This window comes from Pandoraea horticolens, from assembly GCF_902459555.1.
GTDB lineage: Bacteria > Pseudomonadota > Gammaproteobacteria > Burkholderiales > Burkholderiaceae > Pandoraea > Pandoraea horticolens.
The window spans coordinates 1-57,671 of record NZ_CABPSM010000009.1; the positions used below are offsets into that span (position 1 = coordinate 1).

Here is a 57,671-nt window from a genome sequence, read left to right on the forward strand (position 1 = left end):
ATCAGACTCCTTTTGCGAGCACCGGTACCCGTTGGACGGGTACCGGCGCGCGGCAACTTACAGATACGACGTGTTGATCCACTGGCGCACGGCCGGTGCCTTATCGATCTGCTTGTACGTGACCAGCATGTCGGCCAGACGCTGCAGACCATCGACATAGCTGCCGGGCGACTTGAGCAGTTGCGTTTGCTGCGCAAGGCTGTACCATTCCGCGCCCTTGATCGTCTCGATCTGGTCGAGCGCCGACATGCCGGTCAGGGCGATCAGCGAGCGGGCTGCCTCGTCCGGCTTGTCGCGCAGTGTCTGGCAGGCATCGAAATACACCTTGAGGTACTTGCGAACCGCGTCCGCGTTCTTCTCTGCCCACGCGTTGCGCACGATCAGCACGTCCGGGCCCGGCGTTACGTTGTACTTCTTGTAGAGCGAGAACTGCGTGTCGTCGGCGAGCAGCTTCATACCCGACATGGCGCGGATGCGGTTGAACTGCGGCGTCCATGCGGCGGCGGCATCGATCTGACCGGATTGAATCGCACCGGGCAATTCGGGGGCGGGCACATTGAGTACCGTGACGTCGTTCGACAGACCGGCGCTATCCAGCAGGTCGAGCACCAGCAGATGTGCGCTCGAGGCGAACGTCACACCTAGCTTCTTGCCCTTCAGGTCTTGGAGCGAATTCACGCCGTCCCGCACGAACAGACCTTCGACGCGACCGAAGCTCTCCGGCACCGCCACGATAGAAAAGTGCTTCGAGCCACGGGCCATCAGCGCGAGCGCTGACACGATGCCTGTACAGGCGATATCGATACCGCCCGAGAGCACGGCGCTCATGCGTGCGGATGATGTGCCGAACGCCTGCCAATGCTGGTCGATGCCAGCACTTGCGAGCGTCCCGGACTTCATGGCGAGATAGGCCGGATAGTGACCGAGCCACGCAGAGCCGCCGTACTGCACCGTGGTGGCGTCTGCTGCGCGGCAGATTCCCGGCAGGACCAGTCCGCCGGCGGCGGCTGTGGCGGTCAGGGTGGCGCTGGTGTGAAGGAACTTGCGTCGTGAAGGGTTCATGCGTGTCTCCAAGTTTGTGTTATTCGCGTTGAACGATGGGTGCGCTTCAGGTGAGATTCATCTGGCCCGGCACCCGGGGCTTGGCTTGAATTCGTTGGTCATCATCAGCACAGCGTCAGGCGTTCGCCCAGCCACGGCATGATGCGGCGCAGTTCCGGAAAGGCTTCCTGCGTGAGTGCGAGACGACCGGCGAGAAAGCACTGCGAGGCCATCTCCGACACTTCGCCTTCGCGCGATACCTGATAGATCGTGCGAGACAGGGCTGGACCGGGTAGTGGCAGTGCGGCCAGTTTGGGGAGCGATGCACGTCCTTGCAGCAGGCACATCGGGGTAGCAATAGTGAAGCCGAGATCGGCGGCGACCATCGACATCACGATGTCGGAGGTATCGATTTCGAGGTGCATGCGGGGCGAGTGGCCTGTGCGTCGCAGGTGACGTTCGATGACGGCGCCGAAATGAGAGCGGCCGGAAAAGCGAATCAGCGGGAGGGAGCGGATCAGCTCGCTCAGATCGGCTTTTGCGAGATCGGCCTCCCGCGCCTTGGGCACTACGACGACAAACGGCTCCGTGAAAATCGGGCGGCGCACGAGGCGTTCCATGTCGTTCATCGGGTCGCTAGTCACGATCAGGTCGAGATGACGGGCGAGCAACGCTTGTGCGTGGCCGTTGGCGAGGCCGGACCAGAGCAGGAGTTCGCTGGTACTACCTGACATTTGCCGGACGATGGATGGGCCGACAGTGGCGGCGAACGAATCGATCATGCCTACGCGGACGGCGGCACGGCTAGCGACATCGGCGTCTTGTACCTGAGCGATGAGCCGGTCCATGTCGTCGACGATTTGGCGGGCGTGGCGAGAGAGAGCGAGTCCGGCGGGGGTGAGCTTGAGCGGGCGGCGTGAGCGATCGAGCACTCGGGTGCCAACCGTCTGTTCGACTTGTGCGATGGCTTGAGAAATGGCTGACTGCGTGATACCGAGTGTACCGGCGGCGCCGGAGAGGCTGCCTGCGGAGGCGACGGCTTCGAAGATCCGCAACGATCTGACGTCGAGGTCTGTGCGTTTCTTCATCGGCGTGTCTCCGTGTCCGGTCGGCGAGTATCAGAAGGGAAGAATCGTCTTTCTGAAGTGCCGTGATGAATCGATATAAGAATTTCTGTCGATTGTAGGAATGAAAGGGGTTAAAACAGAAACAAATTAAGAAAAACTAATGCTTTGTATAAGAGTGTGGGAACTTCGAGTAAGAGAGGGGGGGGGGAGGTTTCGTTGGAGGAACCGGGGGAGAGGAGAGGGACGGACCGGGGCTCCTTTCTGCAGCGAGTTGGGTTTATGTTTGAGAGGCGGAAAGGGGCCCCGGTCCGTCTGACAGTGGGAGTGTGAAGGGGGGGGGAAGGGGGAGGGCGAAAGAGGTGGGAATGGGGGAGAGAAAAAACGGAACATCCGACGACGCTCTGGATACGGCGCTGTAGTTATCAGAGCAGACGGTAGGCAAGTCGAGCGGCGACACGGGCTCCGGTGCCTTGTGGATCGAAGCGCGGGTTGTATTCGGCCAGATCGGCGACACGCAGTTTGCCTGAGCGGCGCACATGCGTGACGATGGCTTCGACGACGGGCATTGGCACACCGTAGGCGGCGGGGGCGGAGACCCCGGGCATGACTGGCGCGGGTAGCACATCGAGATCGATTGTCAGATAGACATGTGAGACGTTGGCGATGAGGGAGTCGATCTGAGCGAGACGGTCGTCCAGATGGCGGTCTTGCATGTCGGTGTCTTCCACATAGGTCGCCTTCAACTCGCGGGCGCGTTCGAACAGCGATGCCGTGTTGCTGAGGCGGCTGACACCAAAGCAAGCGTAGTCGAAGGGAAGTCCTGCCGACTCACATGCTTGGGCGATCTGATCGAAGGGCGTGCCCGAGGTGCCGGGGCGCGCCGTGCGCAAGTCGAAGTGCGCGTCGAGATTCAGGATGAGTACACGCGTGCGGTCGCCTTGGGTATCGAGGTGTGCGCGCAGTCCTTGCCAGGTGCCCCATGCGACTTCGTGTCCGCCGCCAAGCACTGCGGGGGTGTGGCATCGGTGTGCGGATCGATTTCGCGCACCATGTTGAAAAGGCGGCGAGTGTCGCCGCGCTCACCCGTGTCGGTACGCCCTTGCCAGACGGGCGTGCCGCCAGGTACGGGCTTCAATTGCGTTGCCATGAAAGTGTCTCCTGTTCGCCGGTCAGACGCAGGTCGCGGCGAGGTTACGCCACTGTCCATTGCGTACCGTGCGAGAAGGTAGTTCGCCACCGAGCCAATAGGCGAGTTCTGCCGGGCGTTCGATTTCCCATGCCACGAAGTCCGCCGTCTTTCCCGCTTCGATGGTGCCGTGTGTGTCGAGCATGCCAAGGGCCTTGGCGGCATTACGCGTGACACCTGCGAGCGCTTCCTCGGGCGTGAGGCCGAAAAGCGTGCAGGCCATATTGAGCATCAACCGTAGCGACAGTGCCGGCGAAGTGCCTGGGTTCAGATCGGATGCCACCGCGATGTCGACGCCATGGCGTCGCAACAGGTCGACGGGCGGGCGGCGTGTCTCCTGAAGCATGTGGAAAGCGCCCGGCAGCAGCACGGCTACCGTGCCTGCACGTCCCATCGCGGCGGCATCTTCCGGCGTCATGTATTCAAGATGATCCGCCGACAATGCGCCCAGTTCGGCGGCGAGGCTCGATCCGCCGAGTGGGGAGAGTTGCTCCGCGTGCAGCTTCACGGGTAGCTTCAGCTTTTGCGCGCGCAGCAGCACGCGCATCACTTGTGCCGGTGTGAAAGCGATGGTCTCGCAGAAGGCGTCGACGGCATCGACCAGATGCTCCTCCGCGAGCTTTGGCAGAATCTCGGCGCAGACGTAGTTCACATACTCGTCGGCCTTGCCCGCGAACTCCGAGGGCACCGTATGGGCGGCCAGACACGTGGTCTTCACCGTGACCGGCAACGCTTCACCCAGCCGGCGTGCGACACGTAGCATCTTGCGCTCACTGTTCAGATCGAGGCCGTAACCGGACTTGATCTCCACCGTGGTCACGCCGTCGCGCATCAGTGCGAGCAGACGTTTGCGTGCCGACGCGAAAAGCGCGTCTTCCGTGGCGTCGCGCGTATGCCGCACCGTATGCTTGATGCCGCCGCCTGCCGCCGATATTTCGGCATAGCTCACGCCTTGCAGCCGCTGCTCGAACTCAAGACTGCGGTCGCCGCCGAACACCAGATGCGTGTGGCAATCGATCAGGCCGGGAGTGACCCACGCCCCCTGCAAATCGATGCACTCGTCGATGCCCGAGCCCGAGGCTGAGCGCTCACCGTGCGGGCCAACCCACTCGATCTGATTGCCGAGCGTGACGATCGCCGCATCTTCGATGGCGTGGTAGCGCCCGTCGCGCATTGTGGCGACGTGGCAGTGCTTCCAATAGGTACGTTTCATATGAGGCTCATTCCAGGCTCATGGGGGCGCGCACCTGCGCTTCGTTGGGTTTGACGCCGAACAGATAGGCGATGGACATCAGCACGATCCAGGCGGCGCCGACATACAGCGCAACGCGGGTGTCTTCCCTATAGCCGATCACGCCGATCACGAAGAGCATGAACGCGATGGCCAGCGCCGGTCCGACCGGCCACAGCGGCACCTTGAACTTGAGCGCCGCGACTTCGGTGGCCGACAGACGGCGGCGCATCGCCACCTGCGAGAGCAGGATCATCAGCCACACCCACACCGTCGCGAACGTGGCAATCGAGGCGATGATCAGGAACACCCCTTCCGGGATCAGGTAGTTGAGCACCACACCACCGAGCAACGCTGCCGTCATCACGAGCACTGTGACCCAGGGCACACCATGACGCGACGTGGCCGAAAAGGCGGCCGGCGCCTGAGCATGCTCGGCCATGCCGAACATCATGCGGCCCGCACCGAAGATATTGCTGTTGATGGCAGAGACGGCGGCCGAAATCACGATCAGGTTGAGGATCGCTGCGGCCGGCTTGATACCCAGCCCCGAGAAAATCTGCACGAACGGGCTGCCCTGGCTGCCGATGCCCGTCCACGGGAAGATGGCCATCAGCACGCACATCGTGAGCACATAGAACAGCAGAATGCGCACCGGCACGGCGTTGATGGCGCGCGGAATCACCTTCTCGGGATTCTTCGCCTCACCACCGGTGATGCCGATGATCTCAATGCCGCCGTACGCAAACATCACCACGGCCAGAGACGCCACGACGCCGCCCCAGCCATTGGGCAAGAAACCGCCATGCACCCAGAGGTTGCTCACCGCCGGCGCATGCTCGCCGTGCAACTGCAGGCCGGTGAACAGAATCACGCCGCCGCCCACAATCATCGCGACGATGGCAACGATCTTCACCAGCGCCAGCCAGAATTCCATCTCACCGTACACCTTCACGTTGCACAGATTCAGCCCGCAGATCAGCATCACGATGCCGAGTACCCAGATCCATTGCGGCACGTCGGGGAACCAGAATCCCATATAGATACCGAACGCCGTCACGTCGGCCAGACAGACGATCGCCATTTCCAGAATGTAGGTCCAGCCCGTGAGGAACCCGGCCAGTGGCCCGAGGTTATCTCGTGCATAACGGCCGAACGAGCCCGATACCGGCTGGCGTACCACCATCTCGCCCAGCGCGCGCATCACCATGTAGACGGCCGCGCCGCCCACGATATAAGCAAGGATCACCGCCGGACCGGCGAGTTGGATGGCCGAGGCCGAACCGTAGAACAGGCCTGTGCCGATGGCTGAGCCAAGCGCCAGAAAGCGGATGTGCCGCGCGCTCAGATTGCGTTGTAAGTTTTTCAAGTTGTCTCCTGAATGCGTGATGTGCCTGCCCGCGCGAGCAGGCGGCAGAGAGAAATCGGGGGTACGGCCGACACTCGGATGAGCGGCGCCTATGCTCCGTCGGACGACGGAGCGACCCGATACGCCGCTGGCCGGCGCGCGAATCACTGTTCGTTTCGCACCGGCCGGGCGGAAATCAAACGCGACTCAAACGCTCGGCAATGTGCCGGCAGGCACCAGCGCGCTCAGTTGCCGTTGTGCGATCAAGGCGCTAGCACCCTCGATGTCCGGGGCGAAATAGCGATCCTTATCGTAGAACGGAACCGACTGACGCAGCAGCGCGCGGGCGCGCTCAAGCACCGGCGTCGACTTGATCCCCTCGCGGAAGTCCAGCCCTTGGCAGGCGCTGAGCCATTCGATCGCGACGATGCCTTTCACGTTATCGGCCATCTCCCAAAGCCGTTTCCCGGCGTTGGGCGCCATCGACACATGGTCTTCCTGGTTGGCCGAGGTCGGGAGGCTATCAACGCTGGCCGGATGTGCCAAGGCTTTATTCTCCGAGGCCAGGGCTGCGGCCGTCACCTGCGCGATCATGAAGCCCGAGTTCACACCGCCGTTGGCCACCAGAAACGCGGGCAACTGCGACATATGTTGGTCCATCATCAGCGAAATGCGGCGCTCGCTCAGGGCACCGATCTCGGCAATCGCCAGCGCGAGATTGTCGGCGGCCATCGCGACCGGCTCGGCGTGGAAGTTGCCGCCCGAGATCACGTCGTCCTGTTCCCAGAACACAAGCGGGTTGTCCGAGACGGCATTCGCTTCAATGGCCAGCACCTCGGCGGCCTGGCGGATCTGCGTGAGACACGCGCCCATGACCTGCGGCTGACAACGCAGCGAGTACGGGTCCTGCACCTTTTCGCAGTTTGCATGCGACTGACCGATTTCACTCGTCTCGCCAAGCAGATGGCGATAGAGTGCGGCGGCGTCGATCTGACCACGCTGGCCGCGCGCCGCATGAAGGCGGGCATCGAACGGCGCACGCGAGCCGAGCATGGCCTCAACCGTCAATGCCCCGCAGACGCTGGCGGCGGCGAACATGTCCTCCGCTTCGAACAGGCCGCGCAGTGCGTAGGCCGTGGACACTTGCGTGCCGTTGAGTAACGCCAGCCCCTCCTTGGCGGCGAGCGTCAGCGGCGCGAGCCCTGCCACAGCAAGCGCTTCGCGGGCGCTTATCCACTGACCGCGATAGCGTGCCTCGCCTTCACCCAGCAACAGCAGCGACATGTGCGCAAGCGGGGCGAGATCGCCCGATGCGCCGACCGAACCTTTGAGCGGAATGCGCGGATACACCTCGGCGTTCACCAACGTGACGAGCGCGTCGATCACCTTGCGGCGTATGCCCGAGAACCCACGCGCCAGGCTGTTGATCTTGAGCACCATGATCAGACGCACCAGGGCGTCGTCGAGCGGCGCGCCGACACCGGCGGCGTGCGATAGCACGAGGGAGCGCTGAAGATTTTCGAGATCCTCATGGGCGATGCGTGTTGTGGCGAGCAGGCCGAAACCGGTATTGACGCCGTACGCCGTGCGGCCTTCGGCCACGATGCTTTCCACGCAAGCCACACTCTTGTCGATAGCAGCGTAAGCGGTCTCGTCGAGCGTGAGGGTGGTCGGGTTCTGGTAGACGTCGCGCAGTTGCGCCAGCGTAAGCGCGCCGGGCGTCACAAACAGTTTTGCCATGGACGGAGTTCCTTGATTCGACATATTCGGGGGGGCTTGCTTATTTCGCGGTGCCCAGCATGGGCAGGTTCAGGCCGTGTTCGCGAGCGCATTCGACGGCGATGTCATAACCGGCGTCGGCGTGGCGCATGACGCCGGTGGCCGGATCGTTGTTCAGCACACGGGCGATGCGTGCGGCAGCGGCGTCGGTGCCATCGCACACGATCGCTACGCCCGAATGCTGCGAAAAGCCCATGCCGACGCCGCCGCCGTGATGCAGCGAGACCCAGGTCGCACCGCTGGCCGTATTGAGCAAGGCGTTGAGCAGCGGCCAGTCGGAGACGGCATCCGAGCCGTCGCGCATGGCTTCCGTTTCTCGATTTGGGCTGGCGACCGAGCCTGAGTCCAGATGATCGCGTCCGATCACGACCGGTGCCGAGAGTTCTCCTGAGCGTACCATTTCGTTGAACGCCAGTCCGAGCTTCGCGCGCTGCCCCAGACCGACCCAGCAGATCCGGGCGGGCAAGCCCTGGAAGCTGATGCGCTCACGCGCCATGTCGAGCCAGCGATGCAGGTGAGCGTCGTCGGGGATCAGTTCCTTGACCTTGGCATCCGTCTTGTAGATGTCTTGCGGATCGCCCGAGAGCGCAGCCCAGCGGAACGGCCCCACGCCGCGGCAGAAGAGCGGGCGAATGTAGGCGGGCACGAAGCCGGGGAAATCGAACGCGTTCTCGACGCCTTCCTCCTTGGCCATCTGACGGATGTTGTTGCCGTAGTCGAATGTCGGCACGCCCATCGCCTTGAAGTCGAGCATGGCCTTGACGTGCACGGCCATCGATTGCTTGGCCGCCTTGACGACTTCGGCCGGCTTCGAACGGGCGCGCTCGCGGTAGTTGTCCCAAGTCCAGCCGATCGGCAGATAGCCGTTAAGCGGGTCGTGCGCGCTGGTCTGGTCGGTGACCATGTCCGGGCGCACGCCACGGCGCACCAACGCCGGCAGAATCTCGGCCGCGTTGCCGCACAGCGCGATGGACGTCGCTTGGCCAGCAGCCGTATACCTGGCGATGCGTGTAAGGGCGTCGTCGAGATCCTTGGCTTGTTCGTCGACATACCGGGTGCGCAAGCGGAAGTCGATGCGGGTCTGCTGGCACTCAATGTTCAGCGAGCAGGCGCCGGCGAGCGTGGCGGCCAGCGGCTGCGCGCCGCCCATGCCGCCCAGACCGGCGGTCAGCACCCAGCGTCCCTTCAGATTGCCGCTGTAGTGCTGGCGGCCGGCTTCGACGAACGTCTCGTAGGTGCCTTGTACGATGCCCTGGCTGCCGATATAGATCCACGAACCGGCCGTCATCTGGCCGTACATGGCGAGACCCTTGGCGTCGAGTTCGTTGAAGTGTTCCCAGTTAGCCCAGTGCGGTACCAGATTCGAGTTGGCGATGAGCACGCGCGGCGCGTCGGCGTGGGTCTTGAACACGCCTACCGGCTTGCCCGATTGCACGAGCAGCGTTTCGTCGTCGCCCAGCGTCTTGAGCGTTTCGACGATCTTGTCGTAGCACTCCCAATTGCGCGCAGCACGCCCGATGCCGCCGTAGACGACGAGCGAATTCGGATTCTCGGCAACGTCCGGGTCCAGATTGTTCATCAACATACGCAGCGGGGCTTCGGTGAGCCAGCTACGGGCGTTGAGCTGAGTGCCGCGCGGGGCGCGGATCGTGACGTCGCGAAATCGGGTGGGTTGGCTCACAGCGTATTCCTCTAGTTCGGCACAGATGATGGCTTGTACGGTATTGTATATACAAGCAATCGAAAACTAGGGTTTTTACGCACATTGCGATACAGGGGAAGCCTGTCGGGGCGACAGGAGACTGGCGTACCGGTTCGTCCGACCGGGTTTGCCGATTCGCTTACTCGGGTTCGCCGAAGCGCCCCTCGAGCCGGTGGCGTGAACCGGGGTGCAGCAGACGGGCGACGGAGACGATGCGCTTGCCCGACCATGTGCGCCGCCGGATGAGCAGGCACGGCTCGGTGCGCACGATCTGCAGCATCTGGGCTTCTTCGGGCGTTGCCGTCACTGCTTCGACGACATGCTCGCCGGACGTGAGCGGCGAGAGCCGTTGCAGATAGACGTTGGGCGTGATGCTGGTGAAATCCTGTTCGAGGTAGTTTGGCGCGAGCGCAGGATTGACGAAACGATCTTCGATCTGCACCGGTACATTGTCCTGATAGTGGACGATCACCGAGTGGAACAACCTCTCACGCTCCTGCAAACCCATCGCGAGCGCGCGTTCGGGGCCGGCGAGTTCTGCGCGCAGCAGTTCCACTTCGGCGTGATGGCGATGCCCGTGTTCGGCGATCTCGTCGGCGATATTGTTGACGGCGAGCAGCGGGGAGTGCGATTTCGGTTCGGCGACAAACGTGCCGACACCCTGCATGCGCACGAGACGGCCTTCTGCGGTGAGTTCGCGCAGCGCGCGGTTGACCGTCATGCGGCTCACACCGGAGAGTTCGACCAGTTCGTTCTCCGATGGCACACGGTGATGCGGCGGCCACGCGCCACTGTCGATCTGACGGCAGATGAACTGCTTGAGCTGCAGATAGCGGGGTGCGGGCCCTTGTTCGTTGAGCGTTTCGACAGTAGGCTGGGCGGTTTGACGTGGCACCTTGTTGGCCTCTCCGGTCGCGAGCGTGCGGGTGGGAAAGCCTGAAGGATAAGCCAATCGTGTGCCGCACACGAGAAAAAGAGGCAAGCCCGCGCACCGCATGGCGTGAAGCAAGGCCTTGCGACGGATGTGCGAGAGCGTGCCAAAGGGTGAGCTGGATCGCCATGCAACGCCACACCATGTCCACAACGTTGCGCGTCGATCCGGTTCTCGCGAAGTCCCCCAGGTGAGGCTCAAGCCCTCCCGCCGTGGGGCGGCGGGGGGCAGTCCGACATGACCTGTCAGACCGTCAATGCATCAGAACGTCTGGCGGATACCGATGCGAACGATGGTCTGCGTCGCTGTGGCCGACGAGATGCCGTTGCCCACGTCGCCGACCGACGCCGTGGCCGCGACCACGTTGCCGAACGTGTCGAGCGTGCTGCCCGACGCCTTTTGATAGCCAACCAGCCCATACAGCGACGTGCGCTTGGACAGGGCGTAGTACGTGGCCAGATTGACTTGGTGATACTTCGGACCCGAGGTCCCCTTTACATCGCTGCCTTGCGTGAAGTTGTAGGCAGCGGCCAGACGCACGGCAGGCGTCAACTGATACGCCACCGTGGCGCCGATGGAGTTGAACGTGAAGCTGCTGGCGAACGTCGAGAGCGCGCCCGGCGTGTACTGCACATTGCCGTACGAGATGCCGACCTGGGTGGCGCCGAACGAGTACGTACCGGCAGCGGCGATGATGCGCTGGCTGGCCGCCGAGGCGAAGCCTTCGTTGATCGACGAGGCGAACGTGCCGTCATACGCGCCGCTCCAGGTGCTCGACGACGTGCCGTACGCGTTGGTGGCTTGCAAATAGCCCACCCCCAAGGCGAGCGGGCCGTTGGCGTATTGGCCGCCGAAGCCCCAGGCGTTCTGATTCTTCACGCTGCCCGGCTGACCGCCGAAGCCGTAGATCGCGCCGAACTGGAAGCCGCTGTAGACCGGGCTGGCCCATTTCACCGAATTGTTCACGCGCGCCTGGTTGTCGATGTTGTCGATATCGCCAGGGTGTGCGCCCATGCCGGTCACGAACGTGCCAGCGCTGATCGAGCCGACGTAATCGACGATCGGGTCGTACTGACGGCCGAACGTGAGCTTACCGAGCGTGGCGCTTTGCAACCCCATCCACGATTGACGGCCAAATTGGCGGTTGCCTTGGCCCGATTGTCCCGTGCCGATATTGAAGCCGTTTTCCAACTGGAAAATGGCCGAGTTGCCACCTCCCAGATCTTCCGAACCCTTCAGGCCCCAACGGTCGCCCGACCACGTACCGCTCGCAAAGCCCCAGTTCGAGCCGTTGGTGTAATTGATCGGCGCGCCAACGCCACCCTTGCTGTTGGCTGTGCGCTGACCACTCGTGTAACCCACGCCGGCGTCGACAATGCCGTACAGGGTCACGCTGCTTTGCGCGTGGACCGGAACCATATAACCGGCCAGACCGCCAAGACCGAGTGTAGCGAGAAGAATACGTTTCATAATATTAGTAATCCTAAATATATATGACAGAGACACCACGAAAACGCACCGGCAGTTCCCCCGGTGTGGGTCGGGAATTCGGAGACTGCCGGCGTGGCTTACCGGAGGGGGGCACCTCCGGGAAGTCCGGTGACGCTTAGCCAGGTGGCGACAGCCACGACCAGTGCGTCGATATCGTCGAAGTTCTCGACGCCTGGCACGCACGGCGCGTCGAGCACGGTGAAGACCGGTTTGTGCCATTGCAGGCCCAACGCGATTTCCGAGAGCGTGCCAAGCCCGCCGCCCACAGCCACGAGGCACACCGACGCACGGGCGATGAGCGCGTTGCGCGTGATGCCGAGTCCGGTAGGTAGCGCCACGCTCAGGTGGGGGTTGGCGTCGGCGGCGTGATCCTCTGGCAACAGGCCGATCACGATGCCGCCGGCCGACGCCGCGCCGGCCGATGCGGCCTCCATCACGCCGCCCTTGCCGCCGCACACCAACGAAACGCCTGCTGTGGCAAGCGCTTCGCCGATGCACTGCGCCGCATAGCACTGCGCCGGGGAGGCTTCGCGCGGGCCGATCAGGCCGACGGGCGTCACATGACGTGAAGCGCCTGCCTGCCGGGCGGCGAGTTGGTCGAGGGCTTGGCGGGCCGCAGCCGACCACTCATTGAGGATGACGCCGTACAAGACACTCTCCGAGAGCGAGCACACCGCTGCATACCGCCATCAAGACGAGCGACAGCGCGGCGGCCTGGGGAAAATCCGTTTGCCCGTCCGACATCTTCAGGAACATGAGCAACGGCAGGATATTGATCTGAGTACCGGCCAGCGCGAGCGCAGTGCCGTATGTCCCCATGGCAATCGCGGTGACGAGACACCACGCGGCGGCCAGCGTCGGCCACAGTTCGCGCAGCGCGACGTCGACCATCGCACGCAACGGCGTAGCGCCCAGCGTGAGCGCGGCTTCGATGGGGCGGCGGTCCAGATTGGCAATCGCCGGGTAGACCATGAGCGCTACCCGGGGAATCAGGTAATAAGCGTAAGCAGCGATCAGCCCTGGGGCCGTGTAGATCAGCGCGCCGACACGGACCGGATCGGCACCGAGCGAGGCGAGCGTGAGCGTCACGAACCCCGACCGGCCGAACGCGAGAATGAAACCGTAAGCGATCACGAGTCCGGAGAACGCGAGTGGCACGCCCATTGCCGCGAGCCAGATACGGCGGCGGCGCAGCGTCTGACGAGCGAGCGTGACGGCGATCAGCGCACCCACGATCAGCGACGCAGTGCCGGCACCGACCGCCAGGGCCAGTGAGTTGACGAAGGCGTCGCGCACCAGCCGGTCGAGGGCGATGGCGGCGAAGGCCTCGCCATGGTCTTCGAACGCCGCGACGATCAGCGAGGCGAGCGGCAGCCCGAAGCCGAGGGCGAGCATCGCTGCCGCAGGCAGGCCGCCGAAGCGGCGTACCCAGCCGCGCGGCGTGTATGCAGATTTGGCGCGCTGCGCCGCGTTTGGCTCGATCGGCCCGACCGGATGGGCACGCACTGGCGTCATGATGCGCGATCTCACTTGGCGAGCACGGCGGCCGACCACAGACGATCGACTTCCGCCTTTTGCGCAGCAGCGCGGGCAACGTCCAGCGGGCGGACTTGCGGAGCGTCGGGCATTCGGGCGCGCATCTCGGCCGAGAGCGGCACGCCGGGCACGGCCGGGCGCACGTAGCCTTGAGCGAAGAGCGCCTGACCGACCGGGCTCATGATCAGGTTCAGCCAGAGCTTGGCGGCATCCGGGTTCGGACCATTCTTGACGAGACTGATGGCGTACGGGGCCGACACGCTGGCTTCCTTCGGAATCACGACTTGTGCGGCGTCGCCCATGCCGTCGGTGTACTTGGCCTTCAGACCGTCGTTTTCGTAGCCGATGAGAATCGGAATTTCACCTTTGACGAACTTCGCGTACGGCGTGGTGCCTTCCACTCGCATCACGTTGCCGGCATCGCGCAGCTTGCCGAAGAAGTCCGCACCCGGCTTCGGGTTGTCGACGTTCCCCCCGAAGGCGTACGCAGCGGCGAATACGGCTACCTGACCCTGACCGGTCGAGCGCGGGTCGAGATAGACCACGGCGTTCTTGTACTCGGGCTTGAGAAGATCCGCCCACGACTGCGGCACATGCTTGACGAGCTTTGTATTCACGAGGAACGCGATGTTCAGCGAGTGGATCGTGAACCAGCGGCCGTCGTTGTCGCGGAAGACCTTCGGCAGTGCGTCGAAGTTGATCGGCTTGAACGGCGCGACGACATCCTTCTGCACGGCGTCGAGTGCCGAAGCCGCGAAGTAGTAAGCCGTGTCGGCCTGAGGGCGGCGGCGCGACTTGTCGAGTGCCACCACGGTCGCGGCGGAGCCGATGTCGTTGTACGTGATCTCGACCTTCGGATAGCGCTTACGGAATTCAGCGAACAACGCCTTCCAGTTGGCCCATTCCGGACCGGTGTCGAACGACACTACCAGACCTTCTTCGGCGGCCTTGGCGTACAGGTCGGCTTCGCCGGGATAAAGCGGTGCGGCGACCGTGCCGGAGGCGCCTGTTTGTGCGAAGGCGGTGCCTGCGGCGCCTGCAAGCAGCGCGAAAGAGACGGCTAGGGTGGCCAACGACGGAAGAGCGGCGCGCGAGCGCAGGAAAGCGGCGGGGTGAATCATCGACATAGCTCCATCAGGGGCATGAGGTAAGAAGGTCAGCAATTCGGCGGATTGCGCATCAGTTCACGGGTGGCGGCAGGACGCGAAGATGCTCGGGGGCCAGCGCAATGGCCAGCGTGGCCGGTGTGCGGCTCTCGCCGAGCAACGGCGTTGCCGCTCCATCGGGCAGGAAATCGAAGCGGCACGAGGCCCCGAAGAAGCGAACCGCACCGGGACGCCCGTCCAAACGGTTCACGGTGCCCACCGGCGGATCGCATTGAATGTGTTCGGGTCGCACGAGCAGCGAGACGGCGCACCCCGGCCGCCACGCGCCGGTATCTGCGTGCAACTCGGCAAAGCCGACGTCGACCATACCGAGGCGCGTCACGCGCGCAGGCAAGACGGTCGACAAACCGGTGAAGCCCGCGACCGTGGCACAGGCAGGTGCGTCATACAGCCGCTGCGGCGTATCGATCTGCAACAGGCGTCCGTTGTCGATCACGGCCACGCGATCGGCCAGACTCAGGGCTTCGTCGCGATCGTGCGTGACGATGAGTGTCGTGGCGCCGCTGGCTTGTTGCAGTGTGCGGATTTCGTCGCGCAACTGTTGCCGGATGCCGGCGTCGAGCGCGGCAAGCGGCTCGTCGAGCAGCAGCACACGCGGCGAGACGGCGAGTGCGCGAGCCAGCGCCACGCGTTGCTGCTGTCCACCCGAGAGCGACATGGGGCGGCGCGCGGCGAGGTCGGCGAGCCCGACGCGGTCCAGCATGTCGAGCGCCGCGCGCTCGCGCTCGGCGGTCTTCACGCCGCGCATGCGCAGGCCGTAAGCCACATTTTCGGCAACGCTCAGATGCGGGAACAGCGCGTATTGCTGAAACACCATGCCGACGTGGCGGCGCCACACGGGCACGCCTGCGACGTCTTCGCCGCCGATGGCGATGCGCCCGTGATAGCCGTCGAGCAGACCGGCGACCAGCCGCAGCACCGTCGACTTGCCCGAGCCGCTGCGGCCCATGACCGCCAGTAATTCGCCCTGGCGCGCTTGCACGCTGACATCGTCAAGCCCCTGGGCCGCACCGGGGTAACGGAAGCTGACGTTTTCGAGAGTAAGACTCATGAACTGACCTTCTGGCGGGAAGCGGCAACGATCGACATGCCGGTCGCGGCGAGCGCGAGCACCAGCAGCACGACGGTGGCGGCGCAGGCGAAACCGGTCGCACCGTAGAACGCCTGCAGCAACACCACCGGATAGTTGCGATGGCGGAAACCCGCGATGAGATTGGAAATCTGAAACTCGCCGATGGACAATGCCGCGACCATCACCAGCCCGGCCACCAGACTGTGCGTGAGGTTCGGCACCGCAATGGTCGCGAACTGACGCCACGGCGATGCGCCCAGCGTGGCGGCGCAATCCTCGAGCTTTGCGATGTCGAGATGGCGCAGATCGGCGAGCAGCGTTTGGGTGAGGTACGGCAGCGTAAGCACGGCGTGCGCCAGTACGAGCAGCCAGAGCGAGCCCAGCCAGGGCAGCGTGTCGCCGCTGAACACCGCGATATAGCCGAAGCCGAGCGTCAGCGCGGGCACGGCCACCGGCATTAACGTCACCAGCCGGGCGATGGCCCCGCGTGCGTGACGGGCGCGGTGATGCAGCGTGTAGGCGAGCGGCAGCCCCACGACAGCGGTCACCGCGCAGCAACTCAGCGCCACGATGAGGCTGGTGGAAAACGCACGGCGAAACGACGGATCGCCGGCGAGTTCACCGAACCAGTGGCCTGTGACGCCGGCCGGCAGCACGGTGTTGGTCCACGTCTGGCCGAACGCGCCGATCAGCAGCAACAGCACCGGCAGGCACAGATAGATCAGGAAAAGGGCGGCAACGATTCGCACGATCCAGACCAGCGCGCCGCTGCGCGTGCGCTGCGGCGAATGCCCCGTCACACCTGCCTCGGCGGGGGTTGGGCTGTGCCGGGGGGGCACAGTTGGGGCGAAGCGGTCGGCTTGGACGTCGGACATCTGGGAAACCTGAGCGGCATACGGCAACAAAATCGCTGGAATCGTCCGGAGGTCTTGCCATCCCTTGCGGGGGACGGCCGGCAGCCGGATCGACATTGGCCGCAAGTTTCGTGCTCTGACATGTCATCGTCATGAAGAAAACACACAAATCGGGCATCGTGCTGTGCGGAACTGGAACAGTTGGCGGCCTTGCGCCAGTGGCCGCCATCTCATGCATTTTTCACGTTACCCCCCACGTCCTTCTTACGTCTGCGATGCGCCATTGCTATCCCAACGTTGCCGAATTGCTCGCGTTCACCAGTGCCGCGAGACACCTGAATTTCTCTCGTACCGCCCGCGAACTAGGGCTGACCCCCAGTGCCGTCAGCCGTCAGATTGCGGCGTTGGAGACCTTGGTCGGTACGCCGTTGTTCGTTCGCGAGGGGCGCAATCTCACCCTCACCGACGCGGGGCGCCGCTATCACGAGCGCGTGGCCGAACCGCTTCGCGAGATTGGCAACGCGTCGCTGGAGTTGATGACGTCACGAGGGGAGAGCGATTTGCTCACGATCGCGAGCGTGCCGACGTTCACGACGAAATGGCTGATCCCGCGCCTGCCCGATTTTCTGGCGAGAACACCGGGCGTGACGCTCAGCTTCAGCCGTCATCTGTCTCACGGCGACGCGTTTCCCTTCACGCTGGACGCCGCCGTGCGGTACGGCGATGGCACTTGGGAAGGGGTGGTGAGCGACTATGTCGATGGACGCTGGTTTGTGCCGGTCTGTGCGCCGGCGTTCCTCGCGCGCTATCCGCTTAACCATGTGGCTGACATTGCGCGTGCCCCGAGGCTGGTGCACAGCCAGGCCGAAGAGGTCTGGGGCACATGGGAGGCTCGTTACGGCGTGGCGCCGCGCGCACAACGTCCGGGGCCGCGCTTCGAACAGTATTCGGTGTTGCTGCAGGCGGCGGAAGCGAGCATGGGCGTGGGACTGGTGCCGGCGTTTCTCGCTCGTGAGGCGGTGGCGGCGGGACGCCTCGCCGAGCCGGTCGATGCTGGGGTTGACGTGCCGCTTCACGGCCATTACCTGTGTTATCCGCGAGAACGGCTGCAACGGCGCACCGCACTGCAACAGTTCCGAGAGTGGATGCTGGCTCAGGCGGTGCAAGGATAGGGAAGACGCCGCGTCAATCGATGCGTTTCCGGTGACTCCCTGTCGCAGGGTTCGCCGCCATGCGGTGAGCGCCGATACCCGGGGATTACCAGCCGTGCAATCGCGGCCAGACCGCCGGATCGCCATCCGGAACGATGGCGTGATACTCGGGGAATTGCGCGCCCGTCGCACAGGCGTGGTTCGGCATGATGCGCAGCAGGGTGCCAATGGGGAAGCGCGCGACGATGTCGGCGTCCGGCTCCCGGTCGCGAGACAGAATGCCGTGTTCCTGATTGGCGCCGCTTAGCGTATAGCCGGGCACGATGCTGCCGTCGATGCGGCACACCTGCCCATAGCCGAAGTCGCGTTTCTGCTTGTGCGTGCCCCGGTCGCGGCTCATGGCCATCCAGCCGGCGTCGACAATCGCCCAGCCTTTTTCCGCCTGATGACCGATTACCGTGGTCAGCACGCTCAACGCCAGTTCGCCGGTCGTGCAGACCCCCACGTTGTGCATGACGAGATCGAAGAACACGTACACGCCCGCGCGCACTTCGGTCACCCCCTCGAGGTGTGCCGCAGCGAGTGCTGTCGGGGTCGAGCCGACGCTCACCACCGGGCACGGCAGGCCGGCATCGCGTAGGCGCGTGGCTGCGCGCACACACCCGGCGCGCTCCTGTTCCGCGACGGCGGCAAGCGCTTCGGCCGTGTCGAAGTCATAGCTGGAGCCCGCATGCGTCATGACGCCGCCCAGTGTCGCGCCGCCCTCGTGGAGCACGCGTGCGACGTCCAGCAACGCGTCTTCTTCGGGACGGATGCCCGAGCGGTGCCCGTCGGTATCGATCTCGATCCACACGTCGAAGGTCTCGCCGAACTCGGCGCCGAAAGCCACGATGGCCTGCGCGGACGCCACGCTGTCCGTGACGATCTTCAGGTCGCAACCGCGACGCCGCAGCGCAAGGGCGGCCGGCAGCTTGCTGGCGACCATCCCGACTGCGTAGAGGATATCCGTCACGCCATCGTCGAAGAAGCGCGCGGCTTCCTTGAGCGTCGAGACGGTAATGCCCGTGGCGCCTGCGTCGATCTGTGCGCGGGCTACCTCCACGCATTTGCTGGTTTTCACGTGGGGTCGAAAGCGCACGCCCAATGTGTCCATGCGCGACTGCATGCGATGAATGTTGTGCAGCATGCGCGGCACGTCGATCACGGCAGCCGGGGTTTCCAGCGTTTGCAACGAGGTCAGCGAAACATTCCGTATCGAGGTCATGGTGATTGTGCTCAGGCTGTCTTGTGAAAGTCGCGAAGCCACGCGAGCGCCGGTTCAAGCGTGGGCGCTTCTTTGTCGGGCGCGGGAGCACCCTCGGGACGCGACAGCCCGACGCGGTTGTGCCAGAACGTGCGCATTCCTACGGCCGACGTACCGAAGAGGTCGTAGCCCGAGCCGGCGATAAACGCAGCGTCGGCCGCGTCCACGCCCAGCCGATCGAGCGCGAGACGGTACGGTCGCGGATCGGGTTTGTAGAATCCGGCTTCTTCCGACGTCACCACGACATCCCAGTCGACACCAAGCAATGCCGCCGCTTGGTGTCCGAGCGTCTTCGAACAGTTGGTGACGACGGCGAGCTTGCAGTGTGGGCGCAACGACTGAAGCAGTTCGCGGGCGCCGTCCCACGCAGGCAGCGTCAGCCACTCGGCTTCGAGGGCTTGCGGTGCCGACGGCGGCAACCCGACGTGTGCCGCAGACTCGCGCACCAGTTGCTCGTAGCTCACATAGGCGCCGCAACCATAGGTACGCCGCAGATATTCGGCTCGCCAGGTGCGCCCGGCAGTCTCGCTACCGGCCGCGCGATTCCATACGATCCACGAATCGAGAAGTGCGGTAAGCAAATCGAAGAGAACGGCACGCGGCCAGGCGGCATCGTGCGTGGGAGCAGCGTCGGACATGGGGCCTTTGTCGTTGTGGTTTGGCGAGATGGCGGGACGGCACGGGGCCGTCGCCACAGGAGGGAGTGTAGGAAGGATGGGGCGTGCCGTGGTTAAATGACGCGACATCAAACATTAAGCTCAGGTTAATGATCCAGATCGAGGACCTGCGTCTGATCGAGGCCTTGGCACAGTCGGCGTCGCTCAGCGCGGCGGCGCGTATGCTCAACGTGACGCCGCCCGCCCTGTCCGCCCGGCTGCGCAAGCTTGAAGCCACGCTCGGGCTTGCGCTGGCCACGCGCACATCGCGTCAGTTGAGCCTGACGGCAGAAGGCGAGCGGCTGGCACGCGAAGGGTCGGTGTTGCTCGCGCAGTTCGATGCGCTGCCCGAATCGTTTCGCCGCGAAGACAAGCGCCTGACGGGTACGCTGCGGATCGCGGCACCGTTTGGTTACGGCCGTTACCACGTGGCGCCGGCGCTGGCGCGTTTTGCGCAACTTCATCCCGCGTTGCATCTGCAACTGGATTTGCGCGAGACGCCTTGGCCTGACAAGCACGACTCGGATGCCGTCATCCATGTGGGGGCGGTCAGGGATTCGTCATGGATCGCTCGCCCGCTCGCCTCCAACGATCGTTGGTTGTGCGCCAGTCCGGCGTATTTGCAGCGACACGGCATCCCGGCGGTGCCGAATGATCTGTTACAGCATCGCTGCATCTGCATTCGCGAAAACGATGAGGACGTGACGTTGTGGCGATTCCGGCGGGGAGCGAAATCGCCAGCGCCGATGGCCCGCCGTTCGTCGGCACGCGACAGTGTGCGCGTCGTCCCTGCTTACACGAGCAATGACGGCAGCGTGGCGCGCGAATGGGCCGAGCAGGGGCTTGGATTGGTCTTGCGTTCGGAGTGGGATACCCGCGACGCCGTGGCGGCGGGCAAGTTGGTTCGGGTGCTGGCAGACTGGGCGTTCGATAGCGCGCCGGTCACGTTGCTGGTGCCGACAAGGCGCGGGCGCACTGCACGGCTACAGGCGCTGATGACATTTCTGGAGGACGCCCTGGGCACATCGACACCGGTACGCCGCAAGCGCCCTCGGGCGGGTTAAGCGCTTCGTTTCGCGCCGCCAGTGCAGCGTATTCCGATCGGCGCGGCTGGCGGCGCTCGTGATCCGAGGCAGGAACGAAAGGATTAGCCGGTCGTATTGAGCAGCGTGGCGTCCGCTACGCGGATCGGGCGTGGAATGAGCTTGAGTTGAAGGAACGTATCCGCAATGCGCTGTTGCGCGGCCAACACAGGCTCGGAAACCGGCTTGTAGATATGGGCGTAGTGACGCAGCCCTTGTTCGATGACCTTGGCGTCGAGTCCCTGAATCGGTGAGAGTTTTGCGGCGGCACCCGCATAATCCGCACGAATCTGCTGCCCGGTCTGGCCAAGCGATTCGAGCGTCGCCTTGATGACGTCGGGCCGCTTGGTGACGAACGTGCGCTGACTCAGGAAGAACTGATGGTGATCGGCCGCCCCTTCGGCGTTAGCCAGCAGGCGCACGGGGCTTTGGTCGAGCACGGCCGTGAGGAACGGGTCCCAGATGGCCCACGCGTCGACCGAGCCGCGCTCCAGAGCCGCACGGGCGTCTGCCGGCGCGAGATAGACCGGATCGATGTCGCCGAAGTCCAGGCCGTGCTTGCGCAGCAGCGCGACGAGGAACCAGTGCACGTCCGATCCTTTATTGAACGCCACCTTGCGGCGCTTCAGGTCGGCAACCGTCTTGATGGGCGACGTGTTGGCGACCACCACGCCTTCGGCCAGCGGCGTTGGAACTTCATAGGCGCTGTACACGAAATCGGCGCCGGCGGCCTGTGCGAAGACGGGGGGCGCTTCGCCAACGTAGCCGAAGTCGATGGCGCCGACGTTCAGCCCTTCGAGCAACTGAGGCCCGGCAGCGAACTCCGCCCACGTCACATCCACGCCGAGGGGCCGCAGACGCGCTTCGAGCGATCCGTTGGCCTTGGCGAGCACCAGTGTGCTCGCAGCCTTCTGATAGCCGATGCGGAACTTGCCTGCTTCATAGGCGGCCCGTGCCGGGAGGGCAAGCGAGGCGGCGCTTGCCCCCAGCATCGCAAGGAAATGCCGGCGTGAGATCGGGTCGAGGGGTTTCATGCGTGCTGCCCCGTTTGCGTTGACTGGGTTTGACGGATTATCCATGCCGGCGCGCGGCGAGCAACGAAGCGTTTGTGCTTTGGATATTTACGATTGCGGGGCAATGTAGGTCACGCACAGCGGGATGAGCGAGGTGCCGCCGTGATAGGAAAACGGGACGGTTTCACGCGCGTCGATCACGAGCGTGGGCCATTGCGCCAGCGTGCGCGTAAAGCTGGCGCGTGGGCAGGATTGCCCAGGTGGTCCGAGCAGGATGGCGCCGTGCGCACGGACGTCCGCTTCGTCGATGTCCTTCGTATAGATGTTGGGACGGCGCGCCTCCGACCATTGCATGAGCAGGCGCGGGTTGCCCGGCGCGTAGAACGTCAGCCACGTTGCGACGTGATCGTGACCGACGTAACGCAGGGGCATGTGATAGCGCTCCTGCCAGCGCTGTTCCAGCGTCACGCTCGCCGCCTTGATTCCGCTGAATTTTTGTCCTGCATTGCGCAGATTGGCGGATAGGAACACGACGTAGCCGGCCATCACCAGCAGGCCGGCGGCGGGCAGCCAGCGTGCAATGCGCCATGAGCGAACCGCCATGCCCGGCTGCACGCAGGCAACCAGCACGGCGGGCAGTGAGACGGCAAATGGCTGGAGCCATTCGGAGATGCGTCCGCCGTTATGGAGCGTGAAGTACAGCAGGATCGGGAGCAGCGGTAGTAACAGGACACCCGCAACGATGCGGGCATCGATCGGCGGCCGTCTAAATCGCACGCCGACAACGCGCATTACGAGCGCCAGTATCGCGACCGGATAGAACGCCGTGAGTGCGCCGCAAAGCGCGCGAGCATTCAGTCGCGGTTTGATTTGATCGTCCACCCAGCGAAACGCGGCGAAGTCGTGATGGGCAAGCCAGACGACGTTGGGAGCGATCAGCGCAACGAAGATCCCCAGCCCGAGCAGGAAGGCCGGGTGGCGGTAGTGACGTCGTGCCTGCGGCGCGCTGAGGATGACGACGAGAATGGCGCCGAGCAGCGCAAACGTCGAGTACTTCGTCATGGCCGCCAGCCCGGCGACGACGGCAAACGCTGGCCAGTACCGCGGCGAGTCGAGCAGGGCACGAATGAACAGCCAGAGCATCCACGGCCAGAGCATGACGAGCAGATAGTTGTCGTTGTACGGAAGGATGTCGATGTTGATCGCGCCCGACAAATGCAGGCTCAGCATGGCAAGCCAGGCGAGGCTACGCTCCCCCGACAGTCGATGCGCCAGATGCCAGACGCCGAGCATGCCGATGGCGACGGCAGCGAAATGCGAGGCATACCAATAGATCGCCATTGCCTCGCCGTCGAGACCAAGGACGGGCCACATCGAGAACCCGACCAGCCACGGGTTCTTCGGCGTTCCCCATTCGGCATTACGCGCCCAGTTGAAGGCTTCGACGGCATCGAAAGGCACGGTCGGGTCGAGTGACGCACTCACAAGCGTCCAAACGATCGCGTAGATCGACACGTAAAACGCCGGCGAACGCGCAATGGCGCGCATCGGGCGCGCCAAGCGTTCGATAGACGCTAAGGCGTAGGTAGCCAAGTAGGGATTGTCCGGTACGGACGCGTCGTGTTTTTGCATGCGCGCTTCGACTGAAAGCCCGTGCATGTGTTCGCTCCGCTGTTTTGCAATCCAAATCAAATAAAATGGATTAACAATCTGTTGGAGTGCATTGTTTTTATTGATATTTCTGTCTTCGTGATGCTGCCGGAGATGCCAATCCGGTCAAATATGTTCACATACGGGAACAAAATAGAACGAATGAAAAGGAATGGCAACAAATTGGCATTCGGATGTGCGAGATGTCATACGCTATCTGCGGGCGCGTCCACGATCAGGGCCGGGTTCAAGCGCCGGATGCGCTGATCGATGAAGTATCCGCCGCCTTCCTGATAGCGAAGATAAAGGCGCCCGCATTCGCGGCATCGGCAGACGTTCGCGCGGTTGTATGGAAAGTAGCGAGGCGCAATCGGCGCGTCGACAGTCCAATACGACGTGCCGTCGGGATGATACTCACTGAACGTCGGCTCCTGTGAGTCGTGCAATGCCATGAGCGTGCCCATGGCTTCCAGTTGATGGTCGGGCAGCGAGTTCGGCAGACTGGCCCAGCCGTCGAGCGGGGTTTTCGTGCATTGGCAGGCGGTGGAGATGTGACCGACCGATTGGGCGAGCGCGAGGAGTGCCGCGTGATCGAGATAAGTGAGATCGCTCATGTGGAATGTCGGATTGGCTTTGCGCCGGTTTCGTTACAGCGACCGCTCGATGGCCTGACCGAGCAGCGACAGGCCGAGATCGACTTCTTCCTCGCTGACGGTCAACGGCGGTGCGATGCGAAAAACGCCCCCCATGCCGGGCAGTTGGACGATGTTCATGCTCAGGCCGAGATTCATGCATTCGCGTGTGATCTTCGCGCCGAGGCCGTCCGCCGGCGCTTTGGTGCGGCGGTCCTTGACGATTTCCATCCCGAGCAGGAGGCCGCGTCCGCGCACATCCCCCACGCACTCGAAGCGTTCCATCAGACCAAGCAGCCCGTTGCGCAGACGCTCGCCCATGACATTGGCGCGGGCCACCAGGCCGTCGCGGGCTACCACGTCGAGCACGCGCAGGCCGACGGCCGCCGGTAGCGGGTCGGAAACATGGGTCGTATAGAACAGATAGCCACGCTCGTGGGCGCGATCCTCGATCTGGGCCGATGTCACGATGGCGGCGAGCGGCAGCCCGGCGCCAAGTGTCTTGGACAGGGTCAGAATGTCTGGCGTCACGCCGTCCCGTTCGAACGCGAACATCGTGCCGGTTCGACCGACGCCTGTCTGCGCTTCGTCGAGAATCAGCAACATGCCGCGTTCTTCGCACTTGCGCTTGAGCGCTGCCAGATAGCCGGGCGGCAACTCGATGATGCCCCCCGAGCTAAGAATTGGCTCCGCAATGAAGGCGGCGAGATTACCGCTGGACTGGCGATCGATCAGGTCGAACGCGTAGTCCAGCTCGGCGAGATAGTCGTACTGTCCGGCGGGGCCGAAGCGCGGGCGGTAAGTGAACGGTGCGGGAATCGCGAATGAGCCCACGGCGGCCGGCCCGACGCCTTGGCGGCCAGCACTGTAAGTCGCCGATGCCGCCGCACCCGTCATGCCGTGCCAGGACTGCGCGAAACCGACGATCTCGTACTTGCCGGTCACGAGCTTCGCCATGCGAATGGCCGCCTCGTTCGATTCGGCGCCGGTGCTCAGCAGCATGACCCGGTCCAGCCCCTGCGGCGTGAGATCGGCGAGTCGCTTGGCAAGATCGACCACCGGTCGCGAGAGCATGCCGCTGAACAGGTGATCGAGTCGTCCAATGGACTCGGTGACGACCGAGACAATATCAGGATGGCTATGGCCAAGTACTGCACTCATCTGGCCCGAGGTGAAGTCGAGAATTGCCCGGCCGTCGGCGTCGTAGACGAAGCTGCCTTGCGCCCGCTCGATGATCATCGGCTCGAACGTACCGCCGTAGCGAATCAGATGCTGCCGGGCATTGCGCCAGAAGTCGGCGTCTTGGTTCTTGGACACGAGGAAATCTCCGATAGACAAAGCGACAAAGGGGAGAGTCAATCACCGCTTGCAGTCTAAGCAGCGCTCTGCTTTCATGGAAGCGAATAATGCTAATGAAAGATAGAAGTGAGGCGAATACCTTGAGTATGTCTCTTGAAATCGATCTGCTGCGCTCGTTCGTTGCGATTGTCCAAGCCGGCTCGCTCAGCCGTGCGGCGCAGCGAATTGCCCGCACGCAGTCGGCGTTGAGCCAACAGATGAAGCGTCTGGAAGTCATTGTCGACCAGCCGCTGTTGCAGCGCACCGGGCGAGGTGTTGTGCTGACGAGCCCCGGCGAGCGCCTGCTTGGGCATGCGCAGAGAATTCTCCGGGTGCACGACGAAGCCATGGCGGATATGTCGGGGCGTGGGCTGAGCGGCACCATCCGCTTCGGCTGCCCGGACGACTATGCCACCGCATTTCTGCCCCATTTGCTGCGCGAGTTTGCCGTGGCGCACCCCCATGCGCTGGTCGAAGTCATTTGTGGACCGACGCCGCGGCTGCTTGAACAACTGAAACGGCACGCGCTGGATTTGGCGCTGATTTCCCTGCCGGAAGGGGTGGGCGAGGGCAGTGTCATCCGCCGCGAGCCGTTGGTATGGATCGGGAATCCGGGGCTGGAAGCAGTGCTTGCCAATGCGTGCGAACCGCTGCCGCTGGCGTTGTCCGACCCCGACACGCTCGACCATATCGCGGCTTGCGAGGCGTTGACGCAGGCGGGCCGGGCGTATCGCATTGCCTATGCGAGCAGCAGTCTGTCCGGGCTGATAGCGTTGGCGCGTTCGGGGCAAGCGTTTGCCGTCATGACCCAGACTGCGGTGCCCTCGGATTTACGCATTGTTACAGGTGATACGCTGCCGCCGTTGCCGTCTGTCGGGATTACGGTAAAGTTCGATCGCGCACGCCCGAATCACCTGAGCACGGCGTTTGCCGATCACATCCGGCAGACGCTGGCGGTGTTGTAGCAGGGGAAACGGATAGGGCACGTCAGCCGGTTCCTGTCCGGGTGAATTTGAAGCACAATTGCGCGTGGTTTCGAGGCGGAGGCAGCAGCATCCGCGCTATTCAAGAAAAAGTCGGGTTCCGGGCCTTCGGAATATGTAACGAAGGCGGAGAATCCGGGGGTGATTCCGTTTTTTGTATCGAGGTCGATATGTTGTCGCGTTTCGTGGCATTTTTCCTGGTGATTGGTTCGCTGCTCTCTCTGGCAGCCTGCAATACTGTCGATGGCGTGGGGCAAGATATCTCTGGCGCCGCGCGCACGGTCAAGCGGGCACTGTAAGCTGCGCTGGCACCGTGCCAGGGGCCGGTGTCATTGGGGAATGCTTGTAATCTACGGCTTCACTTCATCAACGACTATCCGGTACAGCCCATCCATGAGCCAGCAAAAGCCCGTTGAATATGCATCCGCCACGCCCGAGGTCAAGGCCGTCTTCGATGACATCAAGGCCACTCGCGGCGTGCCCGACGTCAACAATTTCTGGAAGTACATTGCCCAGCACCCGCCGACACTCGAGCGCACGTGGGACAGCGTCAAGGATGTGATGGCGCCGGGCGCGCTCGACCCGCTCATCAAGGAACTGATCTATGTGGCGGTCAGTGTCACGAACAACTGCGGATATTGTGTGGCCAGCCACACGGCGGCGGCGCGGCGCGCGGGGATGACTGACGAGATGTTCGGTGAACTGCTTGCCGTTGTCGGCATGGCTAACGAAACGAACCGGCTCGCGGTGGGGTATCGCGTGCCGATCGATCCTGCATTCGAGTAATTCGGGTCAAAGGAAGGACGGATCAGCGCGCGAGACCGCGCGCGATCCATTGCCGATACTGCCGCGTCTGGCATGCCGTGCGTTGCCCGTGAGGATCAGGCCCGCCCCCCCTGTGCCCACGCGTCGTAGAGCCGCAATAGCGCGTCGGACGGCGCGTGGTCGGCATCCGCCATGTTCTCCTCCATGGCCGCCTTGGCAATGCGGTTGGGGATCGATGTGCCATTGGGCAGCGTGAGGGGCGTAAAGAGTGCCATGGTCGATGCCTCGAAACCTGTCAACGCTGATCGACGCCATCGAGCAACGCGCCGAAGGGGAGGATTGTCAGACGGCAGCCCTGCGCTTGCTGACGTCGGTTCGCCTGCGCCAGAGCCTGCGTCAGAACATACCGCAGACGATTCCCCCGCGCAGCGCAGGAAGAAAGCGCGCCTGAAACCGATGCTCGTATTTTGCCTCCGGTTTCTGCTGTTCTCCCCGCTTTGTTGCCCTTTTTTACACCGCCCTCCAGACGGACCTTGGCCCCTTTCCGCCTCTCAGACATAAACCCAACTCGCTGCAGAAAGGAGCCAAGGTCCGTCTCCGTTCCCGTCCGTTGTGCTTCTCTTTCCTATGGCTTCTTGCCTCAGGGGCTCCCGCTCTCTCATGGGACCGCCCAGAAACCATGTCGCGACAGGTGCTTTGGAAACCCGTTATGCTTCTTTGCTTAATGCTTGGCTTAACCTTTTTTTCGGTGACCATTTTTTGTCATCGTATTCGCTTTTCTGGAGTTCCCGCTCGTGGCCGCTTTCGAAATCGACGATATCGTCTCCTCACTGCACTCCGCACGCCTGCGCTGGCGTGACAGCCAACGTCGCCTGCTCGAATCCGGTGGACGCGATCTGCCCTCCCGTGAACGACTCGCAGAAATCATCACACAATTCAAAGGCGTCCTCTTTCCCATGCGCCTCGGACCCCTCGACCTTCACCAGCAAGGCGAAAACTATTACGTCGGCCATACCCTCACCAGCGTCCTCAACGACCTCTCGGAACAAGCGCGACTCGAATGGCGCTATAAGGCCCGGCACAACGCCGAGATCACTCAGGCCCTCATCGAGGAACGCGCCCACTCAGCTATTCAAGAATTCGCCAGCAAACTCCCGGAAATCCGCGAACTGCTCGACTGCGACGTGCTCGCCGCCTATCAAGGTGACCCAGCCGCCGGCAGCGTCGACGAAGTCCTGATCTGCTACCCCGGCATCCACGCCATGATCCATCACCGGATCGCCCACGAACTCTATCGCCTCGAACTGCCACTGCTCGCCCGCATCATCGCCGAACAAGCCCACTCGGATACCGGTATCGATATCCACCCCGGTGCCCAAATCGGTGCCGGCTTCTTTATCGACCACGGAACCGGCGTGGTCATCGGTGAGACCGCAATCCTCGGCCAACGCGTGCGCGTATATCAAGCCGTCACGCTCGGCGCCAAACGCTTCCCCGCCGACGACGACGGCAATCCGCGCAAGGGACTCGCTCGCCACCCGATCGTGGAAGACAACGTGGTCATTTATGCCGGTGCGACAATTCTCGGCCGAGTCACGATCGGCCAAGGCTCCGTCATCGGCGGCAACGTCTGGCTAACGCAAGACGTTCCCCCCTATAGCAACATCACTCAAGCCCGCTCCCGCACAGAAGCCGGCTCGCCCCCCGTCTCCGGATGCGATAACGACCCATCCTGATCCATGCGCCGCCGCGACACTTTCCTTCAAACCGTCTGCGGCGGTGCAGCGATTCGCGCCCGCACTTCCGGCGATGCCAAACACGTCGCCACCGCCTCGAAGCCCGGCGCACCAGCGTAGGGCGCTACGCGCACCGGCGGGCTGTGATTGGCCGGACACAACACGATGGCCTCGTCAGGGCCAACAGCCGTCAGATCGAGAATGGCCGACGAACGCGTCATCACGAAGAGCGGCTGCCTGCGCACCTTGATATATCTGCGCAAGTAGCGAATCAGCGCTTCCTGTGTGCTTCGCTCAAGATCCTGTTCGATCAAGTCGATAACCAACGCCCCGGCACGTTCACCCTCCAGCGATACAAGCAGCACGGCCAGTGCGTCGGACTCTGTGGCGCCTTCGTCCCGCAACCACGCCGTCGCGTGATCGACGCGCGCGCGTAGCGCCACGTCACGCTCAAGCGCGAGACGAGCGGTACGGCATCCTTCTCCCAGTCGATCGTCCAACCCCAGAAACGTGGCGCCGGGTAACGCCTGCGCCAATCGCATCGCCAACCGGGTCTTGCCGCTCCCCAACGATCCGATGATGTAGTTCAAGGGACGAATGTCTCGCCATTCGAACCATTCGCCACCCCACGGCCACGGCAGTTCAAAGGCGACGCTCGGGGCCGCCTGTTCGACGAGGCCGGGCAATTCGCCTTCGGCAGGCATTCGACCTGCAGCCAGTCCCGCACGCAAGCTTCTCACTGCCTCCAGCCGCCGCAGCCGATCACGAATCTCGTCGTCAAGCACACTGTCGTGCGAAGCCAACGCGCTCGCCAATGCTTGCGAATCGCCTCCGCTCAGTACGCGGGCCACCTGCGCCAGGCTTAACCCCAAGGCGCGCAGCGCGACCACTTCAGCAGCCCGCGCCATGTCGGCCGGGCCATAGATGCGATAGCCCGCCGCTGTTCGACCCGGCGAAACCAATCCGTGCTGCTCGTAAAGCCGCAAAGCCTTGTTCGAGACGCCCAGCCGTCGCGCAGCATCCGACGCATTCAGGCGGACCGCAGAATCCTTCATCGTTCACCTCGTTGTGTTGACCCGGTTGACGCCATCGTCAGGCTGGCCCCAAGGGGCAGGTCAACAGTGATCGATGTCGCATCGAACGGGTGCCCAACGCCTGGTAAGCGCCACCGCTCGTCAGGCAAGCCCCGCCGCGCCCGCAACGGCGCATAACGCGACCACAGCAAGCGGCGGCGCTTGCCATCGGGTCAACAGGACGAAGGCAACGGCGGCAACGGCAAAATCGGCGGGGCCGTGTACAGCGCTCGTCCACACGGGGGAGTACAACGCCGACGCCAGAATGCCGACGACCGCCGCATTCACCCCGGCCAGCATCGCGGCAGTTGTCGCCCGCTCGCGCAGCGCTTGCCAATGCGGAAGGGCGGCGATGACGAGCAGCAATCCCGGCAGGAATATGCCCGCAGTCGCCAGCGTCGCGCCGAGCCACGGATGCGTCGGGCTTCCCGAAAGCCAACCCAGAAACGTCGCGAAGGTGAAGAGGGGGCCGGGCACCGCCTGCGCGGCGCCGTAGCCGGCGAGGAAGTCGTTGGCCGATACCCATCCCGTGACGACAGTCTGCTCCTGAAGCAGCGGCAGCACGACATGACCACCACCGAACACGAGTGCCCCGGCACGGTAGAAGCCGTCAAGCACCCCCACGGGGCGGTCGCCTGTGAGCTGGTACAACACCGGAAGGCCGAACAGCAGGGTGGCGAAGAGCACGAGCGCGAGGGCACCCGCCGTCCGCGAAATCCGGAATCGAAGCGGCGACACCGCCTGGCTTGCCGCCGGATCGGCCGAGCGCAGCAGTGTGTAGCCGAGCGCCGCACCCAGCGCGATCACGATGAGTTGGGCAAACTGCGTTGTCGCGAACGCGAGAATGACGATCGCGACCAAGGCGATGCCTGCGCGACGTGCGTCCGGGCATAGCCGTCTCGCCATGTCCCAGACGGCCTGCGCCACGACAGCGACCGCCATCAGTTTGAGCCCATGCAGTACGCCATCCCCCACCGGACCGCCAAGACGCGGTGCCACGATGGCGAACACAAGCAGCAGCAATACGGAGGGCAGTGTGAACCCGCACCACGCTGCGACGCCCCCCAGCCAACCGGCGCGAAGCAAGCCGATGGAGAATCCAACCTGACTGCTCGCCGGTCCGGGGAGAAACTGGCATAAGCCGACCAGATCCACAAAGCTCGCGTCGTCGAGCCAGCGGCGACGCTCGACGAACTCCCGCCGGAAGTAGCCAATGTGGGCAACCGGCCCACCAAAGCTGGTCAGGCCCAGTACGAGAAACGCACGTAACACGTCGAGTGCTGCGCGTAGATTCGACGGGGCGACGCCGGAGGCTGCCTCGCTATCGGTTTTCAAGGTAGGACTCAACGTTAGTGATCTGGGGGAAAAGGCTGCAAGCATAACCTCAAGGCGATGACGGAAGCATGACCTGACGCCGCCTCGATGCTCTCCAGCTTACGCGATGTCCGTCAGCAGAACACTCGCCACATGACGTAGAGAGCTGGCCACCGTCGACGCTGTCTCGACTCCAGTCGAGACAGTGGGCAGCCCTCGGCCCTGCGGGGATTAAGGCCGCGGGCGGTGCTCGACGGTCTGGCCAAGCGGGACAACGTTTCATCTGGGGCACTGAGAACTTACCTTCGTGCAGACGGCACGCTGAGCGCGCGGCGAGGACCGACTCCGCAAGGCTGGCACGCGGCCAATGTGAGCCGCAGCCTCGCCTCTTGTCTTGCATTGATAAGGGCGATTTGTGCATGTGTGGTTGGTGTGCCTCTGCGACAATCGGAAGCGTGCGGCGGGCTGCGACGATGACAGGTACGCTGCGATCGAAAGCGCTTCCGTGAGATGAATTCAATGTTTCCCGTTTCTGGCGCTGGCGCCCCGCGCTCCCAGCTTCCCGTGACGACCCCTACGTCGGCGCAACCTGCTCTGTCAACCTCAATTGCACCGCAGTCGTCCACCCTTGGCGTCAACGTGCACGAGGTGCGCCAAGCGGATGGATGGTCCCGTATGCCGTCGAGTTTGGGTCAACTCCTGCCACCTCTCAGAACGATGACGAGCACCGGACCGGCCCCGGAAAACGTGCGCGAGTCGACATCAACGCGGCCGACGATTATCGGCGTCGATGTGCGCTTAGTGAACCAGACGGATCAGACTGAGGGGCAAACGGAACCGGCTATCCATGCCGGGGTGGGGGGCGCCTTGCCGAATTTCATCCAACGGCCACCGCCCTCCGAAACACCGCAAATACTGGATAGGTTGCTGGACTACCAATGCAGCGTTCTCGTACCTGAGGTCAATGCCGAAGCGTTAGCCTGCGTGCCGTGGGATTCAGTCCAACGACCGCCCCCTTCTGCAACACCGCTGATCATGGAGTGGGTGCAGGGAAACATGGACATGGAGGCCGCACCGGCGGCACTGCAGGCCAATGCCGGAGCGCTGGCCGATAGGCCGTCGAGTTCGGTCCCGCGACCGCTTGCCCTCGCAACACCGGTCGTCACCTCGAACAGCGAAGCGGAAAGGCGGTCAGCGCCCCACGACGTAAGCAATAGAAGGGAAGCAGTTTTCATGCCGCCCCCGGCCAAAATCCTTCGACAAAGGACTGGCGCGTCGGACGGGAACGCGAAGATCACCGTCGCTATGCTGCGACAGTGGGCGGTCCTCGGCCAAGCGGGGATTCAGGGCGTGGGCAGGCTCGACGGCCTGGCCAGGCGGGACAACGTCTCAGTGGTGGCACTGAAAAATTACTTTCGTGCAGACGGCACGCTGACCCCGCGCGGCGAGGACCGGCTCAACCGAGGCGGAAAAGCGGAGATCACCGACACCATGTTGCGACAGTGGGCGGCCCTGGGTCAGGCGGGGATTAAGGCTGCGGGCGGGCTCGACGGTCTGGCCTGGCGGAACAACGTCTCAGTGGCGGCACTGAGAACTTTCCTTCATGTTGACGGCCGCCTGACCCAGCGCGGCGAGGACCGGCTCAACCCACGCGAGAAAGTGGAGATCACCGTCGCCATGTTGCGACAGTGGGCGGCCCTCGGCCCGACGGGGATCAAGGCCGCGGGCAGGCTCGACGGCCTGGCCCGGCGATACAACGTCTCAGTGGCGGCACTGAAAAATTACCTTCGTGCAGACGGCACGCTGACTCAGTTCGGGGAGGAGCGGCTCAACCCAGGCGGGACCGTGGAGATCACCGGCACCATGTTGCGACAGTGGGTGGCCCTCGGCCGCGCGGGAGTTGAGGCCGCGGGCGGGCTCGAGGGTCTGGCCCGGCGGAACAACGTCTCAGTGGCGGTACTGAGAACTTACCTTCATGTAGACAGCCGCCTGACCCAGCGCGGCGAGGACCGGCTCAACCCGGGCAGGAAAGTGGAGATCACCGTCGCCATGTTGCGACAGTGGGCGGCCCTCGGCCAGGCGGGGATTAAGGCTGCGGGCGGGCTCGACGGCCTGGCCCGGCGGGACAACGTTTCAGTGGCGGCACTGAAAAATTACCTTCGTGCAGACGGCACGCTGACCCAGTTCGGGGAGGACCGGCTCAACCCAGGCGGGACAGTGGAGATTACCGACACCATGTTGCGACAGTGGGCGGCCCTCGGCCCGGAGGAGATTAAGGCCGCCGGCGGGCTCGACGGTCTGGCCCGGCGGGACAACATCTCATCTGTGGCACTGAAAGGTTACCTTCGGGCAGACGGCCGCCTGACCCCGCGCGGCGAGGACCGGCTCAACCCAGGCGGGAAAGCGGAGATCACCGACGCCATGTTGCGACAGTGGGCGGCTCTCGGCAAGACGGGGATCAAGGCCGCGGGCGGGCTCGACAGTCTGGCCAGGCGATACAACGTTTCAGTGGCGGCACTGAAAAGTTACCTTCGTGCAGACGGCACGCTGAGCCTGCGCGGCGAGAACCGGCTCCGCAAGGCTGGCACGCCGCCAATGTGAGCCGCAGCCTCGCCTCCTGTCTTGCATTGATAAGGGCGATTTGTGCATGTGTGGTTGGTGTGCCTCTGCGACAATCGGAAGTGTGCGGCGGGCTGCGACGATGACAGGCACGCCGCGATCGAAAGCGCTTCCGTGAGATAAATTCAATGTTTCCCGTTTCTGGTGCTGGCGCCCCGCGCTCCCGGCTTCCCGTGACGCCCCCTACGTCGGCGCAACCTGCTCTGTCAACCTCAACTGCACCGCAGTTGTCCACCCTTGGCGTCAACGTGCACGAGGTGCGCCAAGCGGATGGATGGTCCCGTATGCCGTCGAGTTTGGGGCACCTCCTGCCACCTCTCAGAACGATGACGAGCACCGGACCGGCCCCGGAAAACGTGCGCGAGTCGACATCAACATCAATGCGGCCGACGATTATCGGCGTCGATGTGCGCTTAGTGAACCAGACAGATCAGACTGAGGGGCAAACGGAACCGGCTATCCATGCCGGGGTGGGGGACGCCTTGCCGAATTTCATCCAACGGCCACCGCCCTCCGAAACACCGCAAATACTGGATAGGTTGCTGGACTACCAATGCAGCGTTCTCGTACCTGAGGTCAATGCCGAAGCGTTAGCCTGCGTGCCGTGGGATTCAGTCCAACGACCGCCCCCTTCTGCAACACCGCTGATCATGGAGTGGGTGCAAGGAAACATGGACATGGAGGCCGCACCGGCGGCACTGCAGGCCAATGCCGGAGCGCTGGCCGATAGGCCGTCGAGTTCGGTCCCGCGACCGCTTGCCCTCGCAACACCGGTCGTCACCTCGAACAGCGAAGCGGAAAGGCGGTCAGCGCCCCACGACGTAAGCAATAGAAGGGATGCAGTTTTCATGCCGCCCCCGGCCAAAATCCTTCGGCAAAGGACTGGCGCGTCGGACAGAAAAGCCAAGATCACTGACGCCATGCTGCGACAGTGGGCGACCCTCGGCCCGATGGGGACTCAGGCTGCGGGCGGGCTCGACGGTCTGGCCTGGCGGTACAACGTCTCATCTGCGGCACTGAAAGCTTACCTTCGTGCAGACGGCACGCTGCACCAGCGCGGCAAGGACCGGCTCAACCCAGGCGGGACAGTGGAGATCACTGACGACATGTTGCGGCAGTGGGCGGCCCTCGGTCCGACGGGGATTAAACGCGCGGGCGGGCTCGACGGCCTGGCCCGGCGGTACAACGTCTCATCTACGGCACTGAAGGCTTACGTTCGTGCAGACGGTACGCTGCACCAGCGCGGCGAGGACCGGCTCAACCCAGGCGGGAAAGTGGAGATCACCGACGACATGTTGCAACAGTGGACGGCTCTAGGCCCTGCGGAGATTAAGGCCGTGGGCGGGCTCGGCGGCCTGGCCCGGCGGAACAACGTCTCAGTGGCGGCACTGAAAACTTACCTTCGTGCAGACGGCACGCTGACCCAGCAGGGCGAGGACCGGCTCAGCCCGGGCGGGAAAGTGGGGATCACCATCGCCATGTTGCAGCAGTGGGCCACCCTCGGCCCGACGGGGATTCAGGCTGCGGGTGGACTCGACGGTCTGGCCAGGTGGGACAACGTCTCAACTGTGGCACTAAAAACTTACCTTCGTGCAGACGGCACGCTGACCCAGCGCGGAGAGGACCGGCTCAACCCAGGCGGGAAAGTGGAGATCACCGACGACATGTTGCGACAGTGGGCCACCCTCGGCCGCGCGGGAATTGAGGCCGCAGGCGGGCTCGACGGTCTGGCCCGGCGGGACAACGTCTCCGCTGTCGCACTGAAAAGGTACCTTCGAGCAGACGGCACGCTGCACCAGCGTGGCGAGGACCGGCTCTACCCACGCAGGAAAGTGGAGATCACCATCGCCATGTTGCGACAGTGGGCGGCCCTCGGCCAGGCGGGGATTAAGGCCGCAGGCGGGTTCGACGGCTTGGCCAGGCAGGACAACGTCTCAGTGGCGGCACTGAGAAATTACCTTCGTGCAGACGGCACGCTGACCCAGTTCGGGGAGGACCGGCTCAGCAAGGCTGGCACGCCGCCAATGTGAGCCACAGCCCCGCCTCCTGTCTTGCATGGGTAAGGGCGATTTGTGCACGTGTGGTTGGTGTACCTCTGCGACAATCGGAAGCGTGCGGCGGGCTGCGACGATGACGGGCACGCCGCGATCGATAGCGCTTCGGTGAGATGAATCATTGTTTCCCGCTTCTGACGCTGGCGCCCCGCGCTCCCAGCCTCCCGTGACGACCTCCACGTCGGCACAGCCTACTACGTCAACCTCAAAGGGATGATCATCGAAAACGCGTATCACGCGTATTCCGACGACACGGTTTTGTTAGCCACGCTAAATCCAGAGACTCGCCGGGACTGAGGTTTGCAGAACCCGTCCGTTTCCCCAAATAGGTGGCGGAATCGGACGACAAAGTGAAAACTGCCACAACCGGCGGTTCGTTTCTGTAATCGGGCGGCCTTGTGCCGCGTTAACGTGTGCCCCTTTTTGCTGCGAGCGTTGTGCCTTGCGAGGGCGCGAAGGCATATCGCAGCAAGACTCAAGGGAGACACGTCAAATGACACGACTGCATCATGCAATACCGCACCACGCTCATCGACCCGCTGCCCACGCGCATAACGCTCGACCGCGCCGCATGCATCCGGCATTTGTCGACGACTGGCGCACTGGCGCGCCGATCCCTCGACGGGAACTGCATCATGCCAGCCATTCACGGATGACCCCTCGTTCAACCGCACGCGAGACGGCGGCCGCCGAGACCCTTCGCGGGTCGAGCAACACAAGGAGTCGGGAAGGGTCTCACGCCGCCTTCGCGCTGGGGTTGCTGACAGTGGTTTGCGCGGCAGGCGTGGCAAGCGCGGCCATTGTGCCAGGTGCCCCTGTCACCAGTTTGCGCTCGATGAGCCGCAGAAGCGTGTCCACTGACGTGCCGACCGTAGCGGCACCCGCAGCGTTGACGCGTTCGGAAACGCTCTCCGGCTTTTATGCGTTGCTGCGCGTGTGGCCGTCCGACCCCGGTGGTCAGGGCGTGATGGCGCAGTGTCTGCCAACACACCGGATGAGATCGGTCGGCAACCCGGCGATATCGGCGCATAGCAATGAAGCCCTGCGAGCGGGACTGACGACGTACCGTAGCGACATCCAGCGCGCCGTCGTCGCGCTGATCCGGGAAGCGGTTGCCACCTCAGACGCGCAGACGCGCGCGGCATTTGCCAATGCCGATATCCTGGTTCCCAGCCATAAATCGCTGATTGTCGAGCATACGGGGACGCTAGGCTCGACACCGACGCGGGTGGCTTACCACGCGTCTCACGCTATCTCGCTCCACCTTCGCGATGAAGTCGGCACGTGGCGCGAATTTGCACTGTCGCTCGCCTACGAGGCGCCCGCGCTCATCACGCCCGTCGCGGGGTGCGGTCCGCGTAACAAATTTGGGCAACGGTGCTTTGGCGAGACGTATGGTCCCGTGTTCTGGGGCGCGCGTTGGGCGGCGATCGAGTCCCGTATTGGCGAGAACGATGAGATGCGATTCACGCTGAAGACGGCAGGGGCTTCGATCTCACCTGGTTGGCCGTCTCCGGAGTCGTCGGTGATCGACTCACCGGATATGGAAGAAGTTGCCGAGCTGTTGCTCGATACCTTGGCGAAAAGCTCCCCTCGGGACCGTCGCGAAGCGCAGGACGCGTTTGTCGGGCCACGGTCCCGGCGGGATGCGCTCGCCGATATCGGTGGGACAAGGGCATTGGCGTCGCGACTCTCCATGACAGGGCTCGAATGTCTCGCTGCCGTGGTGCATGCCGACAAGTTGCATCAGGACGCCATTGCCCTGTTGCAGCACCTTTGGCCCGATGCTCCCGTGAAGGCACCTCGTGAGGCGGTGTCGCATGAGCCATCACTGCCTCCCGTCATCCAGCATGAACCGTTCTCGGGGCCATATGGACGAGGCGTAGCGTGGTCCTTGCCACCAGACGTCTACGTCGAATACCTTCCGGATCGGGCGCAAAACGGCGTGAAGGTCTTCCAAATCGACGGCGATCTATATGGCGCGTCGGTGGCGCGTACGCGCAAACACGCCTCGGATCTTCGGCCGCTCAAGGACATGCGCGCCGAGTTGGGACCGGAATCCCTGTGCCGCATCTCGCGCGGTGTCGGGGCCGACGTCGACGGAATGTGTCTCGAATGTCATGGAGAACAGGAAGGCGAAGTCTCGGTCACGGAGCAGGGGGCAACGGTGACGCAGCATCAGGTGATCGAGGCGTCGCCGCTCGTGCGTTTGCGTGTCGCAGTATATTCTCAGGCCGTTTCGACTTCCGATGGCGGCCTTGCATTCTTCGCCTTCGGACGTCTTGGTCACTTCGACGAGGAAGGGGCGCCGCGTGTGTCGGCACAATCGCCTGTCGTGGACTCCTCGCTCTACGCATCCGAGTTGAACGGCGAACTGACCTACTACGAGCAGGCGTCGACAGACGGCCCGGTCGGCGGGCGGCGCGTGAGGCTGACGCTCGGGAATATGCCGATCGCGGCGCCGTTCGGTACGTATCGGGACAGGCACAATACGCTGCATGGCGTGGTGCAACTCTCGCACGACGTCTACTACCGGTTCACACTGCCGATCGGCGATGCCGCGAGATCGACCCATCAGGTTCATCTGCATTATCGCCAGGCGGAGCATCGCGATATCCGGGAGTATCGGACTGCACAGAATCATCGTGCAGCTGCCGAGAACGCGATTGTGTTGCCAATGATCTCTTATGGCGAGGCACGAACGCTGTTGCAGTTGTATCTCAAAGTCTGGGAAGACGCGCCGTCACCAGCAGACGTATGGCGCGGGCTCGAGGATATTTCGCTGTCCGTGGTCGAGGCAAGGCGGGCGATTCACACCTTGACGCACGCGATCGAACATCGGGTCGCAGCGTCGCGGACACCGGCCGCGTCGCCGGGCGCGAGCGGGTTTTCGCCGCCGCAGGAGGTCGATGCAGCATTGATGCCGATGTTCAATCGGTTATGGAGCCGTTGGCAGGGGTATCCGGCGCAGGCCGAAGCGTTCATCAACGCGATTTCGCGTGACTTCGTGTCGCGCCCGGCACCGCTCGCCGTGTGGTCGCAATTGCCTTTCGTCGGGGATGTGCAGACAACGCGCGACGTGCTGTCGATATTCGAGACGCTGTTCCCCGACATGCCCAACCTGCAGGGGCTCGTCACCGGTTCCGCGCGCGCGGCGCGCGACGTCGGCGATCAGATGCGCGAGGTGTCCAGGAACGCAAACATTGCCGTCGCAGAAGTCACGCTCGTCGACGGTACGCGAACGATCTACTACTGCATGTCAGGGCTTCAGCGAAGGGAATTGCGAACGAGCGCATCGAACGTGCGCATCGTGGACGCAGGTAGGGCGTATAAGCAGCGGCAAGATAACGTCATCAATCAACGCCGTAAAGCGCCGCGTACGGGAACGGACCTCACTTTTACGGAACCGCCTCATTTACGGTATGTAATGGCTGATGCCGACCTGCCGACGTACAATGCCGCGACGCGGGGCGCTCAGGCCCGCACGCTCGACACCGAGAGAATGATCCTGGCGCAGATCTACGCCGATCATCCGTCAGGCGAAAATGTCATTCGCTCAATTGTGATGTGCTCGCGCCTGCCGTTCTGCGATTCGTGCGCGGTCAATCTCGCGATGGTCCCGTACCACTACCCGGACGCCGAGCTGCGGTTCTACTATGTGTCGCCGTCACCGCGCGATCGCCAGGCGCCAGGCAGCGCTACATCCGAAGCGCCTTCGCCCGCATCAGCAGCAGCGCGGCCGCCGGGTCGTACCGGGGACGGCACGGGTCGACGGCGCATGACACCCCGTCAGCAGGACGCCTGATCGTTTTTCGCCTATATTGACCGGTCTCGACGCCGATCCCGGCGTCGGATCACTGCCCGCATCGCCGTTCGCCACAGCAGGGCGGCGCGTTGCGGGCACTGTGCCAATGGGCAAAGGAACGATGCACGCATGACGGTGCCCGAATTCCTCTCGCGCGAGCCCGCCATCGGGCTGGGCAGCGCGGCGCGAGACCTTTACCGTGCGCTCTGGCGTCATGCGCACGGTGCGCGGATGCACCTGCTTGGCGCCGCCGGTTTGCTGTCGGCCGCGCAATTGCTGCGTCTGACCATGCCTTGGCTGGCTGCCCAAGCGATCAACGCGCTTCAGCAAGGCGACATGGCGACGGCAGGCCGCTGGATCGTCTACCTCGTCGGCCTCTATCTGTTGTCGTGGATGCTCCACGGTCCGGGCCGGATACTCGAGCGAAACGTCGGGGTACGCGTGCGTGTGCGGTTGGCCGACGAACTCTATGCGCGCATTGCCGCAGCACCGCTGGCATGGCGCGACGGCCGGCATTCGGGCGAGTTGCAGCATCGTGTGGTGCAGTCCAGCCGCGCGCTGTCCGACTTCGCCCAGAATCAGTTCGGCTATCTGCAAAACACTTTCAATTTCGTCGGTCCGCTGGTGGCACTGGCGTTGCTGTCGCGCACGAGCGGCGTGATTGCCGTGACCGGTTATGTCGTCATCGCGCTCATCATCCTGCGTTTCGATCGCGTGCTTATGCAGCTCGCCCGTGCGGAGAACGACGCCGAGCGACGCTATGCGGCAGCGCTGCTCGACTTCGTCGGCAACGCGGGGACCGTGATTGGCCTGCGGTTGCAGGCGGCGTCGCGCAAGGTGCTGGGGCGTCGCATGGAGGCGGTAATGGTCCCGCTGCGACGCACCGTAACGGTGAACGAAGGCAAATGGTTCGCCGTCGATATTCTCGGTATGGGGCTGACGTGGATTCTGGTGGTCGTCTATGTATTGCAATCGCGTGAGCCGGGGCAAGCGGTGTTGCTCGGCACGGTGTTCATGATCTATCAGTACGCGCAGCAAGCTGCGACCGTGGTGGGGTCGATGGCCTCGAATTTCCAGAGCTTCGCGCGTATGCATACGGATTACGGCAGCGCCGAACCCATCTGGGCGGCGCCGAGCGATCCCGGCGCCGTTGTGCCCGCCATCGTGCCCGATGCGCCCTGGGCGACGCTGGCGTTGCGCGGCGTGACGTGGCATTACACAGACGACGCTCGCGGTGGACTGCACGGCGTCGATCTCGTGCTCAAACGCGGCGCGCGCGTGGCGCTCGTCGGCCCGAGCGGCGGGGGCAAGAGCACGTTGCTGCGCACGCTCGCGGGGCTCTACCTGCCGCAGCAAGGCGAATTGCGGCGCGACGGTGCCTCAGCGCAGTGGGCCGAACTGCGAACACTGGCGACGCTGATCCCGCAGGAGGCGGAAGTGTTCGAGGCGAGCGTGGAGGAAAACCTGACATTCGGCGAACCGGCCGACGCCCAATCCCTGCGTGAGGCGGTGCATGCCGGTGTGTTCGACGATGTACTCGAGCACCTTCCCGATGGACTGGCGAGTGCCCTCAACGAGCGCGGTGGCAACCTCTCGGGCGGTCAGCGGCAGCGATTGGCGTTGGCGCGCGGGGCGTTGGCGGCGCAGGGAAGTTCGCTGTTACTGCTCGACGAACCGACCAGTGCCCTCGACCCGTTGGCCGAAGCCCGGGTGTTCGACCGCATGTATGCGGCATTCCCGACGGCGTGCATCGTCGCATCGGTGCACCGGCCAAGTCTGCTCGAACGGTTCGACACGATCGTCGTGATGGAGGGCGGGCGAGTGGTGGATTCCGGTCCACGCGACGAGGTGCTCGCGCGACGGACTTAGCAGACATAACAGACGTAATAGACATAACGTCAGCGAGTTCCGGGGGCAGGCGAGTGGCCTGTGAAATGGCGGCACGTTGAACGGCAAAGCGGGCGTCGCCGTTAGATCGTTGCGCCGGAACCCATGCCGGGCACGAACAGGTGAGGCTTGTTTGTCATGCATCAAAACGACGTCGTTGCTCCTCATCGAATTCGGCTATGCTGGCGGCTACACGCGCTTAACGGTCGGCAATAGAGGTCCCTATACGGGCGTCCATCGATGGTGCGGGGGCATATTGTCTTGCCCCTGAGGCTGCAGGCGAACCCAAAACTCTGTCACGCTTTCATGTCTATCCCGGCAGTCTTCATCAGCATTGCGATCCTATCGTGCGTCATGAGCGTGGCCGTTCTGGGCTCGCTATTCCAGGCACAAGTCCCTGGGGTGCGCCTTTGGTGCGTGGCGAGCGGACTGCTGGTCATCACCTCCGCACTGCTGCTTTCGGGAACGTCAGACATTGTCGTAGTGACGGCAAGCAGTCTGCTGGTCATCGCGTCGCTTCTCGGCCTGCGCGGCTTCCGGCAATTTCTGAACCAACGAGCCTCGGTCGCCTGGGAGTATGTCGCCGTCGGCGGCATCCTGTTCATGCTGGTTTACTGGACGTTTGTCTCGCCGCACGTTGATGCCCGCAGCACCATGATTTCGGGTTTCATTGCATACGTTCGCTTCCATATCGGCTGGTCGGTGCTGAAATACCGGCCGCCGGGTCGCCCCAAGTACGCCTATTACTTCGTGTCGATTGCGGCTGCGCTTGGGGCTGTGGTCCACGCCGTCCGTGCCATTTCGTACGGACTCGGCTTCGCCCACGAGACCGTATTTCTGGAGCCGACGCCGTTGAACGTCATGTTTCTTGGCATGGCGGCGCTGACGTTGCCATGTCTGTCGGTCGGTATGGTGCTGGTGGCCCATGACCGGCTGTCGGATCGGATGGAGCGTCTGGCGACGTTCGACGACCTGACGGGGGTGCTCGCACGCCGAGCCTTCATCGCTCGCGCCGAGGCCATTGCCCACGCAGCGGCGGCGAGGAAGGCCGTATTCTCCATCGCCATTCTGGATATCGATAAATTCAAGCGCATCAACGACCGATACGGGCACGCCGCGGGGGATCTTGCGCTTGCTCGTGTGGCGTCACTGATTTCCCACGCCGTACGCGAGGACGATGTGGTAGGGCGCATCGGCGGGGAAGAGTTTGCGTTATTGCTGCCGTCCGCCACAAAGGAAGAGGCCGGGCGCCTTGTCGACCGGCTGCGTGCCATTGTCGCCGCGTCGGGGTCGTGTGTGCCGGGCGCGGACGTGGTGCCCACCCTCAGCGCGGGTGTCGACGCGTACTGCGAGGGCGACACGCTCGCGTCGGTAATGGCGCGAGCCGACGCCGCGCTCTATGCCGCCAAGGCGAACGGCAGAAATTGCGTCATGGTCGCTCCGGCGGTGGACGCCCGCCAATGGAAACGTCTCCCGACAGGGTCAAGCGAGTTGGCTTCCGGCAATATCACCTCCCGTTGACAGGACATCTATCCCCATGAAAGTCAGCGTCGCCTATATTGAGGAGCCCCCGTTCTACTGGACGGGTTCGGATAATCTCGCTACCGGTGCCGACATCGAATTGGCCGACGTGACGCTTCGCGCGATCGGCGCATCAGATGTCGAGTTTGTGCCGACGACGTTCGAGGAACTGCTGGTGGGGGTGCAAGAGGGTCGGTGGGACATGACGGTGCCCTTGTTCGTCTCCGCCGAGCGGGCGCGGTCCGTTGCTTTCAGCGTGCCGGTTTGGGCCTTGGGCGACGGCTTTGTCGTTCGACACGGCAATCCGAAAGCGCTCGTCCGCTATGAAAGCGTGGCGACACGTAGCGATGTAATCCTCGGCCTCGTCACCGGGACCGTGCAGCGCGACACGGCCATGAACGCGGGAGTGCCGGACAAACGGATCGTGACCTTCAAGCGTCAATCCGACGCTGTGGCGGCGCTTGTCGCCGGCGAGATCGATGCGTATGCGGCCACAGCGCTCGGCAATCGCGAAATCGCCGCCGCGCACCGGGAACTCGAAGCCGTTGCACACGAAGCGACGGCGAACGGTAGCGCGCCGGTCGGGGCGTTCTCCTTCAAGCGAGACAACCAGACGCTACTGAACGCTGTGAACCGCCAACTGCGTCGGTATCTGGGCTCGGCCGATCACCGCAAGCGTATGGCCAAGCACGGCATCACGGAGACGGAAATCGATAGCGTCGTGGAACGCGCGGCAGAATGAAGGGGCGTCGTTCGGAGATTGACGAATAGACGCCTAGTGACGAACCGGGCAGCGGCATTAAAGCAACGCGCCTCGCCAGATCACTCGCCCGACGATATCCAGGCTTTCCAACGGTGCCTGAATGGGTGTGTACTGCGCGTTGTCCGATATGAGCGACACCATGCCGCCAAGCTGACGCTGCAAGCGTTTGATTAGCAGGTCGCTGCCATCGCGCAGTACGTAGACCTCGCCGTCAGCCGGACTTGCGGCCTGTCGATCGACGACGAGCGTGTCTCCCGCCCGAAACGTTGGCGACATGGCGTTGCCCTCGACGCGCATCGTTGCCAGATGGGCCGGATCGTACCCGTGGCGCGCAAGCCACTCCTGGCAAAACGCTAGTTGCACCAATTTCTCCGGCGTCGCCTGCGGAACGGTGCAGTCCGCGTCGTCACCCCGGTAAAGCGGTAAAAGCGTCAGATGGTTTTCCGGCCAACTGTCACGAACCGTCACCTCCATCGCACCGTGCCCCGTGATTAACCACTCCAGCGTCACGCCCCCCGCCTCGGCCAGCGCCATCAATACGCGCCGTGAAGGCTCCGCGCCCCCGAGGTACTTCTGAAATCCGCTCGATGAGATTCCCGCCTGGCGCACTAGCGCGCTCGCGTTGCCCGCACGCTCGACCAACAAACGCAACCGTGCAATGAAGTCGTCGTCGGTGTCGTGTGCGGAAGCTCCGGCATTGCCGCCGTAGATCACCGCCTTGTCCGCTTTCGTCACGTGTCTCTCCCGCCGCTGTTCGGGATCAATATCCCGCTGTCGCGATAACTATAGCGATAAATATCATTAAGATCATTCTCTATAAGGCAATAAAATCACCCGATAGCGAATTTCGCTACATGATGATAGCGCAACGACGGCGTTGTCACACGATTAGGTGACCAAGGAGAGAATGAATGGCCGTAACCCTAACGAATCGCGGCACACGAGCCGCGGAGGCCCGGCGATGACTTTGCGCGTCGGGGTACATCCGAACAATCTGCATCTGCAATTGGCTGCGCTGACGTGGCCGGATCGCTGGCCGGCGAACGTGCCTGACGTGGCGTTCGTGGCCTACCGTGAAGGGCGCGATACCGGCCATCTGATCGCCGGTGACGTCATTGATGTCGGGGGCACCGGTTCGACACCGCCGCTGCTCGCACAGCATGACGGCGTGCCGCTTGTCTACGTTGCGGCGTCGGCACCGCGGGGCGCGAATGGGGCTATCGTGGTCCGTGGTGCTGACGCGCCCGTCGATGTATCGGCATTGGCCGGTCGCCGCATCGCTTTGCTCGATGGTTCTTTTCACACCTCCTTTCTGGCTGCCGCGCTTGAGCGCGAGGGCCTGTCGTTACGTGACGTCGAACGTATCGAACTGGCACCGGCGGATGCCTGCCGTGCGCTTGACGAGGGTCGGGTCGACGCGTGGATCGCCATGGCCCCCTGGCTTTCGCGAGTGCGCGTTGAATTCCCCCGGTGGCGCGTGCTGACGGATATCGGTGCTTATGTGCCTAACCGTTCGGTGTTTTGGGCCCATCGTGACGCCGTCGAGCGTCATCGCGCATCCCTCGACGCCGTGTTCTCCGCGCTGAGCGCATTGGGTCAGGATGTCGCGAACCATCCCGCACCTTATGCCGAGCGACTCGCCAACGCCGGGATTTCGGGCGCGGACGCCGCCTCGTGGCGCACTTCACTGGCGGCGCGCGACTGGCAACTGCATGCCTGCGACGGTGTTTTCTACGCCGAACAGCAAAGCGAGGCCGATCTGCTTCATCGCCACGGCGATTTATCGCGAGCGCTGGACATCCGGCAAACGGTGCCATCTGCGCCATTGAATTTCTCGTCAGCGGCTTCCACGCGCTGAATATCTTCCCTCTTGGCTACACGGATTTTGCAATGAACGTTTATTGGTATCTCACCGCGCCGGATGGGCACGCGCCGTGGACGGCGGACGGTGCCCGTACGATCAACTACCGTTACCTCCAGCAACTGGCACGCGGCTATGACCATCTCGGTTTTACCGGTGCGCTGTTCGCCACCGGCGCGCATGACGTCTGGGTGCTGGGTAGCTCGCTGTTACCGTACACGGAGGACATGAACTTCCTGCTCGCCATCCACCCCGGACTCATACAGCCCACATTGCTCGCGAAAATGGCGGCCACCTTTCAGGAGTTTTCCAAAGGGCGGCTGCTGCTCAACGTCGTGTCGGGCGATGCCAAGATGCTCGGGGCCTATGGCATGTCCATCCCGCATGACGAGCGCTATCTGATGGCCGACGAATACCTCACAATCTTTAAGCGTCTTTTCGCCGGTGAAACCGTGACCTATCAAGGTAAGTACTTCAGCGTGGAGGGGGCGAAGCTCGCGCTGCCTGCGGGGAAGTCGATTCCCATCCCTCCATTGTGGTTCGGCGGCTCATCCGAACCGGCCATCGAAGTCGCTGCAAAACACGTCGACACCTATCTGTCGTGGGGCGAGACGCCGGATGAGATCGAACAACGGGTTCGGCATGTGAATGCCCGCGCGGCGCACTACGGACGAAGCCTGTCGCACGGCGTGCGTCTCTACGTCATTCTTCGCGACACCGACGAGGCCGCCTGGGCAGAGGCGGATTGCCTGTTGAGCCTGATGGACGACGACGCCATCGCCGCGAATCAACGGTTTGTCGGTGGCAGCGACTCCGTGGGCCAGCGACGCATGAGTGCGCTTCATCAAGGCAGGCGGCCAGCGCGCGCACGGGATCTGGAAATCGCGCCGAACCTTTGGTCGGGACTGGGCCTTGTACGGCCAGGGCCGGGCACTGCGATTGTGGGCTCGCCGGAGACCGTCGTCGAGACACTCAACGATTACGCATCGCGGGGCATTGACACCTTCATTCTGTCGGGTCTGCCGCTGCTCGAAGAGTCGTATCGGTTTGCGGAGCAGGTTTTGCCGCATTTGCCCGTTCGTCGCCGTGAAACGGCCGAGAAGACATTTACCTGGTCGACGTTGTTCGATCGCGATCCGTCCACGCTCACCACGCCTGCGCAACCTTGAAGGCGCATCGTTTCACTCAACCGGGATTTAGCATGAACTTCATTTTCGACGTCCGCCGGCATTTCCGGCGCACGGGGGAGCGTTTCGCTGTCGTGGCGGCGCTCGCCGCGATTACGCTGGCGATGATGCCTGCACCCGCCAGTGCGCAAACCCGCGCCGGCAGTGTGACGTTGCGTATCGCGTATCTCAAGGGAACCTCGGATCTGACGCTCGCCAAGGCCAAGGGCTCACTCGACAAAGCGCTGGCCGGGCAGGGCGTCAAGGTCGTCTGGGCCGGCCCCTTTCCTGCAGCCGCACCCGCGTTCGAAGCCCTTAACGCCGATGCCGTCGATCTGACGAGTGGCAGCTCCACGTCGTTCGTGACGTCTATTGCCGCTGGTGTCCCGATGGCGATTTTCGGCTATCAACCCATGACAGCGCGTAACGAGGCCATCGTGGTGCCGCGGGATTCGGGTATTCATTCGCTTGCCGATCTTGCTGGCAAACAGGTTGCCGTCAACAAGGGCGGCACCGGCGAGTATCTGCTGGTGCGTGCGCTGGTCAAAAGCGGCATCGCGCCGGATACCGTCAAGCGCCGCTACCTGTCGCCCAGCGACACCGGCAGCGCATTTGTCGGCGGCGGCGTAGACGCGTGGGCAACGTGGGATCCTTTCCTCTCGATTGCGCAAAGCAGCTATCACGCGCGCGTGCTGGCAGACGGCGCAGCCATTGGTTCGGACAACGCCGTGGGCTATTTCGTGCGCCAGGATTACCTGAAGGCGCATCCGGAAGTCGTGAAAACCGTGCTGCGTGTGCTGCGCGACGAGAATGTCTGGACCGCCGCCCATCCGCGAGAAGCCGGAAAGATCTGGGCGGCCGAATTGAATCTGCCGCCTGCACTGGCAGACAAGCTCGGCGAGAACAACGTGTCGCCACTGCGTGCGGTCCTGCCCGACGACGTCACGCGAATCGAGCGCGTTGCCCGCTGGTATGTGGATAACCGAATCATCTCTACACAGCCCGACGTCAGGTCGCATATCGCGACACTCGCCGACTAAGCCGCCTTTCGCAACTCTCGACACTTCCCGGCGTTCCGGCCCGGCTCTACGCCCCCTTCGGGCGATGGCCGGACACGTGCGGACTTCCTCTCAATGCCACAAGCCGACAGCGATCGGCGAAAACTCGATATGACCCAGAAGACCCACACGCTCGCACGTTCGCAGGCGGGCGCGCTCTCGCCCGGGCGCGCCACACTCGCCACCCTGGCTCTCGCCATCGGCCTGACGGCGTCGCAGGCAGCACACGCTCAGGCGTCCAGCGTGACGCTCTACGGTTTGCTCGACCTCTCGCTCGACTGGTCGCACTCTGGCAGCCAGAGCACTTACCGCATGCTCTCCGGCGCGCAAACCGGTTCACGCTTTGGCCTGAAAGGCTCCGAAGAGATTGGCGGCGGAAACCGTATCAACTTCACGCTCGAAAACGGCTTCAACCTGAACAACGGCACCGCCAGCGATTCGACATCGATCTTCAACCGCCAGGCGTGGGTCGGCGCTTCGGGCCGCTGGGGGGAAGTGCGTTTTGGGCGGCAGAACTCGCCACTGTACGTGCCGCTGGAAGGTAAATTCGATGCGACCGGTGCGTCGACCATCGCGTCGGGGTTGAACAGCTTCGCAACCTTGTCAGTGCGCGCGAGCAACGCCATTTACTACGGAACCCCCGATATCGCAGGGTTCTCGGCGCAAGCCATGCTGGGGTTGCGCGATGGCACGACCACACTGCGCAGCGGCATCAACAACTACCACTTGACGGCGTCCTACACGCGCGGTCCGGTGGATTTGGGTGTGGGCTTTCAGTCAGTGGACAGTGCGATGAACGCGAGCACGCTCAAGGCGTTCTTCGGCGGTGGTTCCTACGACTTCGGCACGGTTCGGCTGTTCGCCGGTTTCCATCATGCGCAGCAAAGCGACGGCTCCGTGGACAAGAACGTCTACACCGTCTCCGGTGCTTACCGCTTCAACCCGGCTTCATCGTTGGCGTTGGTGTATTCCCATCTCGACGACCGCACCCCGGCAGCGCGCAATGCGGATCATGTTGGTCTGATGTACGCCTACTGGCTCTCCAAGCAGACATGGCTGTACGCCAGCGGGGCGGTGCTGCTCAACAAGGGCCGTGCTTCTTATGCGCTTGCCGGATCGACGACGCCGGGAGTTGCGGTGGCCTATTCCGGTGCAGACGCCCAGGGCATTCAGATCGGCGTGCAGCACCGCTTCTGATTTTCAAGCGATCGGCGCGTGCCAAGGGTTCAAGGTGACAGGGCACGAGAGTGCCGCGTCAAGCCCTGTGTCCCGTGCTTATGCCCGGACGCTGCCATCGAAGACTTGATTGCGCCCGGTATGGCAACGCCGTCTACCTCGTTCCCCAGTAGATGAGCAAGAGAACTGCGACCGTAACGGCACCGACGAACCAGGACATGCTAACCATAATCTCTTCTCCTGCGGGCGTTTCACGACCGCGTCCGAACTGGCCGGCCCGGGTGACTTACCATCGCCACCTGAGCATGCCTGCCGCGCGGCAATACGATTTACCGAACTGCGTAGGCGCAAAGCGCTTGCCAACGCGCTCGATGAGTTCGCGGGCGAGCAGGGCGTCGATGACCGCGTCCGACAACGGCACCGGGTCGCGCTCTGAAATACGCTGAAGTGCAGCGAGGATGGTTTGTTTCGATAGGGCGAGCATATGACGTCCCCCATAGGAAATCGGTAATCGTTCGACCCGGCGCCCTGGACGCGGACCTATGCGTCAGGGTTGCCAAGTCGAGGCGCGTCAGGCCAGCTTTATGTCGGACGCGTGTGGTCCTTTCGGACCTTGCACAACATTAAAGGAGACGCGCTGGCTATCTTGAAGGGTCCGAAATGATTCGCCGTTATTGGCGCTGATTTCAGAAAAGTGAGCGAAGAGATCTGCGCTTCCATCGTCCGGTGTGATGAAGCCAAATCCCCTGCTGTTATTGAACCACTTGACGGTGCCGGTGCTCATGAATTACCTCTCGAATGTTCAACGCTTTACCGTCGCGAAATACGGGGTATACGGGCATTGAAGAACAGACAACCAAGAGGGTCAGAGATCGGAAATGTCTCGCAAAGATCGCCAGATCGTTGCGCTATCGAAAAACGTCAGACTTGATGGTCGGTACTTCTCTTATACGCTGGTATTGTCGCATCAACAAGCGGTTTATTTTTTATATGGATTTTAAATATAATCGGAATTTAAGTTTTAAAATTTTTATGTCGATGGCGGTAAATCTCGCTCAATTCCTGGTATCGGAGAGCAAGGTCACGCCAAAGGCAGAAGGTTGATCTGTACTCGGTGGATACGCCCGTCGTCGACCAACGGTATGTCCTGATCGCTACCCGCCAGGAGGTGCCCGTCCACTGTCACGGATGTGGGGCCCTGGGTCTGACCGTGCAGATTCGCGACCGAGATGAGGTAACGGGACTCACCGAACAGATAGCTCAAGCGAAACCCGCGCCATTCACGTGGAATACAAGGCGTAACGCGAAGTGTGTCACCGCGCTTTTGCAGCCCCAGAATGGACTCCACGGCACCGCGATACACCCATCCGGCGGCGCCGGTGTACCAGGTCCAACCGCCTCGCCGCACATGGGTGGGGGCCGCGTAAATGTCGCCGGCCATCACGTAGGGCTCGACCTTATAGGCATGCACGCCGGCGCGCGTATCCGCATGATGAATGGGGTTGAGCATCTTGAGCATGTCGCCAGCCCGATTCCCATCGCCCAGTTGCGCAAACGCGATCATGCACCAGGTGGCGGCATGCGTGTATTGGCCGCCGTTCTCTCGCACACCCGGCACGTATCCCTTGATGTACCCCGGATCCCGCTCCATTTTGTCGAAGGGCGGCGTCAACAGCAGGATAAGGTCGTCGCCCGGTCGCACCAGATAGTGCTCGACGGATTCCATCGCCCGCCGCTGGCGGTCTGGGTCGCCCGCTCCCGATATCACACTCCAGCTCTGCGCGATCGAGTCGATGCGGCATTCCGCGTCGCCTGCGCTCCCGAGCGGGGTTCCGTCATCGAAGTAGGCTCGCAAGTACCACGCACCATCCCAGGCACCGTTGTTCAGCGCGGCTCGCAATCCTTCGGCATGCACACGCCATCGTGTCGCATCGACCTCTCCGCGCGCTTCAGCCAGATCCGCGAAATGCAGTGCCGTGGCGTGCAGGAACCATCCCAGCCAGATGCTTTCGCCTTTGCCTTTCATCCCGACACGATTCAGGCCATCGTTCCAGTCGCCCCCACCGATCAGGGGGAGCCCGTGGGGGCCCGTTGCAAGGCTGCAATCGATGGCGCGCTGGCAATGTTCGAACAGGGTGCCGGTCTGCTCGGTGACCGTCGGCACGTAGTAGGCATTCTCTTCCTCATCGGCGACGGGACGGCCGTCCAGATAGGGCACGAGTTCGTCGAGAATCTGCGTGTCACCCGTCACGCGGACGTAATGCGTGACCGAATACGGCAGCCAAAGCCGGTCGTCGGAGATATGCGTGCGCACGCCACGCCCCGAAGGCGGGTGCCACCAATGCTGCACATCGCCTTCGACAAATTGCCGGGCCGCCGCCTTGAGAAGATGCGCCCTCGCCAGATCGGGACGCGTATAGCAAAGCGCCATACAGTCTTGCAGTTGATCGCGGAATCCGAACGCGCCGCTAGCCTGATAGAACGCTGCGCGCGCCCACATGCGGCACGACACCACCTGATAAAGCAGCCAGCCATTGAGCATCAGATCGGTCGCCCGATCCGGCGTCTCGACCTGGAGCTGCGTGAGAATGGCGTGCCATTCCGATTTGACCGTTGCCAGCGCCTCGCCGGGCGATGTGGCGCGATAGCGTTGAACGTACTTCCTGGCGGCGTCACGGTCGTTTGCCTGTCCCAGAAGAAAGGTAAGCTCGACGCGCTCGCCGGGCGCCAGGGTGATCTGCGTGACCAGCACGCCGCAGGGGTCCATGCCTGCCCCTGTCGCGTTGCTGAGTACAGCATCGGGCAACAGCCCGGCAGGGTGAGCGAGATCGCCGTTGCGTCCGATGAATTCCGTGCGATCGCCAGTCCACTGCGTCTGTCTGCCAAGCCAGTCGACGAAGGCGATTCGCTCACCGAACTCGGCGTTCCATGGGTTGCCGGCGAACATGGCGCCGGTGACGGGGTCGATCTCGGAGACGACGAACGGTGCATTGCGGGCACGTTCGGTCCCGAGCACCCATTCGACGTACGCAGCGGCAGAAAGTCTACGAGGCCTTTTGGTTCGGTTCTCGATCGTCAATGTCGAGAACTTCACCGGATCTTGCCAACTCACGAACTGTACGAGTTCGGTCTTGATGCCATGCACCGCATGTTCGAAGCGACTGTAGCCAAATCCGTGGGAAGCGATATAACGTGTGTTCTCCAACCGGATCGGAGATGCGGTCGGGCTCCACAGATGGCCGGTATCGTCGTCGCGCAGGAAAAAGGCCTCACTGCAGGGGTCCACGACCGGGTCGTTCGACCACGGCGTCAATTGATTCTCGTGGCTGTTCGAGGACCAGGTGTAACCTCCGCCCGACTCCGACACCTGAAAGCCGAAGTCCGGATTGGCGATGATGTTGAGCCAGGGCGCCGGCGTGCGTTGTCCCGGCCCGAGCACCGTCACGTACTCTCGCCCTTGTTCGGCAAAACCGCCGAGCCCGTTGAAATACTCCAGTGCTGGCGCGGGCAATGGCGTGTCGGCCGAGTCATCGCTGCGCGTGCTGTACGTTCGTGCGATACGTTTGGGCGTGAGCGTGGGCGTGTCGTTACGCCCCATGCGCACGATTTGCTCTTCGAGGCTGCCTTGCCTTGCACCTGCAAGCACGACGCGCGCGGCACTTAGCAACAATGTCATTTCCGCAGCCTCGAGCCCGTCGGCACGAATGACGGAGATACCGCCGCGCCCGCCGCTCTGATCTGGCGTGACTTGCGTGCCGCTTACCATCGTCTGCAGAGAAACCTGCAGATCCTGGATATACGACACCTTACGCTCGTTGAGAATGACGAGTTCGACCGGAACGCCCTTGCCCTGCCAGTATTCGTGAGCGCGAAGCAACTGTCTGACGATGTCGCGGTCGTCGGGGTCGTCCACGCGCACGAGTACGATGGGGAGATCGCCGGAAATGCCGAATCGCCATAACGACGGTGCACTGAGCGTGTTGCGCTTGAGCACCTCGGCCGCCGGACGCATGGCGGGATCGACGTAGAGAACCCGGTTGGCGATGAACTGGAAGAGATGCGCATCGTCTGCCGTGATGCCCAGATGGTGGAGATTGACCTGTCCCTGTGTCCACGCCAGTGTCGAAATCCGTTGGAAGCTGGCAGGGTCGTGGTACTTGTCGCTCAGGTCGAGCAACAGCTCACGCGTTGGTGCCACCATCGTGGAAAACACCAGATGCTCGGTCGCACCGGGAGCAATCGTAATGCGTGTGCGAAGGCTGAAGATCGGGTCCAGTACCGCACCTACGGTGTTCGATAGCGGACGACCGTCCATGACCGCCAGCGGATTGCGGATAGTTCGGCCTCTCGTGATGAAACGAGCCCGATCTGTTTCGTATCCCACGTTGCCGCCATGCGTGGTGCTGGCCAGCACATGGGCCGCCCACAGCGGCGTATCGGCACCGCCGCGAGGACGCCGCATGGCCAGCAGACCATGCACTTCCGGCAAATATTCCGTCTGGATGAACAGGTTCGAGAACGCCGGATGTGCCGTATCGCCCGCCATCGGGGCCAGCACGACTTCGGCATAAGAGGTGACTTCAATCTCGCGCGCCTGCAGACCCGCATTGGTGATGGAGAGCCGCCGGACTTCGGCGTTGTCTTCCGGCGACACCATGATTTCGAGCGTCGTGAGGAGCGAGCCTTCATGCCGGACGAAGCTCGCACGATCTTCGGAGAAGGCCACGTCATAGCTTTCGGGCTCGGTACCCACGGGCTGCGCCGTCGCCGACCAGACGGCATCGTTCGCGGTGTCCCGCAGAAACAGATAGCTGCCCCATGGGTCGCACGTGAGATCCTCCCGCCAGCGCGTCACAGCCGCGTTGCCGCAGAGGCTGTACCCTGAGCCGGCGGCGGTGACCATGACCGAATACTCGCCGTTGGAGAGCAAGTGGGTGGCGGGCGGTGTTTGACCTGCCGAATCGAAACGGCGCATGACCGGCACGCTCGCCTCGACGCCCAAGGGCGTATCGGCAATATCGGGGGCGAGATCGACCGCGCATATTTCACGCGGATTGGCCTCGTGCAGCAGAAGGTCGGCCGCTCGCACCACCGCCTGACGATGAAAGCGCTGCCGCATGACGTCACCAAACAGTACATTCGACAACGCAACCAGCGACATGCCCTGATGATGCGCCATGTAGGTGCGAACGGGCACGGCGTTGCAGTTCTTCGGCAGACGCGAGGGCGTGTAGTCGACGGCGTCGTAATAACCGAAGACGCCACGCGCGCCCACGGCGTCGAGCCGCTTCAGGTTGGCGACGGCACGCGGTACGTCGTACATCGCGGCGAGTACCGTGGCGTAAGGTGCGATCACCAGCGACCGCGCCAACCCCCGCTTCAATGCCAGCTCGGGTACCCCGAAATCGGCGTATTGGTAGGTCAGCGCGCGATCACGGATATTGCAGGCTGACTCGGAGATTCCCCACGGCACATTGCGCTCCTTGCCATAGGCGATCTGACTCGATACGGCAAGCGCACACGTCGAGTCGAGCAGGCTTCGATGCGGATAGTCCATCACTAGCGAAGGCATCAGGTATTCGAACATCGAGCCTGACCACGACATCAGCACTGCAGCGTTGCCGTAGGGCGCCATGATGCGTCCGAGCCGGAACCAGTGCGTTGCGGGCACGTCACCCTTGGCAATCGCGATGAAGCTCGTCAATCGTGCCTCGGACGCGAGAAGATCGTAGTACGAGTTGTCCAGGTGGGCGTCCCCCATACGATAACCAATGGAGAACAATCGCCGGTCGGGCGCGTACAGGAAGCGGAAATCCATCTCGTCGAAAAGCCGGCGCGCCATTGCGGCAACGGCATCAAACCGTTTCGCAATCGCAGCGTCCGGGATGTCCATGCCAGGCACGGACGACTGTGCAGCATCGTGAGCCGATTCGCCGTGAGACGACAGGATCGCCGTCAGGTCTCGCAGGTGACTCCCGACGTCGTTACGAATCGCGCCCACCCAGTAGAGCACCTCGCTATGCGCCTCGTCACCACGTTCGTTCGCGAATGTCTGCGCGAGGTCGAGCAGCGTGCTCACGCGCCGATCGATGGCATGCCAGCGTCGTCGCCAGTCGTCGTTTGCATCGGCGGCCGTGCCGACCGGTTCGGATGGCAAGGGTTGGAGGAGTATGAGTTCCAGCGCGTTGAGTTCGTCGTACAGATGGTTGCGGTTGACCGTCAGCGTTCGCCGGTCGTCGCTCTCATGAGCGATTGCGTCGCGCAGCAGAGCCGCCGTATCGCGGATGCCGTTGAGTTGTGACCGGGCGAATACCGGCTGGAGGGGAATCTCTTTGCACGCGCTCACGACCACGAGCAAATGCCCTGCCAGATTGCCGCTGTCGACGCTCGACACGTACTGCGGCACCAGCGGGCTCAATTCGCGGGTGTCATACCAGTTGAAGAAATGGCCTCGGTGCCGAGCGAGCGTCGACATGGTGCCAAGCGTGCGCTCCAGGCGCTCGAGCGTCTCCGTCACGCCGATCCAGCCAAAGTCGCGCGCGCTGAGCACCGATAGCAGATAGAGACCGAAGTTGGTGGGCGAACTGCGATGCGCCACCACGGGCCGCGGGTCTTCCTGAAAGTTGTCGGGAGGAAGATGATGATTCTCGTCATCGACAAAGGTGGCGAAAAAGCGCCAGATCCGCCGGCCGGCGACGCGCAAGGTGTGGAGGTCGCCGGCAGGCACGAGGGAAGGGCGGGCAGGGCCCGGACGGCGGCTGATCCATTGCGCGACGAACGGGGAGAGGCCCCAGACGATCAGAAAGGGGGCCGCCCACGTAAGGCTGGCAGGTCGTAGCCACGCGACAATGCCCGCACATAGTGCGGTGAGCGCAACGGCGCCGCGAAGCGACCAAAGGAAGTTGCCGACCGAGCGTCCGGCGTGGAGTTTGAGTTGGGCCGCCGTGACCCATTCGAGCAATCGGCGCCGCGAGACGATCAGGCGGAACAACGTGCGCGCGATGGCGTCTGCGGCCAGCCACGCATGATTGGCCAGCATCGAGGCCACGATCAAGGTGCGCTCGACGCCGCTTCTCATGTCCCTGCCGACCGCGCGCGAGTGGCTCGGCATCGAAATGCCTGTCTGCGACGGGATCAGGCCCGCCGCAATCATGAACATCGCCGGGGCGCAGATCGCCAGCAAGACCAGCGCCGACCAGACGCCAACCGGCGCTTGCGCGACTGTCCACGCGCCCACCAGTGTCGCCAGCGAGGCAGGCGCGCTCAGAGAGCGACGCAGATTGTCGAGCATCTTCCATCGGGCGGCGGCCGGAATGGCGCCGCCACGCTTGCCCACGATCCACGGCAACAGTTGCCAGTCACCTCGAATCCAACGGTGCAGACGGGTGGCAGCGACCTGGGCATGTGACGGGAAGTCCTCGAACAACTCGATATCGGTGACCAGGCCGCAACGGGCAAAATTCCCTTCGAACAGATCATGGCTGAGGATCGTGTTTTCCGGGATTCGTCCCGCGAGTGAGGATTCGAAGGCGTCGACGTCATACAGGCCTTTGCCGATATAGCTGCCCTCGCCGAGCAAATCCTGATAGACATCCGACACGGCCCCTGCATAGGGATCGATGCCGTAAGGTCCCGAGAAAAGGCGTGAATAGAGGGAGCCCTCGCTCATCGTCGGTAAGGTCGGCGTGATGCGAGGTTGCAGAATGCCGTAACCGGCGACTACGCGCCGCGAGCGCGGATCGATGTACGGATGGTTCAGCGGATGTGCCGCCGTGCCGACGAGTTGACGCACGGCGTCGATAGGCAGACGCGTATCGCTGTCGAGCGTGATCACGTACCGCACGCCGGGAGGTATCCACGGCGCGCGCCCGTCAACGTCCATGAACGACGTGTCCGTCGCGCCTCGCAGCAGCCGGTTGAACTCGTGCAGCTTGCCGCGCTTGCGTTCCCACGCGAGCCATTTGCGCTGCGATTCGTTCCACAGTCGTCTGCGATGCAGCAAGAAGAAGTGCGGGCCATCGGAGGTGCCGTCCGCGTATCGGGCGTTCAGCGTCGCGATGCGTGCACTGGCAGCCGCCAGCAGCGGCATGTCGCTGTCCATGTGCTCCGTATCCGCATCGCGCCAATCGGAGAGCAATGCGAACCGGACATCCCCTCTGGGGTTTGCGAGATAGTGCACTTCCAACTGTGCCGCTTGCGCGGCAATGTCCGCCTCGTTCGTGAGCATCATCGGCACGACGACGAATGTTCGGAGGTCCGGCGTAATGCCGTCGACCAGTTCGAGGCGCGGCAGATGACGTGGCGGAATCAGCCGGGACAGTGCGTGGTCGATGAGCATAACCGCAAGTTCCGACGCGGGGAATATCCCGCATAGGCCCAGCAATACAACCCCAGCCACGCTCACACCGGCCGCAACGCTGAGCCATAGGGGCAGGGCCACCAGCAAGCTGCTCAGCAGGCAAACCCCCACGATATAGGCCACGGCGCTATGGGAGGCACTATACAGACGCCATCGGCGCGTAAGCGGCACACGATAGGCGATCTCGCGCTCAAACTCGCGCCGGCCGGCCGACAGAAGATAGTAGCCGGGGTCCGTGCGTCGCGGCATGTCGTCGGCGTTGGCCGATTCACCCGTGCCCGCCGCCGCAGCGGACGCCTTAA

Annotated in this window: 43 protein-coding genes and 2 pseudogenes (1 of these 45 running past the window's edge); 17 read left to right on the forward strand and 28 right to left on the reverse strand. The window is 63.2% G+C overall.

The features are described 5' to 3' along the window. Positions 1 to 57 precede the first annotated feature (57 nt). The 14 genes and pseudogenes from PHO31112_RS15460 to PHO31112_RS15525 form a co-directional block, all read right to left on the reverse strand. Positions 58 to 1,062 carry an ABC transporter substrate-binding protein gene (locus PHO31112_RS15460; protein ID WP_150621302.1) on the reverse strand — a complete coding sequence of 335 codons (1,005 nt, stop codon included), beginning with the start codon at positions 1,060 to 1,062 and terminating at the stop codon, positions 58 to 60. 104 nt (positions 1,063 to 1,166) lie between these two features. Next, complete coding sequence (locus PHO31112_RS15465; protein WP_150621303.1) at positions 1,167 to 2,129, reverse strand: LysR family transcriptional regulator; 963 nt, start codon at positions 2,127 to 2,129, stop codon at positions 1,167 to 1,169. Between the two features lie 401 nt (positions 2,130 to 2,530). Next, positions 2,531 to 3,121, reverse strand: a pseudogene (locus PHO31112_RS15470) (formimidoylglutamase); the annotation flags it as partial. Between the two features lie 156 nt (positions 3,122 to 3,277). Further along, complete coding sequence (gene hutI, locus PHO31112_RS15475) at positions 3,278 to 4,507, reverse strand: imidazolonepropionase (protein WP_150621305.1); 1,230 nt, start codon at positions 4,505 to 4,507, stop codon at positions 3,278 to 3,280. Between the two features lie 7 nt (positions 4,508 to 4,514). Next, on the reverse strand, positions 4,515 to 5,894 hold the full coding sequence (locus tag PHO31112_RS15480) for an amino acid permease (RefSeq protein WP_150621306.1): 1,380 nt from the start codon (positions 5,892 to 5,894) through the stop codon (positions 4,515 to 4,517). A gap of 186 nt (positions 5,895 to 6,080) precedes the next feature. Then, a complete protein-coding gene (gene hutH, locus PHO31112_RS15485) occupies positions 6,081 to 7,613 on the reverse strand; it encodes a histidine ammonia-lyase (RefSeq protein ID WP_150621307.1) in 1,533 nt (510 codons plus the stop codon). A gap of 40 nt (positions 7,614 to 7,653) precedes the next feature. Next, positions 7,654 to 9,333 (reverse strand): urocanate hydratase, encoded by a 1,680-nt coding sequence (gene hutU / locus PHO31112_RS15490; RefSeq protein WP_150621308.1) that lies wholly within the window; start codon positions 9,331 to 9,333, stop codon positions 7,654 to 7,656. A gap of 160 nt (positions 9,334 to 9,493) precedes the next feature. Further along, positions 9,494 to 10,249 carry a histidine utilization transcriptional repressor HutC gene (gene hutC, locus PHO31112_RS15495; protein ID WP_150621309.1) on the reverse strand — a complete coding sequence of 252 codons (756 nt, stop codon included), beginning with the start codon at positions 10,247 to 10,249 and terminating at the stop codon, positions 9,494 to 9,496. 297 nt (positions 10,250 to 10,546) lie between these two features. Next, positions 10,547 to 11,755 (reverse strand): porin, encoded by a 1,209-nt coding sequence (locus tag PHO31112_RS15500; protein WP_150621310.1) that lies wholly within the window; start codon positions 11,753 to 11,755, stop codon positions 10,547 to 10,549. A 98-nt stretch (positions 11,756 to 11,853) separates the two neighbouring features. Then, positions 11,854 to 12,426, reverse strand: a complete 573-nt coding sequence (locus PHO31112_RS15505) for an SLOG cluster 4 domain-containing protein (protein ID WP_246178251.1) — start codon at positions 12,424 to 12,426, stop codon at positions 11,854 to 11,856. Beyond that, positions 12,404 to 13,171: an ABC transporter permease gene (locus PHO31112_RS15510; protein ID WP_425495207.1), complete on the reverse strand. Its 768-nt coding sequence runs from the start codon at positions 13,169 to 13,171 to the stop codon at positions 12,404 to 12,406. Before PHO31112_RS15510 ends, PHO31112_RS15505 begins: the two co-directional genes overlap by 23 nt. A gap of 131 nt (positions 13,172 to 13,302) precedes the next feature. Next, the gene (locus tag PHO31112_RS15515) at positions 13,303 to 14,433 is read right to left on the reverse strand and encodes an extracellular solute-binding protein (protein ID WP_150621312.1); all 1,131 of its coding nucleotides are present in this window, start codon (positions 14,431 to 14,433) and stop codon (positions 13,303 to 13,305) included. A 58-nt stretch (positions 14,434 to 14,491) separates the two neighbouring features. After that, positions 14,492 to 15,529, reverse strand: coding sequence for an ABC transporter ATP-binding protein (locus tag PHO31112_RS15520; RefSeq protein ID WP_150621313.1), 1,038 nt, complete (start codon positions 15,527 to 15,529; stop codon positions 14,492 to 14,494). Next, positions 15,526 to 16,425 carry an ABC transporter permease gene (locus PHO31112_RS15525; protein WP_150621314.1) on the reverse strand — a complete coding sequence of 300 codons (900 nt, stop codon included), beginning with the start codon at positions 16,423 to 16,425 and terminating at the stop codon, positions 15,526 to 15,528. The genes PHO31112_RS15520 and PHO31112_RS15525 overlap by 4 nt, the downstream gene beginning before the upstream one ends. A 254-nt stretch (positions 16,426 to 16,679) precedes the next feature. On the opposite strand from PHO31112_RS15525, the gene PHO31112_RS15530 reads away from it, so the two are divergent. After that, a complete protein-coding gene (locus tag PHO31112_RS15530; protein ID WP_150621315.1) occupies positions 16,680 to 17,576 on the forward strand; it encodes a LysR substrate-binding domain-containing protein in 897 nt (298 codons plus the stop codon). Positions 17,577 to 17,661: 85 nt separating this feature from the next. On the opposite strand, the gene PHO31112_RS15535 is transcribed toward PHO31112_RS15530, so the two are convergent. Together PHO31112_RS15535 and PHO31112_RS15540 are read right to left on the reverse strand one after the other, a co-directional pair. Further along, positions 17,662 to 18,819, reverse strand: a complete 1,158-nt coding sequence (locus tag PHO31112_RS15535; protein ID WP_150621316.1) for a DSD1 family PLP-dependent enzyme — start codon at positions 18,817 to 18,819, stop codon at positions 17,662 to 17,664. An 11-nt stretch (positions 18,820 to 18,830) separates the two neighbouring features. Further along, the gene (locus tag PHO31112_RS15540) at positions 18,831 to 19,496 is read right to left on the reverse strand and encodes an HAD family hydrolase (protein WP_150621317.1); all 666 of its coding nucleotides are present in this window, start codon (positions 19,494 to 19,496) and stop codon (positions 18,831 to 18,833) included. A gap of 128 nt (positions 19,497 to 19,624) precedes the next feature. On the opposite strand from PHO31112_RS15540, the gene PHO31112_RS15545 reads away from it, so the two are divergent. Next, positions 19,625 to 20,578 carry a LysR family transcriptional regulator gene (locus PHO31112_RS15545; RefSeq protein ID WP_150621318.1) on the forward strand — a complete coding sequence of 318 codons (954 nt, stop codon included), beginning with the start codon at positions 19,625 to 19,627 and terminating at the stop codon, positions 20,576 to 20,578. 83 nt (positions 20,579 to 20,661) lie between these two features. Here PHO31112_RS15545 and PHO31112_RS15550 read toward each other — a convergent pair whose 3' ends face one another. From PHO31112_RS15550 to PHO31112_RS15565, 4 genes are all read right to left on the reverse strand, one after another. Further along, a complete protein-coding gene (locus tag PHO31112_RS15550; RefSeq protein ID WP_150621319.1) occupies positions 20,662 to 21,630 on the reverse strand; it encodes an aliphatic sulfonate ABC transporter substrate-binding protein in 969 nt (322 codons plus the stop codon). An 87-nt stretch (positions 21,631 to 21,717) separates the two neighbouring features. Next, positions 21,718 to 23,241: a glycosyltransferase family 39 protein gene (locus PHO31112_RS15555; RefSeq protein ID WP_217427035.1), complete on the reverse strand. Its 1,524-nt coding sequence runs from the start codon at positions 23,239 to 23,241 to the stop codon at positions 21,718 to 21,720. Between the two features lie 224 nt (positions 23,242 to 23,465). Further along, on the reverse strand, positions 23,466 to 23,873 hold the full coding sequence (locus tag PHO31112_RS15560) for a hypothetical protein (RefSeq protein WP_150621320.1): 408 nt from the start codon (positions 23,871 to 23,873) through the stop codon (positions 23,466 to 23,468). A 33-nt stretch (positions 23,874 to 23,906) separates the two neighbouring features. Next, a complete protein-coding gene (locus tag PHO31112_RS15565; protein ID WP_150621321.1) occupies positions 23,907 to 25,208 on the reverse strand; it encodes an aspartate aminotransferase family protein in 1,302 nt (433 codons plus the stop codon). Between the two features lie 95 nt (positions 25,209 to 25,303). Here PHO31112_RS15565 and PHO31112_RS15570 point away from each other — a divergent pair, with 95 nt between their 5' ends. From PHO31112_RS15570 to PHO31112_RS15575, 3 genes are all read left to right on the forward strand, one after another. Then, the gene (locus PHO31112_RS15570; protein ID WP_150621322.1) at positions 25,304 to 26,194 is read left to right on the forward strand and encodes a LysR family transcriptional regulator; all 891 of its coding nucleotides are present in this window, start codon (positions 25,304 to 25,306) and stop codon (positions 26,192 to 26,194) included. A gap of 188 nt (positions 26,195 to 26,382) precedes the next feature. Next, on the forward strand, positions 26,383 to 26,511 hold the full coding sequence (locus PHO31112_RS27920; protein ID WP_010804177.1) for a hypothetical protein: 129 nt from the start codon (positions 26,383 to 26,385) through the stop codon (positions 26,509 to 26,511). Between the two features lie 94 nt (positions 26,512 to 26,605). Continuing rightward, on the forward strand, positions 26,606 to 26,998 hold the full coding sequence (locus PHO31112_RS15575; RefSeq protein ID WP_150621323.1) for a carboxymuconolactone decarboxylase family protein: 393 nt from the start codon (positions 26,606 to 26,608) through the stop codon (positions 26,996 to 26,998). A gap of 51 nt (positions 26,999 to 27,049) precedes the next feature. Here the strand turns inward: PHO31112_RS15575 and PHO31112_RS15580 are convergent. After that, positions 27,050 to 27,252: pseudogene (locus PHO31112_RS15580) on the reverse strand (2,4-dienoyl-CoA reductase); the annotation flags it as partial. Positions 27,253 to 27,257: 5 nt separating this feature from the next. Here PHO31112_RS15580 and PHO31112_RS27165 point away from each other — a divergent pair. Both PHO31112_RS27165 and epsC read left to right on the forward strand, forming a co-directional pair. Continuing rightward, a complete protein-coding gene (locus PHO31112_RS27165; RefSeq protein WP_174995731.1) occupies positions 27,258 to 27,428 on the forward strand; it encodes a hypothetical protein in 171 nt (56 codons plus the stop codon). 343 nt (positions 27,429 to 27,771) lie between these two features. Further along, entirely contained in the window at positions 27,772 to 28,713 is a 942-nt protein-coding gene (epsC, locus tag PHO31112_RS15585) for a serine O-acetyltransferase EpsC (RefSeq protein ID WP_150621324.1), read from the forward strand. A 26-nt stretch (positions 28,714 to 28,739) separates the two neighbouring features. On the opposite strand, the gene PHO31112_RS15590 is transcribed toward epsC, so the two are convergent. After that, positions 28,740 to 29,768, reverse strand: a complete 1,029-nt coding sequence (locus PHO31112_RS15590; RefSeq protein WP_150621325.1) for a MerR family transcriptional regulator — start codon at positions 29,766 to 29,768, stop codon at positions 28,740 to 28,742. 120 nt (positions 29,769 to 29,888) lie between these two features. Further along, the gene (chrA, locus tag PHO31112_RS15595; RefSeq protein ID WP_246178254.1) at positions 29,889 to 31,121 is read right to left on the reverse strand and encodes a chromate efflux transporter; all 1,233 of its coding nucleotides are present in this window, start codon (positions 31,119 to 31,121) and stop codon (positions 29,889 to 29,891) included. A 1,284-nt stretch (positions 31,122 to 32,405) separates the two neighbouring features. On the opposite strand from chrA, the gene PHO31112_RS15600 reads away from it, so the two are divergent. Continuing rightward, positions 32,406 to 33,701, forward strand: coding sequence for a hypothetical protein (locus PHO31112_RS15600; RefSeq protein ID WP_150621327.1), 1,296 nt, complete (start codon positions 32,406 to 32,408; stop codon positions 33,699 to 33,701). Between the two features lie 938 nt (positions 33,702 to 34,639). After that, complete coding sequence (locus PHO31112_RS15605) at positions 34,640 to 35,749, forward strand: hypothetical protein (protein ID WP_150621328.1); 1,110 nt, start codon at positions 34,640 to 34,642, stop codon at positions 35,747 to 35,749. A gap of 759 nt (positions 35,750 to 36,508) precedes the next feature. Here the strand turns inward: PHO31112_RS15605 and PHO31112_RS27925 are convergent. After that, complete coding sequence (locus tag PHO31112_RS27925; RefSeq protein WP_281355098.1) at positions 36,509 to 36,631, reverse strand: hypothetical protein; 123 nt, start codon at positions 36,629 to 36,631, stop codon at positions 36,509 to 36,511. On the opposite strand from PHO31112_RS27925, the gene PHO31112_RS15610 reads away from it, so the two are divergent. The 4 genes from PHO31112_RS15610 to PHO31112_RS15625 all read left to right on the forward strand — a co-directional run bounded on the left by PHO31112_RS15610 (position 36,624) and on the right by PHO31112_RS15625 (position 43,728). Further along, entirely contained in the window at positions 36,624 to 39,578 is a 2,955-nt protein-coding gene (locus PHO31112_RS15610; protein ID WP_174995732.1) for a deaminase domain-containing protein, read from the forward strand. The genes PHO31112_RS27925 and PHO31112_RS15610 overlap by 8 nt on opposite strands. A gap of 129 nt (positions 39,579 to 39,707) precedes the next feature. Further along, positions 39,708 to 41,447, forward strand: a complete 1,740-nt coding sequence (locus PHO31112_RS15615) for an ATP-binding cassette domain-containing protein (protein WP_150621330.1) — start codon at positions 39,708 to 39,710, stop codon at positions 41,445 to 41,447. Between the two features lie 372 nt (positions 41,448 to 41,819). Further along, on the forward strand, positions 41,820 to 42,986 hold the full coding sequence (locus tag PHO31112_RS15620) for a GGDEF domain-containing protein (protein WP_246178257.1): 1,167 nt from the start codon (positions 41,820 to 41,822) through the stop codon (positions 42,984 to 42,986). A 16-nt stretch (positions 42,987 to 43,002) separates the two neighbouring features. Then, positions 43,003 to 43,728 carry a transporter substrate-binding domain-containing protein gene (locus PHO31112_RS15625; RefSeq protein ID WP_150621332.1) on the forward strand — a complete coding sequence of 242 codons (726 nt, stop codon included), beginning with the start codon at positions 43,003 to 43,005 and terminating at the stop codon, positions 43,726 to 43,728. A gap of 57 nt (positions 43,729 to 43,785) precedes the next feature. On the opposite strand, the gene PHO31112_RS15630 is transcribed toward PHO31112_RS15625, so the two are convergent. Continuing rightward, the gene (locus PHO31112_RS15630) at positions 43,786 to 44,484 is read right to left on the reverse strand and encodes a LexA family transcriptional regulator (protein WP_150621333.1); all 699 of its coding nucleotides are present in this window, start codon (positions 44,482 to 44,484) and stop codon (positions 43,786 to 43,788) included. Positions 44,485 to 44,710: 226 nt separating this feature from the next. On the opposite strand from PHO31112_RS15630, the gene PHO31112_RS15635 reads away from it, so the two are divergent. The 4 genes from PHO31112_RS15635 (at position 44,711) to PHO31112_RS15650 (ending at position 49,031) form a co-directional block, all read left to right on the forward strand. Then, complete coding sequence (locus PHO31112_RS15635) at positions 44,711 to 45,607, forward strand: ABC transporter substrate-binding protein (protein WP_174995733.1); 897 nt, start codon at positions 44,711 to 44,713, stop codon at positions 45,605 to 45,607. Between the two features lie 32 nt (positions 45,608 to 45,639). Then, positions 45,640 to 46,779, forward strand: coding sequence for an LLM class flavin-dependent oxidoreductase (locus PHO31112_RS15640; RefSeq protein ID WP_150621335.1), 1,140 nt, complete (start codon positions 45,640 to 45,642; stop codon positions 46,777 to 46,779). A 32-nt stretch (positions 46,780 to 46,811) separates the two neighbouring features. Further along, positions 46,812 to 47,816, forward strand: a complete 1,005-nt coding sequence (locus tag PHO31112_RS15645) for an aliphatic sulfonate ABC transporter substrate-binding protein (protein WP_217427036.1) — start codon at positions 46,812 to 46,814, stop codon at positions 47,814 to 47,816. Positions 47,817 to 47,945: 129 nt separating this feature from the next. Further along, positions 47,946 to 49,031 (forward strand): porin, encoded by a 1,086-nt coding sequence (locus PHO31112_RS15650; protein WP_174995734.1) that lies wholly within the window; start codon positions 47,946 to 47,948, stop codon positions 49,029 to 49,031. 265 nt (positions 49,032 to 49,296) lie between these two features. On the opposite strand, the gene PHO31112_RS15655 is transcribed toward PHO31112_RS15650, so the two are convergent. From PHO31112_RS15655 to PHO31112_RS15665, 3 genes are all read right to left on the reverse strand, one after another. Then, a complete protein-coding gene (locus PHO31112_RS15655) occupies positions 49,297 to 49,494 on the reverse strand; it encodes a hypothetical protein (RefSeq protein WP_150621337.1) in 198 nt (65 codons plus the stop codon). An 87-nt stretch (positions 49,495 to 49,581) separates the two neighbouring features. Continuing rightward, the gene (locus PHO31112_RS15660) at positions 49,582 to 49,794 is read right to left on the reverse strand and encodes a cold-shock protein (RefSeq protein WP_150621338.1); all 213 of its coding nucleotides are present in this window, start codon (positions 49,792 to 49,794) and stop codon (positions 49,582 to 49,584) included. Positions 49,795 to 50,091: 297 nt separating this feature from the next. Further along, a protein-coding gene (locus PHO31112_RS15665) for a glycoside hydrolase family 94 protein (protein ID WP_246178259.1) crosses the window boundary here: on the reverse strand, positions 50,092 to 57,671 show its 3' portion. The gene runs 1,072 nt beyond the window's last position; the window shows 7,580 of its 8,652 coding nt (coding positions 1,073–8,652); its start codon lies beyond the right edge, outside the window — the gene reads right to left on this strand; its stop codon occupies positions 50,092 to 50,094.

Bases quoted from the DNA above. Each gene is read 5' to 3' on its own strand.
- PHO31112_RS15555 (WP_217427035.1), bottom strand. From the start codon at position 23,241: ATGCAAAAACACGACGCGTCCGTACCGGACAATCCCTACTTGGCTACC.
- PHO31112_RS15550 (WP_150621319.1), bottom strand. From the start codon at position 21,630: ATGAAACCCCTCGACCCGATCTCACGCCGGCATTTCCTTGCGATGCTG.
- PHO31112_RS15525 (WP_150621314.1), bottom strand. From the start codon at position 16,425: ATGTCCGACGTCCAAGCCGACCGCTTCGCCCCAACTGTGCCCCCCCGG.
- PHO31112_RS15570 (WP_150621322.1), top strand. From the start codon at position 25,304: ATGAAAGATAGAAGTGAGGCGAATACCTTGAGTATGTCTCTTGAAATC.
- PHO31112_RS15465 (WP_150621303.1), bottom strand. From the start codon at position 2,129: ATGAAGAAACGCACAGACCTCGACGTCAGATCGTTGCGGATCTTCGAA.
- PHO31112_RS15625 (WP_150621332.1), top strand. From the start codon at position 43,003: ATGAAAGTCAGCGTCGCCTATATTGAGGAGCCCCCGTTCTACTGGACG.
- PHO31112_RS15530 (WP_150621315.1), top strand. From the start codon at position 16,680: ATGCGCCATTGCTATCCCAACGTTGCCGAATTGCTCGCGTTCACCAGT.
- hutH (WP_150621307.1), bottom strand. From the start codon at position 7,613: ATGGCAAAACTGTTTGTGACGCCCGGCGCGCTTACGCTGGCGCAACTG.
- PHO31112_RS15650 (WP_174995734.1), top strand. From the start codon at position 47,946: ATGACCCAGAAGACCCACACGCTCGCACGTTCGCAGGCGGGCGCGCTC.
- PHO31112_RS15575 (WP_150621323.1), top strand. From the start codon at position 26,606: ATGAGCCAGCAAAAGCCCGTTGAATATGCATCCGCCACGCCCGAGGTC.
- PHO31112_RS15660 (WP_150621338.1), bottom strand. From the start codon at position 49,794: ATGAGCACCGGCACCGTCAAGTGGTTCAATAACAGCAGGGGATTTGGC.
- PHO31112_RS15605 (WP_150621328.1), top strand. From the start codon at position 34,640: ATGCTGCGACAGTGGGCGACCCTCGGCCCGATGGGGACTCAGGCTGCG.
- PHO31112_RS15645 (WP_217427036.1), top strand. From the start codon at position 46,812: ATGAACTTCATTTTCGACGTCCGCCGGCATTTCCGGCGCACGGGGGAG.
- PHO31112_RS15510 (WP_425495207.1), bottom strand. From the start codon at position 13,171: ATGCTCGCCCTCGGCTTCGGGCTGCCGCTCGCCTCGCTGATCGTCGCG.
- PHO31112_RS15635 (WP_174995733.1), top strand. From the start codon at position 44,711: ATGACTTTGCGCGTCGGGGTACATCCGAACAATCTGCATCTGCAATTG.
- PHO31112_RS15545 (WP_150621318.1), top strand. From the start codon at position 19,625: ATGATCCAGATCGAGGACCTGCGTCTGATCGAGGCCTTGGCACAGTCG.
- PHO31112_RS15615 (WP_150621330.1), top strand. From the start codon at position 39,708: ATGACGGTGCCCGAATTCCTCTCGCGCGAGCCCGCCATCGGGCTGGGC.
- PHO31112_RS15460 (WP_150621302.1), bottom strand. From the start codon at position 1,062: ATGAACCCTTCACGACGCAAGTTCCTTCACACCAGCGCCACCCTGACC.
- PHO31112_RS15600 (WP_150621327.1), top strand. From the start codon at position 32,406: ATGCTGCGACAGTGGGCGGTCCTCGGCCAAGCGGGGATTCAGGGCGTG.
- hutI (WP_150621305.1), bottom strand. From the start codon at position 4,507: ATGAAACGTACCTATTGGAAGCACTGCCACGTCGCCACAATGCGCGAC.
- PHO31112_RS15640 (WP_150621335.1), top strand. From the start codon at position 45,640: ATGAACGTTTATTGGTATCTCACCGCGCCGGATGGGCACGCGCCGTGG.
- PHO31112_RS15535 (WP_150621316.1), bottom strand. From the start codon at position 18,819: ATGACCTCGATACGGAATGTTTCGCTGACCTCGTTGCAAACGCTGGAA.
- PHO31112_RS15520 (WP_150621313.1), bottom strand. From the start codon at position 15,529: ATGAGTCTTACTCTCGAAAACGTCAGCTTCCGTTACCCCGGTGCGGCC.
- PHO31112_RS27920 (WP_010804177.1), top strand. From the start codon at position 26,383: ATGTTGTCGCGTTTCGTGGCATTTTTCCTGGTGATTGGTTCGCTGCTC.
- PHO31112_RS15655 (WP_150621337.1), bottom strand. From the start codon at position 49,494: ATGCTCGCCCTATCGAAACAAACCATCCTCGCTGCACTTCAGCGTATT.
- PHO31112_RS15590 (WP_150621325.1), bottom strand. From the start codon at position 29,768: ATGAAGGATTCTGCGGTCCGCCTGAATGCGTCGGATGCTGCGCGACGG.
- PHO31112_RS15620 (WP_246178257.1), top strand. From the start codon at position 41,820: ATGAGCGTGGCCGTTCTGGGCTCGCTATTCCAGGCACAAGTCCCTGGG.
- PHO31112_RS15500 (WP_150621310.1), bottom strand. From the start codon at position 11,755: ATGAAACGTATTCTTCTCGCTACACTCGGTCTTGGCGGTCTGGCCGGT.
- PHO31112_RS15515 (WP_150621312.1), bottom strand. From the start codon at position 14,433: ATGATTCACCCCGCCGCTTTCCTGCGCTCGCGCGCCGCTCTTCCGTCG.
- PHO31112_RS15540 (WP_150621317.1), bottom strand. From the start codon at position 19,496: ATGTCCGACGCTGCTCCCACGCACGATGCCGCCTGGCCGCGTGCCGTT.
- PHO31112_RS27165 (WP_174995731.1), top strand. From the start codon at position 27,258: ATGCCTCGAAACCTGTCAACGCTGATCGACGCCATCGAGCAACGCGCC.
- PHO31112_RS15560 (WP_150621320.1), bottom strand. From the start codon at position 23,873: ATGAGCGATCTCACTTATCTCGATCACGCGGCACTCCTCGCGCTCGCC.